The organism is Arthrobacter sp. ATA002, assembly GCF_026898095.1.
Taxonomy (GTDB): Bacteria; Actinomycetota; Actinomycetes; order Actinomycetales; family Micrococcaceae; genus Arthrobacter_B.
The window spans coordinates 563997-621667 of sequence record NZ_CP114015.1; the positions used below are offsets into that span (position 1 = coordinate 563997).

Sequence of the window (57671 nt, forward strand, 5' to 3'; positions counted from 1 at the left end):
CGACGACCCCGTTCGAAAATTGGACGCGCAAGCAGTCGGCCATTCTGGGCACAGTCGAACTGGATCTGGACTGGCGGGCCCCGGTGGGTGACCTGCGGACCCACCTGAAGGAGACCCTCGCGGGAACCGAGCTGTGGGACGGCCGCACCGGGGTGCTTCAGATTACGGATGCGGTCAACAGCTTGGTGCGCGTGCGCATCCTGGTCAGTGCGGCGGACAGCGGGGCGCTTTTCGACCTGCGCTGCCTGGTGCGTGAAGCGATGGTGACGTACCTGCAGGAGCAGCATCCCGTGGCGCTGCCGCGCCAGCGCTGGGAGGAAGTCCGGGCCAAGGGCCCGGAGCTGCGCCGCGCGCCCCGCTCCTCCGCCGGCGGAGCGGCCGAAGACACCAGCACTTCGCAGTTTTTCACCGGCTCAATTGAAGCCGTGGACCGCCGGCATTCCTTTGCCGGGCCGGGTAAGCAGGTTTTCGATGAGCGCGAAGGGAACTCCGCGGATGACTAGCCGGGAGCGGTGTCCCGCTTCGATCGGTTGACAGACGCTGATCCTTCTGGCTGGCTGGCACCAGGGCCCGGAACTTTCAGCCGGGCCGGCCGGCAGTGAATCGGAGAAGGGGAACAGCCATGGCAGACGAGTTTGTGGTTCACGAAATTCAGGGCGCCACTGTTTGGGCCAAGGACGGGGAACGGCTGGGGCTGGTGGGGCAGGTGCACCTGGACCGGGCCACCGGGGAGCCCGAGTGGGTTACCGTTGCCCTGGGCCTGTTTGAAACACGGCAGCATTTTGTTCCGCTGGCCGGGGCGCGCCGCGACGACGACGACATTTACGTCAACTTCAGCCGGGAGGCGGTCGATGACTCACCTGTCGTGGATCCCGACGGCGCCCTCAGTCCAGAAGAGGAAACACTGCTCACGGACTACTACAAGAAGTTCTGACTCAGGCGGCCGGAAGAGGCCGCGGACGCGGCGCGAAGTCCTTTGGTGGTAAGTCTCCTTACCAATAGGATGAAGGTCTGCAGTTCACCACATCCCAGGAGGCCGTCATGGCGCAGCAGGACACGGGAGGACGGGCCCAAGCGGCGCCGGATCCCGAACACGCGAGCAAGCCGGACAGTCCGGCCGAGGTCACCAAACCCAGCTGGAAGTACATCCTGCGCAAGACGGTCCGGGAGTTCAGCAAGGACCAGTGCACCGACCTCGCCGCCGCGCTGACCTACTACACGGTGCTGGCAATGTTCCCGGCCCTGCTGGCCCTGGTGTCGATACTTGGCCTGGTGGGGCAGGCTGAGAGCACCACCGGAACCATGCTCGAGTTCCTCGAGGAGTTCGCCCCGGGCAGCGCCGTGGATGTCCTGGAAGGTCCGATTACGCAGCTGACGACTTCCGGCGCCGCAGGCTTCGCACTGATTGTCGGTGTTGCCGGTGCGCTTTGGTCCGCTTCCGGTTACGTGAAGGCCTTCGGGCGGTCCATGAACCGCATCTACGAAGTTGATGAAGGCCGCCCGGCCTGGAAACTGCTGCCCACCCAGCTCCTGGTAACGCTCGTGCTGATCCTGCTGGTCGCGGCGCTGCTCATGATGCTGGTGGTCAGCGGACCCATTGCCGAGACACTGGGCAACGTAATTGGTCTGGGCCCGGAGGCGCTGCTTGTCTGGAACCTCGCAAAGTGGCCGGTCATGGTGCTGTTTGCGGTGCTGGTCATCGCCGTCCTGTACTACGCCACCCCGAACGTGAAGCAGCCAAAGTTCCGCTGGATGAGCATGGGCGCCCTGATTGCGCTGGTCGTCCTGGCCATCGTGACCCTGGGCTTCAGCTTCTACGTGGCGAACTTCGGCAACTACAACGCCACCTATGGCGCCATCGGTGGTGTGATCGTCCTGCTGCTGTGGCTCTGGCTGGCCAACCTGTCGCTGCTGTTTGGGGCCGAGTTTGACGCCGAGATTGAGCGGGGCCGCGAACTCCAGGCCGGAATCCAGGCCGAAGAGACCGTGCAGCTGCCGCCGCGGGACACCCGGCAGACGGAGAAGCGCCAGGAGCAGATGGAGGAGGACGTCGAGCAGGGCCGGAAGCTGCGCCAGCAGCACGCCGGCAAGGACTACGACGACCACCTCCACGAGTAATCCATCCCTCAGCTGGACGAGGGTTACTTGCCTGCGCGGATGCACCGCAAGGTGGTGCTGAGGAACACGAACAGCAGCAGAACCACGGTTTCGGCCAGGGACGCCAGCCCGCCGGTCATCGCCAGGACCTACCCGGCGCACGTCGAGGACCTCTTCGGCACTTGGCCGAGACCAAAGTTTAGGCCAATTATAAGGGTGCTGATGATTTCCGAAATCTGGTGTAAAAATGATTCATGGTCTCTGCGCCCGGTCTCCGTTTCCCCCAGTACGACGTCGTCATCATCGGCGGCGGGATCGCCGGCCTCACAGCGGCGGAGGTGCTTGGCCGGGCCCGCCGGCGAGTCGCCGTCGTGGACGCCGGCCGGCCCCGCAACGCTCCGGCAGGCCATGTCCACGGCTTTCCGTCGCGGGACGGGATTGCGCCCCGGGAGCTCCTGAGACTGTGCCGGGCGGAGCTGGAACGGTACGACGTGGACCTCATCGACGCGGAGGTCACCGGCCTGGCGGCGGACCGCACCGTGGAACTGGAGGACGGCCGGATCCTGCGCGGGCGGCACGCGGTGGTGGCCTCCGGCCTCCGCGATGTGCTCCCGGACATTGACGGAGCGGCCGAACGCTGGGGCCGGGACCTGCTGCAGTGCCCCTACTGCCACGGCTGGGAAGTCGCGGACAGCCCCCTGGCTGTCCTGGGCGCGGGACCTGATTCCGTGCAGCAGGCCTTCCTGGTGCGCAGCTTCTCGGCCGAGGTCACACTCATTTGCGGGGAGGGGCTGGAGCTCAGCGGCGCGGACACTGCGGCGCTCGCGGCCATGGGCATAACGGTGGTGGAGGGCACGGCGGCCGGGCTGCAGGTGCAGGACGATGCGCTGGCGGCGGTGGTCCTCGACGACGGGCGGACCGTGCCGTGCCGGGCCGTGTTTTGTGAACCCGGCGCCGCCGTGGACCCCGTGCTCTCGGGGGTGCCCGGCTGTACGCGGGACGCCGACGGCTGCCTTGAGACGGATGAGGCGGGACGGACGGGGGCCGACCGCATCTGGGCGGTCGGCAACGTTACCGACCCCTCGAGCCAGGTGGTGGCCGCCGCCGGAGATGCCTACCGCCTGGCGGTGGCGCTGAACGCAGCGCTGCTGGAGGAAGACGTTGCGGCTGCGGTCCGGGCGGCGGAGACGGCAGCGGGGCCGCCGCGGCTCAGCGCCGGGGAGCCAGCAGCGGCGACCCGGTAACGCCCTCTCCGCCGGACATTCCATCCAGGACATACCGCAGTGATTCGACGGATGTTTTCTGCGGGCGCCAGCCCAGCAGCTCCCTGGCCCGGGACGTGTCCATGAGCGGAGCCCCCGCCGCCATGTCAATCCAGCCGGGATCGGTGCGCTGCAGGTGCGCGGCCCAGGTGAGGCCGACGACGGCGCGCACCAGTTTCACCGGCACGTTCAGCAGCCGCCGGGCACCGAGGACGCCGGCCAGCAGCTCCGGGGTGATCACCGGATCTGCGGCAATGTTGAAGGCGCCCTCCGCGCGCTGGTCCACCACCCGCCAGTACGCATCGGCAATGTCATCGCCGTGGACAACCTGGAACGAGAATTCCTTCGGCAGCGGAATCAACGGCAGCCTGAGCTTATTCAGGATGAACTTCGGCACCAGCGGCCCCAGGAAGTAATTGCCGATCTCGGTTCCGGCGTCCGAGGAGAAAATCAGTCCGGGGCGCAGCCGGGCGACGGGAATCTCGGGATACTCCCGCTCGAACTTATCCAGCAGGGCTTCCTGTTCACCCTTGTGGCGGCTGTAGTGGGAACTGGCGATGCCGCGCGCGGGCCAGGACTCATCGGTGAGCCGGTCCTTCGGGGCGGGGGAGTACGCGCCCACCGAGGACGCGCAGACAAACTGGCGCACTCCCGCCGCGGCCGCCGCGGCAAGGGCGTTTTCGGTGCCGTGCACATTAATCCGGTGCAGTTCGGCTTCATCCCGGTTCGGCTGGATGGCCCAGGCGAGGTGTACGACGGCGTCCGCGCCGCGCAGTGCTTCGGTGAGCTTTTCCCGGCCATCTCCGGTGGCGATGTCGATGCTGTGCCACTGGACGCCGTCGTACGGCGGGACGGTGGTCTCCGGCACCCGCCGGGCGATGCCTGCGATCTCCAGGCCCTCCGGGCGTTCACCGCGCGCCTGCGCGAGCCGGCGCAGCAGGGCTGTACCGACATTCCCGGTTGCTCCGATAACAGCTACTCGCATCTGGCTGGGTCCTTCCCCGCCGAAGGTTCCGCACCGCGGGTCCTCAGGCTGTTGGTGGTCCTGGCTAAGCAGGCATGTGTCCTTCCGACTCTACCGGTGGCAGCGGCGGAACACCCGGAAAAGCCGGGAGCGGGCACCAAACAGTTAGTCTGGACAGGGAATCATCACCACGAGAAATCACACCGCAGGGAGCGTCATGGCCGACAGTACGGGAACTGACCAGGACAACGGCTCCGGCTTCAGCACGCGCGGAGCGTACGTGACCGGAGGCGCCGAATACACCCGGGACACCAACTACATTGAAACCCGCATCACGCGTGACGGCCGGGACGGCTATCCGGTGGAGGCCGGACGGTACCGCCTGATCGCTGCACGGGCCTGCCCCTGGGCGAACAGGGCCATCATCGTCCGGCGCCTGCTGGGCCTGGAGGACGCGATTTCCCTGGGTACTCCCGGCCCCACCCACGATGCCCGCAGCTGGACCTTCGACTTGGATCCCGGCGGCCGGGATCCCGTCCTGGGCATTGAGCGGCTGCAGGAAGCGTTCTTCCGGCGCACCCCCGGCTACAAGCGCGGAATTACGGTTCCGGCAATCGTTGACGTTCCCAGCGGAGCCGTCGTGACCAATAACTTCCCGCAGATTACCGAGGACTTTTCCACGCAGTGGAAGGACTTCCACCGCGACGGCGCTCCCGACCTGCTGCCGGCCGAACACCTTGAGGAGCTGGCCGCGGTCAACAAGCGGGTGTTCACCGAGGTCAACAACGGTGTCTACCGCTGCGGTTTCGCCGGGTCGCAGGAAGCGTACGACGCCGCGTACGATCGGCTGTGGACCGCCATGGACTGGCTGGAGGACCGGCTGTCCCGGCAGCGCTACCTCGTCGGGGACACCATCACGGAGGCCGACGTGCGGCTCTTCACGACCCTGGTCCGCTTCGATCCCGTCTACCACGGCCACTTGAGTGCAACCGGAACAAGCTCACCGAGATGCCCAACCTCTGGGCCTATGCCCGGGACCTGTTCCAGACGCCCGGTTTCGGTGACACTGTCGACTTCGAGCAGATCAAGGCGCACTACTACATCGTGCACGAGGACATTAATCCCACGGGGATTGTGCCCAAGGGCCCCGATACCGCTAACTGGCTCTCTGCGCACGGCCGGGAACAGCTCGGCGGCCGGCCGTTCGGAACGGGAACGGCGCCGGGGCCGGTCCGGGCCGGCGAGGAAGTCGCTCCGGGGCACGGCGCCGGATAAGTTCGCGCCCGCCGCTGCATCTTCCCGTGCCGGAGGTAATAGGGCACAGAAGTGTTTCTTAAGCACCGGAACCGTAGGTTAGCCTTACTTAAGATTATCCGTTGTGAGGGAGGTGCCGCCGTGCGTGCAAACGCCAGCCCTTCCGCTCCGGCACCCGCCGGCGGCGCTGTATTGCCGGCAGCTTCGGGGGATCCGGCGGCTCCTGCGGGTCCGGTCCGGCAGCGCGGCGTACGCCCGGCCGCCCGCATGGCCCTGCTCGGTGTCTCGGTTGGCGCGCTGGTGCTGGCCTGCCTGGCCTCAGTCGCCTTCGGTGCGCGGGCGCTGCCCCTGGAGACGGTGTTCGAAGCCCTGACCGCATACGACCCGGGCAACGGAGACCACGCCGTGGTGGCTTCACGGATCCCCCGTACCGTCCTGGCGCTGCTGGCCGGCGGCGCGCTGGGTCTGGCCGGTGCCGCCATGCAGGGCGTGGCACGAAACCCGCTGGCTGACCCCGGGATCCTGGGCGTTAATGCCGGCGCCGCTTTTTTCGTGGTCCTCGGCATTTATGGTTTCGGTGTCGGCAGCTTCACCGGGTACGTCTGGTTCGCACTCGCCGGAGCCGCACTGGCCGCCGTCGTGGTCTACAGCGTGGCCAGCCTGGGCAGGAAGGGCAACCCCGGTTAAGCTCGCGCTGGCCGGTGCCGCACTCTCGGCAGGGCTCAGTTCGCTGATGAGCGCCATCCTGGTGTCCAGCCAGCAAACTTTCGATGTTTTCCGCTTCTGGCAGACGGGCAGCGTATCCGGCCGCGGCTGGGACGTCATCACCGCCGTGCTGCCGTTCCTGGCTGTCGGTGCTGCCATCACGCTGGGCGCGGGGCGGGCCCTGAACGGCCTGTCGCTGGGAGACGACCTGGCCCGGGGACTGGGCCAGCGGGTGGCGCTGACCCGGGGCGCCACGGCGCTCGGCGTGGTCCTGCTGTGCGGTGCAGCCACTGCCGCCGCCGGCCCGATCGGCTTTATTGGCCTGGTGATTCCGCACATGGTGCGTTCCCTCACCGGCCCCGACTACCGGTGGATCCTTCCCTTCTCCCTGGTCCTGGCACCCATCCTGCTGCTCGTGGCTGACATCGCCGGGCGGCTGGCCCTGCCGCCCGGCGAAATTCCGGTGGGCGTCATGACCGCCGTCCTCGGCGCTCCGGTGTTCATTTGGCTGGTCCGGCGCCGAAAGCCGGCCCAACTGTGAGTGCACTCCTGGACCGGCCCGCCACCGCGGCCGTCACCTCCGCCCGGCACAAATCCACCCGCCGCATCCGGACCGTCACCGCAGCCCTCGCCGGCGCCGTCGTGCTCCTCTTCGCTGTCAGCATCCTGCTGGGCACCTACACGGTGACCATCCCGGACTTCTTCCGCATCCTGGGCGGGGAACAGATACCGGGCGCCACGTACATCGTGATGGAAAGCAAACTGCCGCGGGCCGTCATAGCGGTCCTGGTCGGGGCGGCGCTGGGGATTGCCGGCAGCATCTTCCAAACCATGCTGCGCAACCCGCTGGCCAGCCCGGACGTGATTGGCATCAGTTACGGTGCCAGCGCCAGCGCGGTGGTGGGGATCGTGGTGTTCGGCGCGACGGGAACCGCGGTGTCGCTGTCCGCGCTGGCGGGGGCGCTGGTGGTGGCCCTGGCCATCTTCCTGTTGTCCCGGCAGGGCGGAGCCGCGGGCTACCGGCTCATCCTGGTCGGTATCGGATTCGCCGCGGTGATGCAGGCCGTGGTCATGTTCCTGATGACCCGCACCGATGTCCGTACGGCCTCGCAGGCCCTGGTGTGGCTCAACGGGTCCCTGAATTCCGCCGGCTGGGACCGCGCCGGTGCGCTGGCCCTGGCGCTGCTGGTCCTGCTCCCCGCCACCGCCGTACTGGGACGGCAGCTGCGCGGGCTGGAGCTGGGCGACGACACCGCCGCCGGGCTGGGCATGCGCGTGGAGGCATCACGGCTGGGGCTGCTCATTACCGGCGTGGCCCTGGCCGCCGCCGCCACCGCGGCTGCCGGCCCGGTCGCCTTTATTGCGTTCCTGTCCGGGCCCATCGCACGCCGCCTGCTGGGCGGGCGGCTGTCCCTGGCGGCGTCGGCTCTGGTGGGGGCCGTGATCGTGCTGGCTGCCGACTTCGCCGGCGCCAACCTGGTGCCCGGTGTATCACTGCCCGTGGGCGTGGTGACCGGCGCCCTGGGCGCCCTGTCCTGCTGTGGCTGCTGGTCACATCCAACCGCGTAGGCCGAGGAGGCTGATATGGGAAACCCCCACAACGTGTCCGCGGGGCAACCCCGCCCAGCCTGGGCGCGCAGGACCTGGTGCTTGCCTACGGGGAGCGAACCGTGGTGGACGGGCTGTCAGTGACGCTGCCGGCCGGCCGCATCACCATGATCGTGGGCGCCAACGCCTGCGGCAAGTCCACGCTGCTGCGCGGACTTGCCCGGCTGCTCAGGCCCGCCGGGGGTACGGTGCTGCTCGGCGGCAGGGATATTCATTCCCGGCCGGCGCGCGAGGTGGCGCGGACGCTGGGGTTGCTGCCGCAGACCCCCACGGCTCCCGAGGGCATCACCGTGGCGGATCTCGTGGGCCGCGGCCGCTATCCGCACCAGGGCTGGTTCCGCCAGTGGACGCCGGCGGACGATGCCGCCGTCGCCGCCGCACTGGAAGCGACCGGCACGCTGGACCTGGCGGAACGGAACGTCGATGAACTTTCCGGGGGCCAGCGCCAGCGGGTCTGGATTGCGATGGCCCTGGCCCAGGACACTGACATCCTGCTGCTGGATGAGCCCACCACCTTCCTGGACGTCACGCACCAGATTGAGGTGCTGGACCTCATTACGGACCTCAACCGCCGGTCCGGAACCACCGTGGCCATCGTCCTGCACGACCTGAACCTGGCCGCGCGCTACGCGGATCACCTGATCGCGGTGAAGGCCGGAACCATTGCCGCCCAGGGCGCCCCGGCCGACGTCGTCACCGAGGAGCTCGTCCGTGACGTTTTTGGTCTCGAATCCCGGGTGATCAGCGATCCGGTGGCCGGAACGCCTATGGTGGTTCCCGTGGGCCGCCACCATGCGGCGCTTCCTGACAGGGAGCAGGCCGGGAAGGAGCCTCCGGAACCGGGGCGCCCCGCAGATCCCGTGGGGTACCTGCCGAATCCGCACGACATCCGACCCGCACCACACAACCGCCTGGAGGCAGCATCATGACGCAGGTCCGCACCGCCAACGGAGCCACCGCGGCTCCCCGCAGGGCACGCCGTGCCTCCAGTGCAGGGGCGGTCATGTGCTTCGACGTCGAGGTGAAGCGGGTGCAGCGGCTGAGCGGCAACTTCCAGCGCATCACCTTCGCCGGGGACTGCCTGTCCGGGTTCGGCGTACAGGGAGCAACCAACGACCTGCGGATCAAAGTCGTGGTGCCGTCCGTGGACGCCGACGGCCGTCAGCTGCCGATGCCCGTTTTTGATTGCAGCGACACCGGCTGGTACCGCAACTGGCTGCAGCTCGACGCCGGCGTGCGCGGCTCCATGCGGACCTACACGGTCCGCTCGGCCCGCTGCGCAGCGGCGGAACCGGAGATCGACGTCGATTTTGTCCTGCACTTTGACGAGCATGGCCGGGGCGGCCCGGCTTCCAGCTGGGCCGCAGCGGCTCAGCCGGGGACCGGGTCAGCATCATCGGGCCGAATGCCGCCCACTGCGTCACCGCCGAGAGCTACGGCGGAATCGAGTGGCGGCCGGGAATGGCGCAGCACGTCCTGCTGGCCGGCGACGAAACAGCGGTTCCCGCCATCACGGCCATCCTGGAATCCCTGCCTGCCGGTGTGACCGGGCACGCGCTGCTGGAGGTTCCCGACGCCGCCGATGCGCTTCCGGTGCACACCCGCTCCTCCGTCCGGGTTTCCTGGCTGCCCCGCGGCCCCCGCCCGCACGGCGAACTGCTGGAGAGGGCTGTCCGGGACGCCGTGGCGCTCCCGGGCTGGGCATCGGTGGAGGGAGCGCCGGTACCCCCGAGGCCCGTGATCGATGACGTCAATGTGGACGAAGCGGTGCTCTGGGAGACACCCCAGCGCCTGACCCCGGCCGCCGTCAAAGCGACGCCCAATCCGGATACCCCTTCCGGTGCGCTGCCGTTTTACGCCTGGATTGCCGGTGAAGCGGCCGTCGTCCGCGGCCTGCGCCGGTACCTGGTCACCGAAGCCGGAATCGACCGCAAGCAGGTGGCCTTCATGGGCTACTGGCGCAGCGGCCGCGCCGAGCTTTAGCCGCTCGGCCGCCCCGCACCCCGCACCCCGCGCGGCGTGACGGCGGCCGCGCCGGCGGCGGTGCTTAGTCACATTTACTCGCTCACCCCAGGACCCCGCCGGTAAAATCGAAGGGAGCGGGTAACGCTCCGTGCCCTTTTCTTTCCGGAGTACTGCCCCGCCCCCGAGCAGATATTTCTATACACAGCCCCTTTGCCGAACATTGCACAGAGGTGATGGATCACGAAGATCTCCACGGAGACCCTGCGTTATCTGACGGAACAGCGGAAACTAACGGAACTGCGTTCGCTAAAAGAACTGCGTTCTCCAAAAGAACTGCGTTCTCCACAAGAATTGCGGAAACTGGTCTTTGACTGGGTGACGGACAGCCGTCCACCCGGAAAACACGTTACTTCGGTGGTCAAAAGATACTGGCCGGCCCAACTTTCGCAGGCGGCAAAGTCGCTGCCCCTGAACCTGCAGTGGCTGGCCGCTCCCGGACGCAGCACCTGCGCCATGGGTGCCGCAGCCGCCCTGGCGGTGGGCACGGCCGTGGTGGGAACGGCATCCGCCGCCCGGGAACCCCTGAACCTGCAGCGGACAGCAGTGGTGTCCGAGCTCCCCGGTGCCACGCCCGCCGACCCGGTGCCGGAAGCCCCGGCGGACGGAATGGGGTCCACCACTGCGGTGGACGCGCCGGCGGAACCGGCTCCGGAGGCGCCGCCGGCGTCGGTGCCGCTGGACGAGCTCCGCGTGACGTCGCCGTTCGGCTGGCGGGAAAACCCGCTCCTGGCCGGCGCACCGGAATTCCATAACGGCATCGACTTTGGCGCTGTCACGGGCACCCCGGTAAAGGCTGCCGCCGCCGGCACGGTGACCTACGCCGAGTACCACCAGTACGGGGGTCTGCGGATCGTGGTGGACCACGGAAACGGCACCGAAACCACCTACAACCACCTGAGTGGCATTCACGTTGAGGTGGGTCAGTGGGTGGACTTCAACACCGTGATCGGCGCGATTGGCAGCACCGGAAATTCCACCGGCCCGCACCTGCACTTTGAAGTGCTGATCAACGGCGAATACCATGATCCAGCCGTTTGGCTGGGCATCTAGCTTAGGCCCGGGGAACCTGGTCCTAGACCCGGGGATCCGTGAGGATCGCCGGGTCTTTCTTTCCGTGCGGCATCCGGACCCGAAGGGCGCTGGGATCCACCCGGAAGGCGACATGGGAAGCCTTGCCCAAATGGTCGCCGTCGACCTCGAACTCCTGCGGAACCTCGGTGAAGATCTCGGCTTCCTTGCACTGGTAGTAGTCGACCGAGGTGCTGCCTTTCCCGCGGCGCAGCAGGCCGGCAACTACGCCGAACCAGCCGAACCGTCCCCGGGGAGCCATGGTCATGATGTCCAGCAGTCCGTCATCAATGCGCGCGCCCGGGAAAATCTCCAGACCGCCCATGATTTTTCCGCAGTTGCCCCCCATGACGCTGCGCGGATGGCCGGAGATTTCCTTGCCGCCGTCGAGCCGGATGGTGCTCTTGACCGGCTTCCCGGGAAGGTTACGGATACCGGCGTCCACATAGGCCAGCCAGCCGACATTGTCCTTCAGGGTGTCGTTGGTGTCGCCCATCAGGGCTGCGTCGTAGCCCAGCCCGGCCATGACCAGGAAAACGTCGCCCTTTAGCGCACGGTCGAGGGTCACATGGACGACGTCGATGTTGCGGTCAGCCCCGGTCAGGGCCGCCGTGACGGCTGCTTCCGGGTCGTCGACGGCGATGTCCAGGTTCCGGGCCAGCAGATTGCCGGTACCCAGCGGCAGCAGCCCGAGGGGAGTGTCGGTGCCGGTCAGCTCGGCGGCCACGCAGCGGACCGTACCGTCGCCGCCGGCTGCGATAACCAGGTCCACTCCGGCATCGAGGGCCTCGCGGGCCATGCCGCGGCCCGGGTCTTCCTTGGTGGTTTCCAGCCAGAGCGGTTCTTCCCAGCCTTCAGCGCGGCACACCCTGTCGACCAGGGCGCGGATGTCCACATCCGTTTTCTTGATGGGGTTCATGATGACGGCGACGCGCTGGCGCGTTCCTGCGGCTGAGGTGGGCATGGGATCCTTTGGGGCGGCGAAGGCGGAGCGAAGACTTGCGGGGCGGTACGGCGGAACGGTGCAGGAGGAAGCCCGCGGCGGAAGTGCGGCTTGCTTCAGAGTCTAATCCGCCCCGGGCTGCGCGCCCGCCGATGCGGGAAGTGCCGGTTCAACTTGTAACCTGTGGGTGTGACTTTTACTTCTCGTTATGTGGCCCTGGGAGATTCCTTTACCGAAGGCGTGGGGGACTGGGACGATTCCCGGCCCAACGGTGTCCGGGGCTGGGCGGACCGGGTGGCGGAGCAGCTGGCGCTCGCCGACGGGTCCTGGGGATACGCGAACCTTGCGATCCGGGGCAGGAAGCTGCACCAGGTCCTTGCCGAGCAGGTGGCAGCGGCCGTTGAGCTGGACCCCACCCTGGTCACCATTTACGCCGGCGGCAACGACATCCTGCGCCCCAAAGTGGACATCGATGCCCTGGTCGGCGCATACGACGCCGGCATCGCCGCCCTGCGCGCCTCGGGTGCCGCGGTGCTGGTCTTCACCGGGTTCGACTCCGGCCGGGCCCCGGTCTTCGGGGCCACCCGCGGCCGGACGGCCCTGTACAACGAACTGGTCCGGGAAGCGGCGGACCGCCACGGCGCCGAACTGGTGGACTACTGGCGGATGAAGGAACTCCAGGACGAGCGGTACTGGGACCTCGACCGGCTGCACATGTCGCCGGCCGGGCACATGCTCACCGCCAAGAAGGTCCTGGAAGTCCTGCGCCGCACCGATGCCATCGACCTTCCGGAGCTCAACGCGCTGCCGTCCCGGACCCGCGTCGAGCAGCTGCGGCGTGACGCGCAGTGGGCCAGGGAGTATCTCGGGCCGTGGGTCGGACGCCGGCTGCGGGGAGTTTCCTCGGGCGACAACCTCCGTCCTAAGTACCCTGTTCCGGTCCGTATCGAAGCCCCGGCTCACCTCTGAACGGGCCGGGAACGGCACCACAATCACGCTTGGTGAGGGGTTTCACAGATATTCCCGCAAGCCCAGTGGTTGTACGGGCATTTCCCGGGCGGCAGCGCCCGTGATTACCTCGTCAGTGCACTGATGATTCGGTAACCCCGGCTGTTTTTCCTAAACTTGATGGTCTGCCTGACGCCTCCTGCGGCGTTCGGCCGGTTGCTTCCGATACACGCAGCTGACTTCCAGGAAAGAAAGCCACCATGCCTAAAGACGCACCAGCTCTCCGCCGTCCGGTCCTTCGGCGCCGCCGGCTTAAAATTGACGACGTTAACGTCGTCGACAAATCGATGATGAAAAAAGCCGTCGGCGGAACCGTCGTCGGCAACACGATGGAATGGTTCGACATCGGTGTTTACGGCTACCTCGCCGTCACCATGGGAGCCGTGTTCCTCTCCGAGGCCGACGCCTCCGCACAGCTGATCTTCAGTCTGGGTGTCTTCGCCGCGACCTTCCTGGCCCGGCCGCTCGGCGGTGTTGTTTTTGGGCATCTCGGTGACCGCTTGGGCCGCCAGAAGACCCTGGCCACCACGTTGATACTGATGGCGGGTTCCACGTTCGTCATCGGGCTGCTGCCCGGCTATGACCAGATCGGCATGTGGGCTCCGGTCCTGCTGGTCCTGATGAAACTCCTCCAGGGCTTCTCCACCGGGGGCGAATACGCCGGCGCCACCACCTTCGTTACTGAATATGCCTCCGACAAGCGCCGCGGCTTCCTCTCAAGCATCTTGGATTTGGGCAGTTACATGGGCTTCGCCCTGGGCGCCGCGGTGGTGTCCATCCTGCAGCTGACGCTCAGCGCCGAGACCATGCTCGACTGGGGCTGGCGCATTCCCTTCCTGATTGCGGGACCGCTGGGCATGATTGCCATTTACTTCCGCCTCAAGATCGAGGAATCCCCGGCCTTCCAGGCAACCCTGGACGCGCAGGAGCAGAACGCAGCTTCGGATAATCCGGATGAGTCCATGACGCCTCCGGGTACTTGGGCCATGATCGGCCTTTACTGGCGGCCGATCGTCGTCGCCATGATGCTGGTTGCCGCGGCCAACACCGTGGGCTATGCCCTGACTTCGTACATGCCGTCCTACCTGACGGACTCCAAAGGCTACGACGCCGTGCACGGTACCCTGCTGACCATCCCGGTCCTGGTGCTGATGGCACTGTGCATTCCGCTGTGCGGAAAGCTCTCCGACCGGATCGGCCGCCGACCGGTCCTGATGATGGGTGCTGCCTCCACGGTTGTGCTGGCCATCCCGTCCTTCCTGCTGATCGGGATGGGACCGGTGTGGTCCACGCTCCTGGGCCTGGTCCTGCTGGCCGTGCCGGTGGCGCTGTACGTATCCAACCTGGCGTCTGCCCTTCCGGCACTGTTCACCACCGCGAGCCGCTACGGTGCCATGGGCATTTCGTACAACTTCGCCGTGGCGATCTTCGGCGGCACCGCCCCGCTCATTATGCAGGGCCTGATCAACATCAGCGGCAATGACATGATGCCGGCCTTCTGGCTGATCGCGACCTCAGCCGTGGGCGCCGTTGCCATTTTCATCATGAAGGAATCAGCCAACCGTCCGATGCCCGGTTCCATGCCGAGCGTGGATACCCGGGCCGAAGCGCACGAACTGGTGGCAACGCAGGATGAAAACCCGAGGCTGGATGTCGATTCCCTGCCCTTCGGCACGGAAAAGGCCGATTCCGGCAAGTAGCAATCCAGTCCGGCCCGTCAATCCTTGAAGGCTCAACCAACCGTGGGAGAATTGACGCATGAGTGAATCTGGTGCATCCGGTCCCCGCTGGCTGACCCCCGAGGAAAGGCGGGCCTGGCTGGCGCTGTATGCTGTCGCAACCCGGCTGACCCCCACACTGGACGCTGATCTCTTCAAACGGGCGCGGATAACCCTTTTCGACTATCACGTGCTGGCCATGGCATCCGAAGCGCCGGACCGGGCACTTCCCATGAGTGAACTGGCGGCACGGTCCAACGCGTCGCTCTCGCGCCTCTCCCACGTGGTCAAAAAGCTCGAGGGCCGCGGCTGGATGGAACGGTCTCCGTCACCCGCCGACGCGAGGGTAACAATGGCCGCGCTGACCGACGGCGGGATGGCTGCCCTCGAAGGGCTGGCGCCGGACCACGTCGGCACGGTGCGGAACCTCGTCTTCGACGGACTGGACGCCCGCGACGTCGAGGATCTTGAGCGGGTGGGGCGCAGGATCCTCGCCCGGATCGAACCGGGCATCGACCCCGTCGGCGGGGACTTGGCCTGACACCGGGGATTTTCGTTTGCTAGCGTAGGGACAGCTGAGCAGCCCCCACCAACCCCAGCGAGAGGTACTTGCCATGCACGCGCCGCGGATCCTGACCATCATTCTTGCCGGCGGAACCGGGGGCCGGCTCGGAGCGCTTACCGAGCACCGGGCAAAGCCGGCCATGCCGGTGGCCGGTTCCTACCGGCTGATTGACGTGCCGCTGTCCAACCTTCACAACAGCGGCTTCTCCGATGTCTGGATCGTGGAGCAGTACATGCCCAAGTCGCTCAACGACCATCTGGTGAGCGGGCGCCCTGGGACCTGGACCGGACCAACGGGGGACTGCGTGTCCTGCCGCCGTACCAGGGCGGGGACGGGGAGGGCTTCGCCGAAGGCAACGCCGACGCGCTGTACCGGCAGGCCGACTATATCCGTGAGTACGATCCGGATCTGGTGCTGGTGCTCAGCGCGGACCACCTGTACCGCTTGGACTACCGCGACGTCGTGGAGACCCATCGGGCGGCGAACGCAGCGCTGACGGTAGTGACCACGAAAATCCGGAACAACCCCTCGACCACGGCGTGGTCGATACAGCCGAAGGAGAGGTGACCGGTTTCGAGTACAAGCCGGAAAAGCCGAAAACGGACCGTGTGGCGGCCGAGATTTTCCTCTACGACGCCGGCGTCCTGCTCACCGCCATGGATGAGCTGATGGAAAAAGAAGGCAAGTTGGAGGACTACGGAGATCAGTTGATTCCGTATTTGGTGCGGACCGAAAAAGTGGCCGAGCACCGCCTGGACGGCTACTGGCGGGACATGGGTACTCCAGAGAGCTACCACCAGGGCCACATGGACCTGATCGACGGGCGGGGACTGGTCTTCGACGACCCGAAATGGCCTATCCTCAGCGCTGCGCCGCGGCGGCTGCCCGGCTACGTCGGAGACGGCGCGCGGGTGGCCGGCAGCCTGCTCGCTCCGGGGTCGCGCGTGGAAGGCGCCGTCCGGCGCAGCGTGATTGGCCCGGGCGCCCTGGTGGAAGCCGGCGCGGACGTGGAGTCCTGCGTGATTCTCGGAGACGTTCGCATCAGCTCCGGAGCGCGGCTCCGCAACGCCATTGTCGACGCCGGCGCGGTCATCGGCGGAGGCACGGAACTGGACGGTGCGCAGCTGGACCCGGAAGCCGGCGTGGTGGTGGTCGGGGCCGGCGGCTCTGTCGACACACCGCCGGCCTCCTGAACCGCGCCCCCCGCAGCCGTGAGCTCCGGCACGTTAACCGGGCAGGACGTCCCGCCGGTTTGAATGAACGGCGGGTTGCCCCTAGGATAGAGAGGCGTTAAGTTGCGCCCGTGCCCACCCGGCCCCGCATTGCAGCGGCCGGAGGGACATTTGCGCGGCCACCCGTATAAACCTAGAATTGAAGGCTGTCCCGGCAGATGCTGCTTGGCTTCCTGAACTTCACCGTCTTCCCCGCGGCGAGGCACTTCGGCTGGATCTCACCCCGCCAGGTTCACCTCCGGAAAGTCGCAGTAATAACGGTGTCAAAACTGGTGGCGGGACGCTCTTTATGGCAGGTGCTTAGGCAAACGCCCTGTGTCTGTTTTTTGAGGACCGTCATATTTACTACAACTGGAGGAGAGATCATGGCAGCATACTGCCAGGTAACCGGAGCCATCCCCGGCTTTGGTCACAGCATTTCGCACTCGCACCGCCGCAACAAGCGCCGGTTCGACCCGAATATTCAGAAGAAGCGCTACTGGGTGCCGTCCCTGCGCCGCAATGTGACGCTGCAGGTTTCCGCCCGCGGCATCAAGACGATCGACGTGCGCGGTATCGATGCCGTCATCACTGACCTTATCGCGAAGGGTGTGAAGCTCTAGTGGCTAAGGACAAGGACGTACGTCCGATCATCAAGCTGAAGTCGACCGCCGGCACCGGGTACACCTACGTGACCCGCAAGAACCGTCGTAACAACCCGGACCGCATGGTCCTGAAGAAGTACGACCCGAAGATCCGCCAGCACGTCGAATTCCGTGAGGAGCGCTAAGAATGGCAAAGAAGTCAAAGATTGCCCGCAACGAGCAGCGCAAGGTCGTTGTTGAGCGCTATGCTGCAAAGCGCCTCGAACTGAAGAAGACCCTGGTGGACCCGAACGCCACCGACGAAGCCCGCGAAGCTGCACGCCTCGGCCTGCAGAAGCTGCCGCGCAACGCCTCGCCGGTCCGCCTTCGCAACCGCGACCAGATTGACGGCCGCCCCCGCGGTACCCTCCAGAAGTTCGGTATCTCGCGTGTGCGTTTCCGCAACATGGCCCACGCAGGCGAACTGCCGGGCGTCAAGAAGTCCAGCTGGTAAGCACTGCTTAGCCGGTTACGAAAGGGCGGCAACCTTCGGGTTGCCGCCCTTTTTGCTGTCCGGAACGGGAAACCGCGCCGTTACGGGGAAGTGCAGGAAAGCAGCCTACGAGCCTTAGCCGGGCAGATGGCACCTTTTTCTGGGCTGAGAGCGGAAAAACCCCTAAAAACAGCGGATTTTGCCGGGTTTTCGGTGTCAGGCTGGTAAGTTTTCCAACAGTGGCGGTTTCGCATCCGTGATCCGCTCGAGCTAACCCCTAGTCCAGGAGGACATAAATTGGCTATGAACCGCAGTGAACTTGTTGCAGCAGTCGCAGAGAAGTCCGGCAACAGCCAGACCGCAGTAAATGGCGTGCTTGACGCTGTCTTCGAGATCTTCGCAACCTCCGTTGCCAATGGTGAAAAGATCACCATCCCGGGCTGGCTCGCAGTTGAGCGCACCGACCGCGCTGCCCGCACCGGCCGCAACCCGCAGACCGGCGAAACCATTCAGATTCCCGCAGGCCACAGCGTCAAGCTGACCGCGGGCTCCAAGCTGAAGGCTTCGGTCTCCACCAAGAAGTAAGCTCTTCGCAGGTGCAAGGGCCGGCGCCGGAAGGCGCCGGCCTTTTTCGTGCAATTACCCCAAATTTCTACCGTGGGTAGAGAATAGGTACCGTGCCTAAAACTGCCAACACCGATACCGCTGCCGGTAGCCGGGCGGGAAGCGAATCCCGCCGTGCCCCCGGTGGGCCTGCAGGCGAGCCGGCCGTCAGGAACGGCCTGCTGATCGCCGCCGCTGCCGTCATGTTCACCGCCATGGCCGGAGCGCTGCTCTTCTCCGGCGCCGCAGCAGCGCAGCAGCTTTCCGACCCCGGAGCCCTGACCCGGTGGGCGCTGCCGGTCGCCAAAGCGCTGCACAACGGAGCCATGGCCGCTGTGATCGGCGCCCTGGTCTTTGCCGTCGCCATCCTGCCCAAGTCCCTGAAGCTGAAGCGGGGCCGCCGGGTGGAGGCCGGGGAACCGGAACATCCGGCCTTTGCCCTGGCCCTGACGCTGGCAGGGGTCGCAGGAGCGGTCTGGACCCTGTCCGCACTTGCCGTGCTGCTGTTCACCTACTCCGACGTGTCCGGGCTTCCGCTAAGCGCGGACGCCAGCTACACCCAGGGCCTGGGTGCCTTCGTCACCGATTTCTCCGCCGGCCGGGCCTGGCTGGCGGTGAGTATCATCGCTGCCGTGGTGACCACCCTGGCCTTCGGTGTCCGGTCCCTGAACGCGCTGGCCGCCACCGGGGTGCTGGCCGCCGGCGCCATCATCCCCATTGCCCTGGTTGGCCACTCCGCCGGGGGCGATGACCACAGCGCCGCCGTCAACTCGATCGGCCTGCATCTGGCCGGTGTATGCCTGTGGATCGGCGGACTCATCGTGCTGGCCGTGGTGTCCCGCCGGCTGGGACCGATCACCGGCGTGGTACTCCGGCGCTATTCCGCACTGGCCGGCTTCGCCTTCGCCCTGGTGCTGCTCTCCGGCATCGTCAATGCGTCCCTGCGGATCACATCCTTTGACCAGCTGCGCTCGGAGTGGGGTGTCCTGGTCATCGTGAAGGCGGCGGCAACCCTGCTGCTGGGCGTTATCGGGTTCCTGCACCGCCGCTGGATCATTCCGCAGCTGCCCGAGAAGGCGGCCGGCACCGCCAAGGCTTCCGGCCCGGACGGCGGATCAAGCCCTAAGAGCGCCAACCGCATCCTGTGGCAGCTCATCGCCGTCGAACTGCTGATCATGGGCGCCGTCTCCGGCGTGGCCGTGGCGCTGGGCCGCACGGCCACCCCGCGGCCCGAGGAGCTGCCGCCCAACGCCTCACCCGCACGTATCCTCACCGGGTACGACCTTCCGCCGGAGTTGACTCCGGAGCGCTACCTGACCGAATGGCGGTTCGACTGGCTCTGGGTCGCCGTTGTTCTCATCCTCGCCGTCGCCTATCTCCGCGGGATGGTCAAGGTCCGGCGGCGCGGGGACAAGTGGCCGCTGGTGCGGACGCTGTGCTGGCTGACCGGCCTGGCGCTGCTGACCTACGTCACTTCCGGCGCTCCCGCCGTGTACGGCATGGTCCTTTTCAGCACCCACATGCTTGCGCATATGAGCCTGACCATGGTTGTTCCCCTGTTCCTGGTCCTCGGCGCCCCGGTCACCCTGGCGCTCAAGGCGCTGACGCCGCGCGGCGACGGAACCCGCGGCATCCGGGAGTGGATCCTGGTGGGCGTGCACTCACGGTTCTCCAAAGTGATCACGAACCCGGTCTTCGCGGCAGTAAACTTTGCCGGGTCCATCGTGGTGTTCTACTACTCCGAGCTGTTCGGCTTTGCCCTGCGCCAGCACGTGGGGCACGAGCTGATGATCGTGCACTTCCTGCTCACCGGGTACATCTTCGTGCTGACGATGATTGGCATTGACCCGCTGCCGTACCGGGCGCTGTATCCGCTGCGTCTGGTGATCCTGCTGGCCACCATGGCTTTCCACGCCTTCTTCGGCGTGGCGGTGATGGGCGGCACCTCGCTGATCCAGGCTTCCTACTTTGGAAACATGGGCCGGGAGTGGGGCTCTCCGCCCTCGCCGACCAGCAGCTGGGCGGGTCCATCATGTGGGGGGTCGGCGAAATTCCCACCGTGATGGTGGCAATCGGCGTCGCTTTGCAGTGGTCGCGGACCGACGCCCGTGAAACACGGCGTAAAGACCGCGCCGCCGAGCGGAATAATGAAGCTGAACTGGCCGCTTACAACAACATGTTCGCCAATCTGGCCAAGCATGATGCCAGCAGCTCTGAAGGAGACCGTAAATGACTGAAACCGTGCGCGCCGGCTACCGGGTACGTGCTTCCGAACTGGAAGGCCGCAACTGGCTCAACACGGGCGGCCGCCAGCTGGGGCTGGAAGACCTGCGCGGGAAGGTCGTGCTGCTGGACTTCTGGACGTTTTGCTGCATCAACTGCCTGCACGTGCTGGACGAGCTCCGGCCGCTGGAGGAGAAGTACGCGGACGTGCTCGTCACCGTGGGGGTGCATTCACCCAAGTTCGAACATGAAGCGGACCCCGTTGCCCTGGCAGCGGCCGTGGAGCGCTACGAGATCCACCACCCGGTTCTGGACGACCCGGAGCTGCTCACCTGGCAGGCCTACGCCGCCCGCGCCTGGCCCACCCTGGTGGTCCTGGACCCGGAGGGCTATATCGTGGCCAACCTCTCCGGCGAAGGGCATGCCGCCGGCCTGGACTCGCTGATTGGTGAACTGGTTGCCGAACACGAAGCCAAGGGAACGCTGCACCGCGGAGACGGCCCGTACGTTCCGGCCGAGCCCACCGCCGGGAACCTGCGCTTCCCGGGCAAGGCTGTTCCGCTGCCCGGGGGCACCTTCCTGGTAGCCGACACCGGACACCACCGCCTGGTGGAGCTGGAAGCGGACCTGACGACGGTGCGTTCGGTCATTGGCGACGGCACCAAGGGCTGGCAGGACGGCACCGCCGATACGGCACGCTTCAACGAACCCCAGGGCGTGGCTGTCCTGCCCGCGGCCGTGGCCGCCCGGGCCGGATACGACGTCGTCGTCGCGGACACTGTCAACCACCGCCTGCGGGGCGTTGCCCTGGGCAGCGGAACCGTCACCACGGTGGCCGGAAACGGCGTCCAGCGCCTCCTGGACGCTGAAAACCACACCAGACGGTCCGCGGGGGAGGAGCACCCGGCCGAGTCCCGTACAGCGGATTCCAGCGGCTCGGAGCCTTCCCTGACCGAGTCCGCCCTGGGGGCGGAACCGCTGAACGTTTCCCTCTCCTCGCCGTGGGACGTCCTGTGGTCCACCACGCTGGAACGCCTGGTCGTGGCGATGGCCGGCACGCACCAGATCTTCAGCTTTGATCCGCTCAGCGGTGCCGTGGACATCCTGGCCGGCACCGGTCTGGAGGGCCTGCTGGACGGTGACGGGAACCATGCCTGGTTCGCCCAGTCTTCCGGGCTGGCCGAAGACGCTGCGGGCAATATCTGGGTAGCGGATTCGGAGACCTCGGCCCTGCGCCGGCTGTCCTTCAGCGCGGACGACGGCGCGGCTCCGGTGCTGGTGAGCACCGCCGTCGGTGCCGGGCTCTTCGACTTCGGCTTCCGGGACGGCGCTGCCGGCGGGGCGCGGCTGCAGCATCCGCTGGGCGTCGCCGTGCTGCCGGACGGCTCAGTTGCCGTTGCCGACACGTACAACGGGGCGGTCCGCCGGTATGATCCGGTCACGGACACGGTGTCCACGCTGGCCCGCGGACTCGCCGAGCCGTCCGATGTCCTGGTGGACACCAGTGCGGGCGAACCGCTGCTGATCGTCGTGGAGGCCAACAGGCACGAGCTGGTCCGGCTGCCGATTCCCAAGGAAGCCCAGTCCGTGGATGAGGGTTCCCGCCAGACCCAGCGTCCGGCCAGCCCGGTTGCCGCCGGCCCCGTGGCATTGTCAGTCCGTTTCTCAGCGCCCAAGGGGCAGAAACTGGATGACCGGTGGGGCGACCCGACACAGCTGAAGATTTCCTCCTCGCCGGAGGAACTGCTGGTGTCCGGCGGCGGCACGGCCACCGGCCTGAGCCGTGAGCTGGTCCTCTCGGACTCCGTGCCCGGCGGCGTCCTGCACATCACGGCCCGCGCGGCCGCATGCGACGGCGAACCCGGAGGCGACATCCCCGACCACGCGGCGTGCCACCTCTACCAGCAGGACTGGGGTATTCCGGTGACCATTGATGCTGCCGGCGACACCTCGCTGACCCTGGACCTGCGCGGCCTCGACTAGCCCGCCGGCCACGGCTCGCCGCCGCGGCCCGGGCGGGGCGGCGAGTCAGTCGACCAGGGGTGTAACGGAAACCTCGGTACTGCCGACCGACAGCTGCGCGGCAAAGCTGAAGTCCTTCTCCACTTCCAGCGGGCTCTTGGCGCCCGTGAACAGATCCGTCTGCGTGGCCGTGAGCCTGGCCTTGCCGTTGAGCGGCGAAAGCACCCAGTTGCCGGAAACGGAGCGGATCTTCACTTCGGGATATTCGGTGATCTCCCAAACGATCGGCAGCTCAACGCGGTTGTCCGTGAAGTGGAAGAACGGGCAGCCGGTGGGGGCGAGCCGGTCCTGCGCACTGGTGCAGCCGGCGAGGAAGGAGCGGACATCCGCATCCACTTCATTCTTCAGCGCCTCGGTGGCCTCGGTGGTCAGCACCAGGTCCGCCGTATCCGGGACGAGGCGAGGGTTCCCGACTGGGCGGGAGCGGCGAAAAACTCCGAGGTGTAGGACGCCTCGACCTGCGCGGGATAAAACGCGGCAAACGTGGTGGTGTCCCCGGCCAGGGCCACCGGGACCCCGTTGACCGAGGCCTCCGGCTGGCCAAGTGAGGTCACCGTCAGGGTCGGCAGCGTCGAGGGGACGAAGGACCAGCGGTCGAAAAACAGCCAGTGCTTATCCGTACGTTCCAGGCGGTAGGTGCTGGTTCCTTCCTCGCCGCCGAGGGAGTAACGGACGTCGACGTCCACCCGGTTCCCGCCGGTGTCCCGCGGTTCGGCAATCTCCAGCACCTCGAGGCCGGCTGCGGACGCCCTGAGCCCGTCACCATCCAGGAGGGCGGCGTTGGCGGCCGGAACCTTTGCGGCCAGCAGGCCGAGGGCGCGTTCGCCGTCGCCCTCCTTCAAAGCCGTGAGATAGCTGCTGACCTGGTGCTCCGGGCCGTAGATCTTGTCATTAACGAAGAAGATCACGACGACCGCGGCGGCCACCGTGAGCATGAGCGCGAGCAGCCACGTGGACACTGTCTTAATTACTGAAGTTGTTCCCTGCACTGCTCAAACGATACCGGGTGAACTCTCCGGTGCCCGGACCGTCGCTGGAAGCTGCGGTCCGGGCACCGGCAGGAGGATGCTAGGACTCGACGCCGCTGGCAACCGCGTCGTTTTCCCGTGCCATGGCGATTTCCTCGGCCCGGGCCGCGTTGGCTTCCTCGGTGAGCTCGGCTCCGGCCTGCGCATCCCGGGTGAGGTTCTCGCCGGACTCGGGGTCGAACAGGTGCACCTTGCGGGTGTCCAGCCACAGTTCGGCATCCCGTCCGCCCCGGATGCGCGACGCGGCGTCGAGGGTGACCACAATCTGCGGACGCAGCTCGTCGGCGTCCATGTCACGGGCCAGGCTGTCCAGCAGGTCCTTGACCTCGGGGTCCGGGTGGAAGGGAATGTAGCCGTACTGCTCGTTGCCCAGCCACTCGGTGTGGCTGATCGGTGCAGTGAAGACCGAACCGTGCGGCCGCTTGGCCTCGTCCACGAACTTTGCGTCTTCGAAGAACTCCGGCCGCAGCCCCACCAGGACAATGTCCTTTCCCGCTGCCTTGTCCGCTTTGTCCTGCGGAATGGTGAGGTTCCCGACCGCCGTGCGCAGCACGTTTCCGTCCACTGTTGCGGGGAGAAAGTTCATGGACGGGGAACCGATGAACCCGGCCACAAACAGGTTGATGGGCTGTTCATAGAGCTCGCGCGGGGAAGCGACCTGCTGCAGGATGCCCTTCTTGAGGACAGCGACCCGGTCGCCCAGGGTCATGGCTTCGGTCTGGTCGTGGGTCACGTAAACGCTGGTGGTCCCGAGCCGGCGCTGCATTTGGGAAATCTCCGACCGCATCTGGCCGCGCAGCTTCGCGTCCAGGTTCGACAGCGGCTCATCGAAGAGGAACGCGTCAGCCTGGCGGACAATCGCGCGGCCCATGGCAACGCGCTGGCGCTGGCCGCCGGAAAGGTTCGCCGGTTTGCGGTCCAGGTGTTCGGTGAGCTCCAGGGTGGCTGCGGCGTCGTTGACCAGCTTGCGCACCTGTTCCTCGGTGTACTTGCCCTTGGCCAGGCGCAACGGGAACGCGATGTTCTCAAAGACGGTGAGGTGGGGATACAGGGCATAGTTCTGGAACACCATGGCGAGGTTCCGGTCGCGCGGCGCCTTGTCGTTGACCCGCTCGCCGTTGATGAGCAGGTCGCCCGAGGTGATGTCCTCCAGGCCCACGATCATGCGCAGCAGCGTGGACTTTCCGCAGCCCGAGGGGCCCACGAGGATGATGAACTCGCCGTCCGCGATGTCCAGGCTGACATCGTTGACGGCGGGAAAACCGTCTCCGTACTTTTTGACGAGGTTCTTAAGGGTGATCGATGCCATGAGAACAGATCCTTTTCTTCGACCGGACGTGCCGGGGACTAGCCCTTGACGGCGCCCTGGGTTAGACCCGAGACGATCTGGCGCTGGAACGCCAGCACCAGGACTACAACGGGAATGGTGACAATGATTGCGGCCGCCGAGATGGCGCCCGTCGGTTCTTCGAACTGGGACGCGCCGGTGAAGAATGCCAGCGCTGCGGGCACCGGCCGGGCTGCATCGGTGGAGGTCAGCGAAATGCCGTAGACAAAGTCGTTCCAGGCGATGAAGAACGCGATGATCGCCGTGGTGAAGACGCCGGGCGCGGCCAGCGGAACAATGGCCTTCCGGAAGGCCTGCCAGGTGGTCGCTCCGTCCACCTGTGCCGCCTGTTCCAGCTCCCAGGGAATCTGCCGGAAGAAGGCTGACAGTGTCCAGATGGAGATCGGCAGAGTCAGCGACAGATACGGGATGATCAGCCCAAGCCAGGTGTCATACAGGCCGATGTTCCGCCACAGGTTGAACAACGGGGTCACGATGGAAATCACCGGAAAGATGGATACGCCCAGCGCCGTGGTCAGGATCAGCTTCTTGCCGGGAAAGTCCAGCCGCGCAATCGCGTAGGCGCACAGCGTTGCCAGCACCACTGCAATGAAGGTGGCAATCAGGGAAATGCCAATGGAGTTGCGCAGCGCGGAGAGGAAGAGTCCCTGCGCATCGCCTACCAGGATCTCTTCATAGTTCGTGAAGGACCAGGTGTTGGGAAGGAACGTTCCCGAGGTGAGGTCGCTGGGAATCTTGAACGACGTGGCAAAGATGGAAGCCACCGGGAACAGCGCGTAGATGATCACCACGATCGAGATGATGGTCCACGTCAGCCTGCAACGGACAGGTGAGGATTTCACTAGTTACCCCCTCGTGCACCGGTGAGGTCCACCTTGAACAGTTTGATGGCGATGAAGCAAATGATGATGACGCAGAGGAACAGCAGTACGGAAATCGCCGAACCCATGCCGATTTCGAGCCGGGAGATCGAGGTGCGGTAGGCGAGCAGGGAGAGGACCTCCGTCCCGTACGCGCCGTTGGTCATGATGTACACGTTGTCGAAGATTCGGAAGGCATCCAGTGCCCGGAAAAGCACGGCAACCATAATGGCAGCCTTCATGTTGGGAAGGATGACCCGGGACATCCGCTGCCACCAGGTGGCGCCGTCCACTTCGGCAGCTTCCGTCAGTTCTCCCGGCACCTGCGCCAGTCCGGCGAGGAGGAGCAGGGAAATGAACGGCGTGGTCTTCCAAATTTCGGAGGCGATGATCACGAACAGCGCGGTGGGGCCGTCGGCGAACCAGTTCAGGTCCGGGCTGATTCCCGGAACCCAGTCGAACCAGTGGTTGATATAGCCGGAGTTGATGTCGAAGGCGTAGAACCAGGCGAAAGCCGAGACCACGGTGATGATCCCGTACGGGACGAGGATCGCCGTGCGGAGCCAGCCGCGTACGGCCTTCAGCGCGCTGTTCATCACCAAGGCCAGGGCGAAGCCCAGGACCAGCTCCACCGCGACGGTGATGACCGTAATCAGCAGGGTGACGCCAAGGTCGCGCCAGAAGACAATGTCAGTAAGGATGACGGCGTAATTTCCCAAACCGATGAAGGCCCGGTCATCGGGCGCGGTCAGCCGGTACTGGAACAACGAGTCCCACACGGCCAGAAGGATGGGGTAGGCGGTGACCGCCAGCATGATGACGAAGGCGGGGCCGGCCAGCCACAGGCCGAGCCGCCGTTCGGAGCGTGCCCTGTCACTGAGGCGCGGCTTGGCGGGCTTGGATACGGGCGCAGTGCCCCGCTGGGTTTCTACTGAAGTACTCACAACAGCTTCTCACCTTTCAGGACCGCAAGGATGAACTCGGAGCTGGTTGCCGGCGTGGTTTCCGGGTTGACGGCACTGGGCGGAGTCCACGTCTGCTGGATGCCGGTTGAAACCTCGTTGTAGTACGGGGTTTGCGGCCGGGGCTTGGACAGCTGGAGTGATTCACGGATGGTTTCCGCCATCGGGAAGGTTTCCGATACGCCCGGTGCGTCATACGCTTCGGTGTTGGACGGCGGATTGCCGTTGGTCGTGAAGTACAGGGACTGGTTTTCCGGGCTGACGATGCACTCAATGGCCTGGTAGGCCAGGTCCGGGTTCTGGCTCTCGGAGCCCACTCCGAGGTTGATGCCCCCCAGTGGCGGAGCAGTCTCTTCACCCTCATTGACCTGCGGGTACAGCGTCCAGCCAATGTCCTCGATCAGGCCTGCGGGCAGCGTACCCGCTTCGACGGCGGCGTTGGTGGCAGGCCATACGAAGGGGTAGTTCACCATGAACGAGCCCTGGTCGCCCTGGAACTGGATCATGGACGTGTTCTCGGTTTGGGTGGGAAGGCCCGGGCCGCCAAGCCCTTCCTTGCCGATGGTGGACACTATTTCAGCAGCCTGCGTGCCGGCCTCCGAATCGAGGCCCAGCCGGATCTCGTCGGCGGGTGCATCGGGGTTTTCGACGATCTTGCCGCCGGCTGATTCGACCAGTGCGTTGACCCACACGGTCATGGACTCGGCGCGGGCACCCTGAACGCCCAGGAACTTGTCCTGGCTGGCGGCCGCGTCCATCAGCTGCTGCCACGTGACCGGCTGGGTCATGTCCAGGCCCGCAGCCTCGGCCACCGACTTCCGGTACCAGAGGATTTGCGTGTTGGCCCAGAACGGCACGGCTACCACCTTGTCCTTCCAGGTGGCTCCTGTGAGCGCACCTTCGACGACATTCTGGGTGGTCCGCTCGACGACGTCGTCGGGGACCGGAGCCAGGTAGCCCGGTTCGGCAAGTTCGGGGACAAACGGCGGGTCCAGGCTCATGATGTCCATGGTGTCGTCGCCGGCGGCAAGGCGGCGGGCCAGCTGCTCCCGTTGTGCGCCGGCATCGCTGGGCAGCAGCGAGGTCTCGATGGTGTAGGCCCCGTCCGCCTGATCAGTGCAAATCTGGGCGATGTTTGCCTGCCCGCCGTCATCCGGGTTGATGTACCAGGTGAGGGCGGGAGGCCCTTCAGCGGAACTGCACCCGCCAAGCAGCGTGGCTCCGACGGCGAGGGCAAGCCCTGCGGCGGCGTGGGTCCTGGCGCGGGATCGGCCGGTGTGTCTTGCGTCCGTTGGCATCGGTGCTGTGCCTCCACCTCGTCGTAGGAGCGGACTGGAAAATCCGCGGCGGCCGCAACCCTCAGCAGCCTTTCAAACGACATTATGCCCTGACAGTGTTTTGCGCCACTGCCAACAGGGCCGGGAGAAGTAGTTTCCTCAGGTCAGAAGCGCAGCGATACCCATGAGGATGGGAAGCGACACGACGGTGGTTAAAAGGACGGTGTCCTTTGCGACGAGTACGCCTTCCCCGTAGCGGCTGGCGGCAACAAAGACATTCTGCGCGGTTGGCAGGGCAGCGGTGACGACGACGGCGAACAGCAGATGCCCGTCCATCCCCAGCACGAACCGCGCCAGCAGGTAGGCCAGGACCGGCTGCAGCACCAGTTTGAAGGCGGACGCCAGCACGACGTCGGTCCGCCGGCCGCCGTCGCGCTGCAGGGGGCGGGAGCCAACCAGGGAAATACCGAAGGCCAGCAGCATGGCGGGCACGGCTGCCCCGCCTATCAGTGTGACCGGTTCAAGGATGATGACCGGCAGTTTCAGCCCGGTGGCCGCCAGGACCAGCCCGATCAGAGTGCCGATGATGATGGGGTTGCGCGCAACCTGGCCCAGGAAAATCCGCACCGAGGTGCGGCGGCCGCTGGTCGCCGAGTCCAGGAGCATCAGGAACAACGGGGTGAAGACGGCCATTTGGAAGATCAGCACGGGCGCAATGTAGGCGGCGTCGCCGAGGACGTACACCGCGATTGGCAGGCCGAGGTTGGCACCGTTCACCACGGATGAGGACATGGCCGAAATCAGCAGTTCGGGCAGCGGACGGCGCAGCCACCAGCGGGTGCACAACACGAAGACGGCTGCTGTTGCGGCCGCGCTGGCACCCGCTACCAGCAGCGGCAGGGAGAACACGGTGTGCAGGTCCGCGTCACTCATCGTCACCAGCAGCAGCGCCGGTGACGCCACGAAGAACGCGAGCCTGCTCAGGACGTTCTGGGCGTTGTCGCCCAGCACTCCCAGCCGGCCGATCAGATAGCCGACCAGAATGATGATCCAGACAACCGCAAAGCCGGTCAGTACCCCCAGCACCGGGTGCTACAGGGCGAAACGGGAACGGGAGATCCGGCGGACCTCGGACGGGAGCGGGACAGGCGGGGCCGGTATGTGGTTCATCGCCGCTCAGTATACGGGCGCCCGGGACCGGGGCTGAAATATGAAACCCCCGGAAACCAAGAGGTTTCCGGGGGTTTTCGTTCTGAGCGGGCGACGGGAATCGAACCCGCGTATCAAGCTTGGGAAGCTAGCGCTCTACCATTGAGCTACGCCCGCAGAGCCGGAGTATCCCGGCACAGGAAACCACTTTACATGTAAGCCCGGCCTCACTCGAATTCACCCTGACGGCCCTTGCCCGGACCGTCTTCACCGGCCTGCTCCGGATTGCCGGCACCGGCCTGCCGGGCGCGTTCGACCAGATCCAGCCAGCGGCCCTGCACGCACTGCTCGGGCAGCGTCACTGCGGTTTCCCCCACCCGGAATTCGTAGACAAACCGGTCGGGGCCTCCCTGAGGTTCCGGCGGTGGATCCTGCAGCAGGGGGAGCCATTCCTGTTCCGCTTCCTCGGCGCTGACCTGGGCGCTCCAAACCCGGGTCAGGCCGGCGAACCCGCCCGAACGGACCACCACGATCTTCATGGCTGCACGCCCACCGCTTCCCAGGCACCGGCGACGGCGGCGTACTCCTCGCCGTCGGTGCCGTAGCGTTTCCGGCAGCAGCCAGTGTTCCCGCCGCGAACAGGGCAAAGGTGCAGTCCGCGGGCAGGTCCTGTTCGGTAATGGTGTCGTACCAGATTTGGCCGGCGTGCTCCCAGGCAAAGTTCCCCAGCGTGGTGGCGGCCAGGTAGAAGGCGTGGTTGGGGATCCCGGAGTTGATGTGGACACCCCCGTTGTCCGCTGCGGTGGAAACGTAACCGGCCATCGTTGCCGGCTGCGGATCCCGGCCCAGGACGTCGTCGTCGTAGGCTGTTCCGGGAGCCTTGAGGGAGCGGATGGCTGTGCCTGAGACCTGCTCGGTGAACAGGCCGGCGCCCACCAGCCACGTTGCCTCCGCCGCTTCCTGGCGGAGGAGTTTTTGCTCCGTCAGGACGCCGAAGACGTCGGATACCGATTCGTTCAGTGCGCCGGCCTGCTCCCGGTATTCAAAGCGGGAGGTGTACTGGACGACACCGTGGGTGAGTTCATGGGCGATTACCGTCAGCGACTTCGTGAACCGCTGGAAAACTTCGCCGTCGCCGTCTCCGCAAACCATGCGTTCGCCGTTCCAGAAGGCGTTGTCGTACTCGCGTCCGTAATGGACGGTGGCCGCCAGCAAACCGCCGGCACCGTCGACCGACGCCCGGCCGTAAATTTCCCGGAAGAGCGCATGGGTGGCGCCGAGCCCTTCGTAGGCTTCATCCACCGCCTCGTCCCGGGAAGGCTCATCGCCTTCCGCCCGGGCCAGAGCGCCCGGCAGGGTTTCCGTACCACCGGCGTCGCAGACTTCCCGCCGCAGGGACGGGACAAAGGCGGTTCCCGGTGCGGGCGCCGGAGACTGCCGCGCCTGTGAGCGGGCCTGCTCCAGCGGAGGCAGTTCGGCCAACGCCCGCCGTGCTGCCTCCGCGGCGCGGTGAAAACTGCTGTCCTGCTGCTCGGCAATGCGGGCCAGCAGATAGGGGGAACAATGGAACAGATCATGGCGGGCCTCCGAAAACCGGGTTCGGCAGGAGCAGGGACCTGCACCTGCGCCTTAGCCTAGAGGTCCCCGCCGACAGTAGCCCAGAGGTCCCCGCCGACAGTGCAGGAGCGGGCCGGCGCAATGGTGGGCGCCGGCCCCTGCGCCGCGTCCGGTTAGGGCACCTGCGGGTCTTCGGGAGCGGTACCCGCCGCCTGGTTGGCCGCTGCCTGGTCGTACGCTGCCACAATCGCCGCCACGCCCTCGGGGGCCAGCTCAAGGCCCATGTCGCTGCCCGGATTGATGGCCAGCCCGTAGCCCTGCGCAATGCTGCGCAGCGTCGCCTCCCCGCCGGCCTTGACCATGACCGGAGCCTGCTCGCGGATCTGCGCGGGCACGCGGTCAGCGGTGGTGAAGGTGGCGGCTACCGCGGCATCCCCTTCCGGTGCTTTCAGGACGAGGGCCTGGAAGGAGGAAGGATCCTGCTCATCCTGCAGCCGGCCCACGCTGAGCAGCTCTGATTCGCAGATGCGCGCCACCAGTTCCTGGCTGCTGATGCGCCCCTCTTTGCCGGCGGCAATCGCTTCTTCCAGTGCGGCCGCGCCCTCCGGATCCCGGTACGGCGTCTGGCCCGGAACAGGGGTTTCCTCTACGCTGCCGGTGCTGTCCGTGCTCTCGGTGTTCTCCATGGGGTCTCTCCTCGGAAGTATTCGGTGGAAGTTCTGTTTTGCGTTAAGCCCAGCGGCAAGTCTGGCACAGCGGCAGGGGGTGTTTCAAGCGGCGGAGGGCCGCGGGACCCTCCCGGGAGGCGCCCTGAAGGGGCCGCCGCGCACGCCGGGGCCGGGGGAGGGGGCGCCGGGAAGGGGGAGGGAGAGCTACCGTAGGACCTGTCTGAACCGCCACAGAACACGGAGCACCGATGAGCGTCAGCAGGAACACCCGCAGCCTGGAAGCCGGCATTGAACGGGACTTCACGGACAAAATGAGTTACGGCTCCTATCTGGCGCTGGATCAGCTGCTGGCCGCCCAGCGCCCGGTCAGCTCGCCGGAACACCATGATGAAATGCTGTTCATCATTCAGCACCAGACCTCCGAGCTGTGGCTGAAGCTGGTCCTGCACGAGCTGCGGGCCGTGCGGTCCAAGCTGGCTGGAGACGACCTGCGCGGCGCCATGAAGGGGATCGCCCGGATTAAGCACATTCAGCGCTCGCTGACGGAGCAGTGGTCCGTCCTGGCCACGCTGACCCCGTCGGAGTACTCGGAGTTCCGCGGTGATCTGGGGGCCTCCAGCGGCTTCCAGTCCTACCAGTACCGGGCCGTCGAATTCCTGCTGGGGAACAAGAACGCCGCTATGATCAACGTCTTCGCTGCGGATCCGGCCGCCGCCGAGCTGCTCACCGGGCTGCTTGGACAGACCAGCATCTACGACGAGTTCATCCGTTTCCTGCACCGGCGCGGATATGCCGTGCCCCCGGAGCTGCTGGACCGCGACATCACCCAGGCACACGTGGCCAACGAGGCGCTGACGCGTGTTTATCAACACGTTTACGAGAATGCTTCCGCGCACTGGGACATCTACGAGGCCTGCGAGGAACTGGTGGATCTGGAGGACAACTTCCAGCTGTGGCGCTTCCGGCACCTGAAGACCGTGGAGCGCACCATCGGATTCAAGCGGGGAACGGGTGGATCCTCCGGCGCTTCCTTCCTCCAGCGCGCCCTGGAGCTGACCTTCTTCCCCGAGCTTTACGCGGTCCGGACGGAAATTGGCCGCTAACGGTGCGGGCTGAACCCGGTGCGGTGCGGGACCGGGCGGGCCGGGGTGATGCGCTATTTTTAGAAGGTGCTGATTTCTGACCGCGACATCCGAACCGAAATTGCCGACAAGCGGATCGTCCTTGATCCCTACGAGCCCGACATGGTCCAGCCGTCCAGTGTGGACGTGCGTATCGACCGGTTCTTCCGGCTCTTCGACAACCACAAGTACGCGCACATCGACCCGTCCCTGGACCAGCCGGATTTGACCCGTCTGGTGGAGGTCGAACCGGATGAGCCGTTTATTCTGCACCCGGGCGAATTTGTGCTCGGTTCCACCTATGAGACGGTAACCCTGCCTGACGACATTGCGGCCCGGCTTGAGGGCAAGTCCTCGCTGGGCCGGCTCGGACTGCTGACGCATTCCACCGCGGGCTTCATCGATCCCGGGTTCTCCGGCCACGTCACGCTGGAACTGTCCAACATGGCGACGCTGCCGATCAAGCTGTGGCCCGGCTCCAAGATCGGCCAGCTGTGCTTCTTCCGCCTCAGTTCGCCCGCGGAATACGCGTACGGCTCCGGCCGGTACGGGAACCGTTACCAGGGGCAGCGCGGCCCGACGGCGTCCCGCAGCCACCTGAACTTCCACCGCACGGCGGTGTGAGGCGGCGCTAAACCTCCGGTACGGCCGCGCGCGGGGCCTTGTCCGGTGACCGGACCGGCAGGAGCGCCAGCAGGCCCAGGAGGAGTACGAGCAGGATGCCCAGAATGCCGTACCGCTGGGCTCGAAAATGCTGATGAATGCGGCAAACAGTCCCGGCGCCAGGAAGCTCACCGCGCGGCCGGTGGTGGCGTAGAGGCCGAACAGCTCCGCCTCTTCGCCCACCGGCGCAAGCCGCGACAGGAACGCCCGGGACGCCGACTGCGCCGGCCCCACGAACAGGCACAGCAGCAGGCCAAAGACCCAGAAGGTGGTGTCTCCGCTCCACTGCAGGCCCAGGAAACTCTGGTCCTCGGGCCCGCACACGGCGATCACGCCGCCGGCGACCAGCAGCCCGATCAGTGAGAAGATGATGACCTTCTTCGGCCCGGCCCGGTCATCCAGGAATCCGCCGGCCACCGCGCCCACGGCCGCCACCACGTTGCCGAAGATCGCGAACACGATAACCTGCGAAAGGGACCAGCCGAAGGTCCCGGCAGCAATCACTCCGCCGAACGTGAAGACGGCGGCCAAGCCGTCACGGAAGACGGCGCTGGCCAGAAGGAACCATACGGTGTGCGGGCTGGTCTTGAACATGGCTTTGATGCGTCGGAAAAGCAGCCCGTAGGAGGCAAAGAAGCCAATCTTCGCGGCACGTTCCTGCCGGGGGACCTCGGGCACGGCGAACATTACCGGCAGGGAAAACACCGCCAGCCAGACTGCGGCAAAGACAGCGACGGCCCGGACGTTCAGGCCGTCTTCCGACGTAACGCCGAACCACCCGACGTCGGGGTTGATGAAGCCGACCAGAACCACGGCCAGGGCGGCGATGCCACCGACGTACCCCATGCCCCAACCGAAGCCGCTGACCCTGCCGACAGTGCCGGGGGTGGAAATTTGGGACAGCATTGCGTTGTAGTTCACGCCGGCGAATTCGCTGAAGACATTGCCAAGGGCGATCAGGCCCACGCCCAGCAGCAGGAATTCCGGCCGGGGAAAGACAAAGAAGCACAGGGCGGTGGCCAGGCACACCATCGCGGTATTCACCCCCAGCCAGGTTTTCCGCCGGCCGCCGGCGTCCGAGCGCTGCCCGACGACGGGCGCCAGCACGGCCACCGCTACTCCGGCGAGGGCAACGCCGTAGCCCAGGACCGAGGACGCGTGGGCCTCACCGCCGAAGCTCTCGGAGGTCAGGTACACGGTGAAGACGAACGTGGTCATCACGGCGTTGAAAGCTGCGGAGCCCCAGTCCCAGGCCGCCCATGCGGCGATTTGCCGCTTGCGGGTGCGCGCCTGTCCGCCGGCGTGCGTGGGGCCTGGCGCATCTGTGTTGGAGACCATAGGGCCGATGCTATCGGTGCCGGTGCCCGCCCGGCGGGCACCGGGAGGGAACCGGCATGTCCCGCCCGGTGCGGCTTAGCTGTATGCCATGGGTAGAATAGATATACGCCCTCTGACCACCACCTTGATAACTACAGCTGTGTTTGCGGCTGGAAGACTGTCAAAAAAGCTCGGGAGATCTAGTGCTAGTTGTGCTCACCGTTTTGTTTACGGTGGCATTGGTGGCGCCCTTAATGTTCCGCCGGATCGGCCGGTCGGCGTTCTACGTCCTGGCAGCCGTCCCCGCAGCAGCCTTCGTGTGGCTGCTGGTCACGTTCCCCGGTACACAGGTGCCGACCAGACGCTGGCCTCGGGCGCTCCCAACGCCCCGCCGTCCGTGATCATCCCCTGGATTCCAGATCTCCGCGTGGAGCTGGCCTTCCGGATGGATACCCTGGCCGCGGTCCTTTCCATCCTTATCCTCGGTGTCGGATCGCTGGTCCTCTTCTACTGCGCCCGCTACTTCCGTCCGGGCGATGCCCAGATGGGAGCCTTCGGTTCCCAGCTGCTGGCCTTCGCTGCGGCGATGTTTGGCCTGGTGACGGCCGACGACCTCATCCTGCTGTTCATTTTCTGGGAAATCACCACTGTCCTGTCCTACCTGCTGATCGGTTATTCCGCCCACCGGCTGTCGGCCCGCCGCGCCGCGCTGCAGGCACTGATCGTCACCACCTTCGGCGGACTCACGATGCTCGTGGGCATGGTGCTGATCGGAGACGCCGCCGGAACCCTGCGCATCTCCGAGATCCTGGCCATGGCGCCGCAGCTGCTTGAACGCGGTGCCGTCATTGACGTGGCGATCGCCCTGATGCTGGTCGGTGCGGTGTCGAAGTCCGCGCTGCTGCCCTTCCATTTTTGGCTGCCCGCCGCCATGGCAGCCCCCACGCCGGTCAGCGCCTATCTGCACGCCGCCGCCATGGTCAAGGCAGGCATTTACCTGGTGGCCCGGCTTGCCCCCGGCTTCTCGGAATCGGCCTACTGGCACGGCGTCGTGCTGGTGCTGGGCCTGGCCACCATGCTGCTCGGCGGCTGGCGCGCACTGCGCCAGTACGACCTGAAACTGATCCTTGCCTACGGCACCGTCAGCCAGCTCGGCTTCCTGACCCTGGTAGTCGGTTTGGGGAACCGGGAAGCAGCCGTCGCCGGACTGGGTCTGCTGCTGGCGCACGGATTCTTCAAGGCAACCCTGTTCCTGGTCGTGGGCATTGTCGACCACCAGGCAGGCACCCGTGACATCCGCAAGTTGTCCGGGATCCACCGCTCCGCGCCGAAACTGTTTATCGTGGCGCTCATCGGTGCCGCGTCCATGGCGGGGATTCCGCCGCTGCTGGGTTTCGTAGCCAAGGAATCGGTGTACGAAACCTTTGTCCACTACGCCGAGAAGCAGGGGACGGCAGGGGCGGCAGTACTGCTGGCCGGCGTCGTCATCGGGTCCATCCTGACCTTCGCCTACAGCGCGCGCTTTGTCTGGGGCGGCTTCGCCACCAAAGCCAACTGCCAGCCCACCGCGTTCAAGCGCGTCCCGTGGAGTTTCCTCGCGGCCCCGGGCGTCCTGGCCGCCGTCACGGTGATCTTCGGCCTGTGGCCGAAGCCGCTGGACGCTGCCATCGCTTCCTACGCAGACCTTTACCCGGCCGACGGCGACCCCACGCACCTTGCCCTGTGGCACGGTTTTACCACTGCATTGCTGCTGACGGTCATTACCATCGGGGCGGGGGTGCTGCTGTTCCTGCAGCGCAACCGCGTAGAAGCGGTGCAGGCGCGGTTTACGGCCCCGCTGGACGCCGAGCGCTCCTACCGCGGGATCATCGGCGTGCTCGACGACGTCGCGGTCTGGGTCACCGGGCGCACCCAGCGCGGTTCACTGATGTTCTACCTCTTCGTGATCCTGTCGGTGGCCGTCGTGACGCCGCTGTTCGCGCTCATCGTGAGGGATGCGCCACTGCCCAGTGAGTTCCACGCGTTCGATTCCCCGCTGCAGCCGGTCATAGGCGTGGGCATCATTCTGGGTGCTCTTGCGGCAGTCCGGGCGAACAAGCGTTTCCTGGCGGTGCTGATGGTCAGCGTCACCGGTTACGGAATCGCCCTGATCTTTGCCCTGCAGGGTGCGCCGGACCTGGCACTGACCCAGATGCTGGTGGAAACCATTGTCCTGGTTGCCTTTGTCCTGGCCCTGCGTTCCCTGCCCGCCAGGCTGTGGCAGCGCGAACCGGCCGGGCACCGGCTGCTGCGTGCGCTGCTGGGCATTGCCTTTGGCGCCACCATGGTCATGATCGCCATGACTGCCATGGCATCGCGTGTGGCGGAGCCTATTTCACTGGCGTTCCCGAACCTTGCCTACGAGGTGGGCGGCGGCGAGAACATCGTCAATGTGACCCTCGTTGACGTCCGCGCGTGGGACACCTTCGGGGAGCTCTCTGTGCTGGCCATGGCTGCAACCGGCGTTGCCTCGCTGATTTTCATCCGGGGCCGCGGAGACAAACGCCGCCGCGCGGAAGGTGTCGCCACCGGCTCCGTCGACCGCGGACGCGAGCACTTTGCATCGTCCGGCCGTCAGGAAGCCACGCTGGCCCTGGCCCGCAAGTTCTCCAGCGTCAGCCGCGACGCCTGGCTGGTCGCCGGGCGCACCCTCGCCCCCGAACGGCGGTCGATCATCTTTGAAGTGGTGACCCGGCTGTTGTTCCATTCGGTGATCCTGTTCTCGATCTACCTGCTTCTTGCCGGCCACAACATGCCCGGCGGCGGCTTCGCAGGCGGACTCATGGCCGGACTCGCGCTGACCATCCGCTACCTGGCCGGCGGCCGTTTTGAACTGGCCGAAGCAAGCCCGGTCAGCGCCGGTCTCCTGCTGGGCGGCGGACTGGGCGTGGCGGGATTGTCAGCCGCCGTTCCCCTGGCCTTCGGCGGGCAGGTCCTGCAAAGCGCCATCATCAAATTCACTTGGCCCGTGTTCGGCGAAATCAAGTTTGTCACCTCCACCATCTTCGACATTGGCGTGTACCTGGTGGTGGTCGGACTGGTCCTGGATGTCCTGCGCAGCCTGGGATCGGAAATCGACGAACGCAGTGAAGGCGTCTCCTCCGATGATGAGGAAACTGTGGTGCCCGAACCCGATGTAGCGAGCCGAGAAGAGGAGGAGGTGGCCCGATGAGCATAAACATCACCTTTATGGTCATTATGGGGGCGCTGTACGCCTGCGGCATCTACCTGCTCCTGGAACGCAGCCTGACCCGCGTGGTGCTGGGGCTGGCCATGCTTGCCAACGCCACCAATATCCTGCTGCTCTCGACCGGCGGCTTCCAGGGCCTTGCTCCGCTGTTCAACGCCGGCATTGCGGTGGAGGATTACAACGATCCTCTGCCGCAGGCCTTCATCCTGACGTCGATCGTCATTTCCTTCTCCGTGACCGCGTTTATGCTGGGCATCATTTACCGGTCCTGGGTGCTGAGCCGCCAGGACGAGGTCCAGGACGACATCGAAGACCGCCGCGTGGCAAGCCAGAGCAGCTTCGATGCCGAGGACGACGCCGACGTCCCCGAAGACACCACCGAGTTCACCCCGCCCGAAGAGGCTGAAGAGGCGCCGGGCTCCCTGCGCGCCACCGGTCAGAGCACCCGCCCGGAGGCCAAGGAATGAACACCATCAGTTTGGCCCCCCTGGCCGTGGTCCTGCCGTTCATCGGTGCCGCGCTGGCCTTCATCCTGATCCGGCACACGCGTGCCCAGCGGGTCATCAGCATCAGCATCCTGTCGGTGACACTGATCCTGGAAGTGATCCTGCTGTTCTCGGTCTGGGAGACCGGAGCCCAGGCGGTGAACGTGGGCGGCTGGCTGCCCCCGGTCGGCATCACCATGGTGGTGGACCAATTCTCCGCGTTGATGCTGGTCGTCTCCTCCGCTGTCAGTCTGGCGGTGCTCATCTACGCCGCCGGACAGGGCATGACGGACGGTGACGAGGACGGTCCCATCTCGATCTTCCACCCGACCTACCTGATCCTGGTGGCCGGCGTGTCCAACGCCTTTCTTGCCGGCGACCTTTTCAACCTGTACGTGGGCTTCGAAATCCTGCTCACGGCCAGCTACGTGCTGATGACCCTGGGCGGAACCACGCCCCGCATCCGCGCCGGCGTCACCTATGTGGTGGTTAGCGTGGTGTCCTCACTGCTGTTCCTCATCACGATTGCCATGATTTATGCGGCCACCGGCACGGTGAACATGGCGGATCTGGCCGTGAAGCTCGGCGATCTGGATCCCGGGACGCAGCTGATGCTGCACCTGATGCTGCTGGTGGCGTTCGGCATCAAGGCCGCCGTCTTTCCGCTGTCCTTCTGGCTGCCCGACTCCTACCCGACGGCGCCGGCGCCGGTGACGGCCGTGTTTGCCGGGCTGCTGACCAAGGTCGGCGTCTATGCCATGGTCCGGACCGAGACGCTGCTCTTCCCCGGAGACCGGATCAATTCCCTGCTAATGGTGGTGGCCGGGCTGACCATGGTGGTGGGGATCCTCGGTGCGCTGGCGCAGACCGATGTTAAGCGAATGCTGTCCTTCACCCTGGTCAGCCACATCGGCTACATGGTGTTTGGGCTGGCCGTCGGATCGGTGGTTGGCATCGGATCCGCCGTGTTCTACGTGGCCCACCACATTACGGTCCAGACCTCACTCTTCCTGGTCACGGGCCTGATCGAGCGCCGCGGCGGAACTGCCAACATGGACCGTTTGGGCGGGCTGGCAAAGCTGTCCCCGCTGCTGGCCATGCTGTATTTCATTCCGGCCATCAACCTTGGCGGGATTCCGCCCTTCTCCGGTTTCCTCGGCAAGCTGGGGCTGCTGGAGGCCGGCGTGGATCTCGGCACTCCGCTGGCCTACCTCCTGGTCGCCGCCAGCGTGCTGACCAGCCTGCTGACCCTGCTGGTGATGGCGCGGGTCTGGAACCGTGCGTTCTGGCGCACCCCGGAAGATGCGGTGCACCCGGATCCCATCCTGCTGGCAACGGGCGCGGGTGGATCCTCGCTGAGAAACTCCGGCGAAGTCGTGGAGACTTCCTCGAGCAGGTTTGCGGGCCGCAACGCCAATGACCTGCTGCCCCGAACCATGGTGTACCCCACCGTGGGCCTGGTGGCCCTGGGCGTTTCGCTCAGCGTGCTGGCCGGACCCCTGTTCTCGCTCAGTGACAACGCGGCACGGGACATGCTCGACCGCACCCCCTACATCGAAGCCGTTCTGGGAGAGGGGGCAGGCCAATGACGCGCATGGCGCAAATGCGCAAGAAGCCGCGCGTGCCGCTGCTCAAGGAAATTCCGCTGCTGATCTGGCTGGTCTTCCTCTGGGGCGCCTTCTGGCAGGATTTCAGTGCGGGCAACCTGATCTTCGGCGCGGTTATTGCCTTTATCGTGGTCAATATTTTCTATCTGCCCCCGGTGGAGCTCAGCGGCCGGTTCAATCCGCTCTATTCGCTGGGCTTCCTGCTCCGGTTCTTTTACAAGCTGGTCCTGGCCAGCTTCGAAGTGCTGTGGCTGTCCGTCTCCAAGGGCCCGCACATCAAGAATGCCGTGGTGGGCGTGAAACTGCGCAGCCATTCGGACCTCCTCGTCACCGCCACCGGCCACGCGCTGTCGCTGATCCCCGGCTCACTGGTGGTGGAGGTGGACCGCTCGACCTCCACGCTGTACCTGCACTGCCTGAACGTTTCCACCCCGGATCACGCCGACAAGGTGCGCAAGGACGTGCGCGACACCGAATCGTGGCTGATCCGCAGCATCGGCACCCGGGAGGACCTTGAAGTCCTGAAAGCGGAGGAAGCACTGACCCGCGGGGAAACCGGCGGCCGGCCCGGACCGGCAGCCGCATCCAGCAGAGGAGCCTCGTCATGATGAATATTTTTGTGATCCTGGTGTCGATCATGCTGTCGGCCGCGGCAGCCGGTGCCATCTTCCGGATTGCCCGCGGACCGTCGATTCTGGACCGGGTGCTGGCAGCAGACGTTCTGCTGGCGATCGTAGGCGCCGCCCTTGCCACCGACATGATCGTGAACCGGAACCTCAACTTTCTGGCGCTCCTTGTGGCCGTCTCGCTGATCGGTTTCATCGGCTCAGTAACGGTTGCCCGCTTCGTTACGGACAGGAGATAACCGGTGAACCAGGAATTGAAGGATCTGATTGTTGGAATCCTGATGCTGGGCGGAGCGCTGATGTCACTGGCGGCGGCCATCGGCCTGACGCGTTTTCCCGACCTCATGAGCCGGATGCATGCCGCGTCCAAGCCCCAGGTGCTGGGGTTACTGCTGTTCCTGCTGGCCATGGCCGTGCAGTTTGAGAGCTGGGCGCTGCTGCCAATCCTGGCCGTGTGCTGGCTCTTCATGCTCCTCACGGCCCCGGTGTCGGCCCATATGGTCGGCCGTGCCGGGTACCGGACCAAGCACCTGCGCCCGGAACTGCTGACCATCGACGAGCTGGACGACGTCGTCACGCGGTCCCAGGAGCTGCTGCAGCAGGCCAGGGCCGGAACCGCTGATGTGGTCGGCGGCGGGGATCCGAGGGCGGGGAGAGCTCCGGCGCACCCGCGCCGTCAGGGCGCCTCGACGACGACGCGGTCCCCGTTACGCCGGCCGAGGCCCCCGAGGCACGCCCCGGTGCGGTCGAGGGAGCGGAAGCGGAAACGACGCGGGGCGCCCAGCCACCGGGACACGGGCCCCGCAGCTGAACGCCCCGAACTGAGGGGGGAATAGCTAAACGATTTCCGGCGTCTTCTGGTAGCGCTGGATGGCACGCTGGGTGCCCCGGTTGGTGAGCACCCGGATGCCCTGGCTGACAGCGCCGGAAACGACGGCGAAAATCACTGCGGTGCGCAGGCTAACGTCCAGGACGCCGTCCTTGTCCCGCGGCGGTTCGTTGCCCGTAACCCGGGTCCACACGAAATCGAGGATTTTCGCGGACAGGAGGCCGGCACCGACGCTGGCGCCGGTAGCGAGCAGTTTGAGGATCAGGTTCATGATGCTCCTAGGGTTGAAGGCCTTTTCCCTAACCCTACCCGCCGATCCTCCCAAACGGCCTGCTCCGTGTGTACAGTGGGAACCGCAAAACATACGACAGGGGAGCGCCTCCCACCCGGCCATTTGATGACCGGGGAGCGAACAACGGCGCTGAGAGTGCGGACATCCGCAGACCCTCGAACCTGATCCGGTTAGTACCGGCGCTAGGGAGTCGAGATCTCACGGGGTATCACGGCAATCCGCCGTGAACAGCCCCTCCCCTCCTGTACCTCAGGAGGATTTTTATGAAACAGAACCTTTTCGGGCAGCAGCTTGCATCCCTTCGGCGCCCGTGGCGGGTGGTCGACATTGTGGTCGCCTCAGTGCTGGCCGTGGCCGTTGGCGTCATTTTCTGGGCCTGGTCACTGGGCTACGCGGGTGTTGAAGCCCTGATTCTGGCCTTTCCGCCGCTGGGCGGCCTGTACACCGGAGGCTGGCTGATCGCCGGCGTCCTGGGCGCACTGATCATCCGCAAGCCCGGGGCCGCCATTTACTGTGAAGTCCTTGCGTCAGCCGTGTCCGGGGTGCTCGGCACCCAGTTCGGTTTGTCCGTGCTGCTCTCCGGATTCATTCAGGGCCTCGGCGCGGAGCTGGTATTCCTGGCCTTCCTCTATGTCCGGTACACGCTGCCGGTGGCGGTGCTGGCCGGCCTTGTCTCGGGCGTTTTCCTGGGCGCGAGCGAGAGCATCCTGTACAAGCCGGAATGGGCCTTCCAATGGCAGGCCCTGTACACGCTGTTCGCTGCCGTATCGGGGGCCTTACTTGCCGGTCTTGGGTCGTGGCTGATAGCCAGGGCCCTGGCCCGCACCGGCGTGCTTGCTTCCTTCGCGTCGGGACGGGCGGCGGAGGCGGACTCCGCTGCACGGTCCAATGTCCCGTAGTTCCATCCCGGCCGCAGCCCCGGTGGCGGTCCGCGCCCGGGATTACAGCTGGCGGCACGCCGGGCGGAGCACTCCGGCCATCTCATCCCTGACGCTGGACATCGCGCCCGGCGAAAAGGTGCTGCTGCTCGGCGCGTCCGGTGCCGGCAAATCCACGCTGCTCCACGCCCTGGCCGGAGTTCTCGGCGAAGGCTCCGGCCCCGATGCCGCGGGCGAGGAGCACGGTACCCTGACGCTGGACGGAGTCGCCCCGCTGAAGGCCCGCGGCCGGGCCGGTCTCGTACTGCAGGACCCTGAATCCCAGCTGGTGCTGTCCCGGGTGGGCGACGAAGCAGCCTTCGGGGCCGAGAACCTGCGGGTGCCGCCGCAGGAAATTTGGGAGCGGGTCCGTACCAGCCTGGACGACGTCGGCCTGCGGGTGCCGCTGCATCATTCCACCGCCGCATTATCCGGCGGGCAGAAGCAGCGCCTGGCACTGGCCTCGGTGCTGGCGATGGGCCCGGGGCTGCTGCTGCTCGACGAACCCACCGCCAACCTGGACCCGGCTGGCGTACTGGAGGTGCGTGCCGCCGTCGAACGCGTCCTGGAACGCACGGGAGCCACGCTCATTGTGGTCGAACACCGGGTGTCGGTCTGGGCCGGCATTGTGGACCGGGTGGTGGTGCTGGCCGCCGACGGCGGAATCCTCGCCGACGGTCCGCCCGCGCAGGTCCTCACCGCCGAGTCCCACCGGACACTTCTTTCCGACGCAGGCGTATGGCTGCCCGGCGCCCGCCCCGCGGTCAGCGGCCCCGCGGCCGGCGCGCCGGGCGGACAGCTGCTGGAAGCCCGCGGACTCGGCGCCGGCCGGAACAAACGTTCCCCGGCCGTGGTGACCGGCGTGGACCTGGCACTTCAGGCCGGAACTGCGCTGGGCATCACCGGCCCCAACGGAGCCGGCAAGTCAACGCTGGCGCTCACCCTGGGCGGGCTGCTGAAGCCCGTGGCCGGAACCCTGCGGGCTAATCCCGCGCTGGCCGGTTCCGCCGGAACCGACCCCGGACGGTGGAAGTCGACCGAGCTGGTAACCCGCATCGGGACCGTTTTCCAGGAACCGGAGCATCAGTTCCTGGCGGCAACGGTGCAGGAGGAACTGGCTTTGGCCCCCGGCGCACGCGCCGGATGACCGAGGCACAGGTCACGGACCTGGTTCATTCCCTGGCCGAGCGGCTGCGGCTCACCGCGCTGCTGGGGGCCAATCCGTTTACCCTCTCGGGCGGGGAGAAGCGCCGCCTGTCGGTGGCTACCATGATCGCCACCGATCCGGCCGTCCTGCTCCTGGACGAGCCCACATTCGGCCAGGACGCCAACACCTGGGCCGAACTCGTTTCGCTGCTCCGCACGCTGGTTGCGGAGGGCACGGCGGTGGTTTCAGTGACCCACGACGCCGAGTTCCTGGCGGCACTGGGCGGAAACCTCCTGCGCGTGGAGCACGGCACGGCCCGGAAGGCGGCACTGCTGTGAAACCGGCGGCGGACCTCAACCCGCGGGAACCGGGCTCCCAGCCGCGGCAGGACGGGCCCACCGACCTGCGCAATCCCTCCCGGCGGCAGGCCGGGACGCTGCTGGAGCGGGCCAACCCACTGTCCAAGCTGGCCGCCGCAGCGGCGCTGACGCTGGCCGTGCTGGTAAGCGTGGACTGGGTCAGCTCGTCGCTGGTCCTGGCCGGGGAACTTCTGCTGCTGCCGCTGCTGCGGATTCCGCCGCTGACCCTGCTGAAACGTATTTGGCCGCTGATCGGTGCTGCCTTGATCGGCGCCTGGGGAACGGCGCTGCTGGCCGAAAAAACCGGAGAGGTGCTGCTGGACGCCGGTCCGCTGCTGTTCACTTCCGATTCGGTGGCCGCCGGAATCGCCATTGGACTCCGCGGCCTCGCGATCGCGCTGCCCGGGATTTACCTGCTGGTCTCCACCGACCCGACGGACCTCGCGGACGCCCTGGCGCAGAAACTGCGCCTGCCGCACCGTTTTGTGCTGGGAGCGCTGGCTGCCATGCGCCTGGTCGGGCTGCTGGTGGAGGAGTGGCAGAGCCTGGGCATGGCCCGGCACGCACGCGGGATAGGTGCAGATGCCGGGCCCCTGGCCCGGGCGCGGTCGTTCCTGGGCCAGTCGGTGGCGCTGCTGGTCCAGGCGGTGAGACGCGCCACCCGGCTCGCGGCGGCCATGGAGGCGCGGGGCTTCGGCAGCGGGGACCGGACCTGGGCGCGGACCTCGGTGTTTACCAGCCTGGATTTCTGGGTCACCCTGTACGGGGTGGTCCTCGCCGGGGCCGCTCTGACCGCCGCCGTGCTGGCCGGAACCTTCAACTTCATCCTGACCTAACCCGTCAGCAGGCCTGTCCGCGGGCCGGGTGCACGGGCCGGGTGCACGGGCCGGGTCCGCCGGCCCTGCCCGCGGCCTGCCTTAGTCCTCCGTGAGCGCACCGAGCAGCAAGCCGGTGAGTTCCGCGGTCAGCTCCGGCGAGGAACGGATCGGCGTACCGTCGATGGACGTGACCGGGGCCAGCAGCCGGATGCTGGAAACCAGCCACACGGCGTCGGCCTCCATGAGGTGCGCCGGTTCCAGCGGGCCGTAGCCGCGGGCCCAGCCGGCCGCTTCCGCGGCGTCGAACAGGGCCCGCTGGGTGGTCCCGGGCAGGATTCCGCTTTCCAGTTCGGGGGTGAGCAGCATTTTGACGCCGTCTTCCTCCACCGCCAGGATGACGCTCGATGTCGGGCCTTCCAGGACCTTTCCGTCCGCGGAGGTGAAAATGACGTCGTCGGCGCCGTTGGCCTTCGCGTAGCGCAGGGCCGCCATGTTCACGGCGTAGGACAGGGTCTTGGCTCCCAGCAGCAGCCATGGTGCGCGCTCCGCCAGGGTGCTGTCATAGCCCCGGTCCAGCAGCAGCACTGACACGCCGGCCGCGGTGCGTTCACGCGTGCCGGCGGGCACTGCCGAGGCGGCAACCCACGCCGTGGGGGAGTCTTCCCCGTCCACCCCGCGGGTCAGCAGCAGTTTCACTACGGCTTCGCCGGGTCCTTCCTGCACCTCCAGTTCCGTGAGCGCCGTTGCCACCGCACGTTCCCAGGCGGAGCGGGCCGGCGGTTCAAGGTCCAGGGCGCGGGCCGACGACGCCAGCCGGTCCAGATGGGCAGCCATCTTGCGGGCCCTGCCGTCCACCGCCAGCATCGATTCGAAGATGCCGTCGCCGCGGGTCGCACCCAGATCGGTGGCCATCAGCTGCGGCACGGAAGCGTCCGCAGGGCGGCCTTCGGGGAAAGCGGGATCCAGAAATACCAGAACAGTCATAGTCCCAGCCTAGTTTGCCGCAGCGGCAGACTAGGCTGGGGGCTAGGATCTGCTGATGGGAGCGTCGTGTGTGGGTGGCATTAACCGGTTCAGCGCTGCCCGTTTGGGTTGCCGGCGCCCTGACGATCCTCGATTACGCCATCCGTATTATTGCGCTGGGCGTGGTTCCGGGCAACCGGCGCCCCACCACGGCCATGGCCTGGCTGCTGTGCATTTTCTTCCTTCCGGTGCCGGGAATCATCCTGTTCCTGCTCTTTGGTAATTTCCGGCTGTCCGAACACCGGGTCAAGCGCCAGGCGGAAGTCAACCGGGCGGTGCGTGAAAACACGCGGGAACTCGAAGCCGAGGGCAGCCGCTATTCCGGGCCGGAATGGGTGGTCCTGGCGACGGAACTGAACCGCCGGCTGGGTTCCTTCCCCAGCCTGGACGGCAACAAAGTGGAACTGCAGCGGGACTACGACGAGTCAATCGGGGAAATGACCGAGGTGGTCCGGGGCGCGCAAAAGTACGTGCACGTCGAGTTCTACATCATGAGCTACGACGACGTCACCCGGGACTTTTTCGCTGCTTTGAAGGAAGCGGCGGCCCGCGGCGTGCGGGTGCGGCTGCTCTTCGACCACATCGGCACCCTGCGGGTGAAGGGGTACCGGTCGCTGCTCAAGGAACTGCGCAGCACCGACATCCAGTGGCGGCGGATGCTGCCCGTCCTTCCGGCCCGCGGCCAGTGGCGGCGCCCCGACCTGCGCAACCACCGCAAGATCCTGGTCGTGGACGGCCAGGTGGCCTACACCGGGTCACAGAACCTGGTGGAACCGTCGTACCGCAAACCCCGCAACCACCGGATGGGCCGCCGGTGGGTGGAGCTGATGGCCCGGCTGGAAGGGCCGGTCGTCGATGAAATCAACGTGGTGTTCGCGACGGACTGGAACGCGGAAACGGACGAGAACCTCGAACGGGAGCTCAGCCTCTACGAGTGGAACACCCACCCCGGCGGCGTCACCTGCCAGGTGGTGCCCAGCGGGCCCGGATTCTCCACTGAAAACAACCTCCGCCTCTTCACCTCGCTGATCTATTCGGCGTCGGACCGGATTTCCATCACCAGCCCGTACTTCGTTCCCGACGACTCACTGCTGTACGCGATTACGACGGCGGCGCAGCGCGGGGTGCAGGTGGAACTGTTCGTGTCCGAGAAGGGTGACCAGTTTCTGGTGGACCACGCGCAGCGCTCCTACTACGAGGCGCTGCTGCGGGCCGGTATCCGCATCTATCTGTATCCGAAACCGCTGGTCCTTCACGCCAAGCACTTCACCATTGACAACGAAGTGGCCGTCCTGGGGTCCTCGAACATGGACATGCGGTCCTTTTCGCTGAACCTGGAGGTGTCCGTCATGATGTTCGACGGCGACATTGTCGCGAAAACCCGGCGGATCGAGGACACCTACCGTTCCATGTCGCGGGAGCTGCTGCTCTCCGACTGGGTTGGCCGTCCGCTGTGGCAGCGGTACGTGGACAACGTATGCCGGCTGACCGCCACGCTGCAGTAATCCCGGGCCCGTGCCGGGCCGGAGACGGACCGGGGGAGTCCGGGGCCGCGGATCAGTCCGGAAACCGGGAGCCCAGGGCACTGAGCACTCCGAAGGCCTTGGCCCGGACTTCCTCCCATTCCGCCGCAGGGTCCGAGTCGGCGGTGACGGCTCCTCCCACCCCCAGTGTCAGGGAGCTGCCCTGGACACCCAGCGTGCGGATCACCACGGAAAGATCCGCCGCGCCGCTGAGGGAAAACCAGCCCGCGACGCCGGAATAGGGCCCGCGCGGAGCGCCTTCGAGCCGGTCGAGGATGGCCATGGTGCTGATCTTGGGAGCGCCGGTCATGGATCCGGGCGGGAAAGCGGCGGCCACCGCTTCGGCCCGGGAGGCCTCGGGAAGCAGCCGGGCGTCCACGGTGCTGACCAGCTGGTGGACCGTGGCGTAGCTTTCCACTGCGAACAGCCGGGGGACCGCAACGGATCCGGGAACCGCGGAACGGGACAGGTCATTGCGCAGCAGATCCACGATCATGACGTTTTCGGCGCGGTCCTTCAGCGAGGACACCAGGTCCTCCTCCAGCCGCCGGTCTTCCTCAGCAGTGGCGCCGCGCGGACGGGTGCCTTCAATGGGTTCGGCGCGCAGCCGCCCGTCGGCGGCGATGGACAGGAAACGCTCCGGTGACGTTCCGGCGAGGGTGAAGCTGCCGAACCGCAGCAGGGAGGCAAACGGTGCCGGGCTGCGCTTTCTCAGCTCCCGGTACAGCTCCAGCAGCTGTGCGCCGTCGGGGGGATTCGGGAGGCGGGCACTGAGGGACGTGGTCAGGCAGACCTCGTAGGAGTTGCCGTCCGTGATCTCCTGCTGGGCGGACCGAACCTTCGCCTGATAGGAGGTCCGGCTGTCCCGGACGCTGAACTGCGGGGCGGGCGGAGCCGGCCGGCGGGGAAGTCCGGGGCCTGCGCTTACGGCAGCGTGCACGGCCCGCCGAACCCGGCCGGCCCAGGCGCCGCCGTCGTCGTCCAGCGTCAGCGCGTACAGACAGTCCAGTTCGTGGTCCAGCACCACGGCCCGGCCGGTAAAGAGCAGGGCGGCGTCCGGGGCGCCGTCCGGGGCCGGAAGGTCGGCGCCGCCGGTCTCACGCTTGAGCTCGTAACCCAGGAAACCCACCCAGCCCAGGGCGAACCCACAGGGGTAGTCCCGGGGAACGGCGGCCCGTGGCTCGCCCCACACCGTGTCCAGCCACTGGAAAAAGGGTCCGGGCCGGGACACGCTGACCGGCCCGGACACTATGGTGGTTACGCCGCCGCGGTGTTCGGCGTACCTGCCGTGCGGGCCGCCGTCGTCGGCCATGATGCTGTACCGGCTGCGCGCGGTGATGTGGGCCGAGCCGGAGGCAGCCGCGGGCGCCGGGGAAGCCGCGCTGGAACTGTCCAGCCACACCGCGCGGGGCGAATCCGCGTACAGGGCGGCGAACAGTTCCGCCGGCTCCGGCGGCATCTCCAGCCGGTCCACCCTCACGGCGCCGGCTGCCCCGGCTTCGGGCCGGGACAGCTGAAGCCGGGGCAGCTGCAGGCCGGCCAGGGCGCGCAGGACGTAACCGGCAGCTTCCGCCGGTGTACCGTGGCGGTGCTGCCGGTCCACGGTAATGTCCGCACGGGCAGCGGCGGGATCCGCGGCGGCCCAGCGGCGCTCCTGAGCCGCCCACCGCTCCCAGTGCGGCGCGTACGTGTCGCCGTCGCGTTCCAGGGCCTGTTCCCGGCGCAGCCCGGCCGGAGCGGATACCCAGACAGCGGCGTCCAGCAGGTGCCCCGCTCCGGCGGCGGTGGCGCCGACGCCTTCGAGGATGATGATCTCCGCCGGTGCGGTACTGCGCGGCGGCCCGTAACTCCCTGCTTCCCAGTCCCACGCCCGCCACACGGCGGGACGCCCTGCGGCAAGCGGCGCTGCGACCTTTTCACAGTAATAGGCGATGCCCTCAGCCAGGCCGTCCCAGCCGGGATAAATGTCCTCCAGATGAAAGAGGGACACCCGGTGGTGGGCGCGCAGGGCGGCTGCCAGTTCAATGGCAAGGGTGGTCTTGCCCGCACCGGAGAAACCGTCGACGGCGATCATCACCGGCAGCGCGGCGGTGCCGGCGGCCGTGGGGGAGGGAGGGGGCATTAGCGGGCGGTGCCGGTGACGTCTCGGTGCATGCCCCCAGCCTACCGAGTCTCCTGTCCGCCGGGCCCCCTGCCGGCCGGTGCTTAGGCGGCCGGGCTTACGCCCAGGCAATCACTTCCCCCGAAGGCAGCAGGAACCAGCCGTCAGCGGCCTCTGCCCAGCGCTGCCAGCCGGCCGCCATCCGTTGAAGCCCGGCGGAGTCGTTGAGTCCGCGGTCCAGGGCCTGCCCGGCAAAGGCGGAATGCAGAACCCGGTCCGCCCAACCCCCGCCAAACCATTCCCGGCGCTCCGCGGTGGCGTAGAGCCAGTTCGAGGAGGAGGGCTCGAACTCCGTGAAGCCCGCCTCCAGGGTCCAGGCCAGGAGCCGCCGTCCGGCGTCGGGCTCCGCTCCGTTGCCCCGGGCAATCCGCTGGTATGTGTCCATCCACTCGGTTAGCTCCGGAAGCTCGGGATACCAGCTCATTCCGGCGAAATCCGCATCGCGCACCGCCACGATGCCGCCGGGCCGGGTGACCCGCCGCATCTCGCGCAGCGCCGCCACCGGGTCGGCCAGATGCTGGAGGACCTGGTGCGCGTGGACCACGTCGAACGTTCCGTCCGGATAATCCAGGTCGTAGACGTTGCCCGCCGTGAAGCCGATGTTTGTCAATCCGCGCGAGGCGGCGAGCTTCCGGGCGGCGGCCACGACATCCTCGGAAGGATCCAATCCGGTGACCGGTCCCGGCTCCACCAGGTTGGCGAGGTCAGCCGTGATGCTGCCGGGTCCGCAGCCCACATCCAGCACCGCCATGCCCGGTTCCAGGAAAGGCAGCAGGTAGGCGGCCGAATCGGCGGCGGTGCGGGCGGCATGAACGCCCACCACGCTGGAATGGTGGCCGTGCGAATACTGTTCGGGAGCCATACGAGGAGGATACGCGGGGCACCGGCCGGACCGTCCGGAGTTTGCGGCGTGTGTCGCCCGGTCCGGACCGGTTCGGAACGATGGTCCCCTGGCCGCGGGCCGAAGGCCACTCTTGGAGAGGACAGCCATGGAACCGCGGGCGGAAAGCCCCAGGCTCACGAACACGCCCGACAGCCCTAACTTGAGTCTGGGCGACTCAAGTTTGTTGACAAAGAACGCGTCGTGAGTAGAGTTGAGTGCAGAAGGCTCAAGACGTGCGGCGGGACGGAGAATTCCTCCCGGCGGCGTCGTTTTCCACGGAAAGAGGAAGCAAACATGTCACGTGCAGTAGGTATTGACCTTGGAACCACCAATTCGGTTGTCTCCGTTCTCGAAGGTGGCGAGCCCACCGTAATCGCCAACGCCGAAGGCGGCCGCACTACGCCGTCGGTAGTCGCTTTCGCGAAATCCGGCGAAATCCTGGTCGGCGAAATCGCCAAGCGCCAGGCCGTGAACAACATTGACCGCACCATTTCCTCCGTGAAGCGCCACATGGGTACGGACTGGAAGGTGGACATTGACGGCAAGAACTACACCGCCCAGGAAATTTCCGCCCGCATCCTGCAGAAGCTGAAGTCCGACGCCGAGTCCTACCTGGGCGAGAATGTCACGGACGCCGTGATCACCGTTCCCGCGTACTTCAACGACGCCGAGCGCCAGGCCACCAAGGAAGCCGGTGAGATTGCCGGCCTCAAACGTGCTGCGCATCGTCAACGAGCCCACCGCCGCTGCACTGGCCTATGGCCTGGACAAGGGCAAGGAAGACGAACTCATCCTGGTCTTCGACCTCGGCGGCGGAACGTTCGACGTTTCCCTGCTCGAAGTCGGCAAGGACGAAGACGACTTCTCCACCATCCAGGTCCGCGCCACCGCCGGTGACAACCGCCTCGGCGGCGACGACTGGGACCAGCGCGTCGTGGATTACCTGCTGCAGCAGGCCAAAGCCAAGGGTGCGGACCTGTCCAAGGACAAGATCGCCCTGCAGCGCCTGAAGGAAGCCGCCGAGCAGGCCAAGAAGGAACTGTCCTCCGCGACCTCCACCAACATCTCCCTGCAGTACCTCTCGGTCACCCCCGAAGGGCCGGTGCACCTGGACGAGCACCTCTCCCGGGCCAAGTTCCAGGACCTGACCAAGGACCTGCTGGACCGCACCAAGAAGCCGTTCAAGGACGTCATCTCCGAAGCCGGCATCAAGGTCTCCGACATTGACCACATCATCCTCGTCGGCGGCTCCACCCGTATGCCCGCCGTCACCGAACTCGTGAAGGAACTGGCCGGCGGCCAGGAGCCGAACAAGGGCGTGAACCCGGATGAGGTCGTCGCCGTCGGCGCAGCCCTGCAGGCCGGTGTGCTGAAGGGCGAGCGCAAGGACGTTCTGCTGATCGACGTTACCCCGCTGTCCCTGGGCATCGAGACCAAGGGCGGCGTGATGACCAAGCTGATCGAGCGCAACACGGCCATCCCGACCAAGCGCAGCGAAACCTTCACCACGGCGGATGACAACCAGCCGTCCGTGGCCATCCAGGTCTTCCAGGGTGAGCGCGAATTCACCCGTGACAACAAGCCGCTGGGCACCTTCGAGCTGACCGGTATCGCTCCGGCTCCGCGCGGCGTCCCGCAGGTCGAGGTCACCTTCGACATTGACGCCAACGGCATTGTGCACGTGTCCGCCAAGGACAAGGGCACCGGCGCCGAGCAGTCCATGACGATCACCGGCGGATCCTCGCTCTCCAAGGAAGACATCGACCGCATGGTCCGTGAAGCCGAAGAGCACGCAGCGGAGGACAAGAAGCGCCGCGAGGCAGCCGACGTCCGCAACTCCGCCGAGCAGCTGGCCTACTCCGTGGACAAGCTCCTCACGGACAACGACGACAAGCTGCCCGAAGACGTCAAGACGGAGGTCAAGGGCGATGTCGACGCCCTGAAGAAGGCGCTGGAAGGCACCGAGAACGACGACGAAGTGAAGTCGGCGTTCGAGAAGCTGCAGACCTCGCAGACCAAGCTGGGCGAAGCCATTTACGCCTCCGCCCAGTCTGACGGCGCAGGCGCTGCAGGCGGAGCCGGTGCTGCGGGCGGTGCCGGTGCTTCCGACTCCTCCTCCGCGGGCGACGAAGACATCGTTGACGCCGAGGTTGTTGACGACGAAGACAAGAAGTAATCATGACGGCAGGGAACGAAAACCCCAACGAGAAGCCCAACCCCGACGAGCAGGACGCAGCCGGGCAGCCGGCGGAAGCTCCGGCGCCCGAGGGGGCCGGCTCCGCGGACACCGGTGCGGAGGGTGACGCCCTGGCCCAGGCCGAGCAGATCCTGAACAGCGCCGATGTCCCGGCGCAGCCCCAGGAAGCGGGATCGCCGGAAGCCGCGGAGCTGCGCAATGACCTGCTGCGGCTGCAGGCCGAGTACGTCAACTACCGTCGGCGCGTGGAACGCGACCGCGACGTTGCACGGGAAATGGCTGTCATCGGTGTGCTGAACACCCTGATGCCGGTCCTGGACGACATTGACGCGGCGCGCCAGCACGGCGACTTGGCGGACGGGCCGTTTGCCTCGATCGCCAACAAGCTGGAAAACACGCTGAAGACGTACGGTCTGGCAAAGATTGACGAGGTCGGTGTCGAGTTTGATCCGAACATCCACGAAGCGTTGATCCAGCAGCAGAGCCCCGATGTCCAGTCGGACACAGTGACGCAGATCCTGCGGGCCGGTTACCGGGCCAACGACAGGGTGCTGCGGGCGGCACAGGTTATCGTCTCCGTTCCGGAGCAGTAGCAGCGGGTGCCCGGGACCGTCACGGCCCCGGGCACCCTTTTTCTTCGGCAGTGCACGTCCGGCCCGTCATCGCGCGAAGGTTGCGGGCAGGAGCAGTAATTTATGGAAGGGGACTCCAATTGGCTAGTCAGGATTGGGTCGATAAGGATTTTTATAAGATTCTGGGTGTCCCCAAGGACGCGTCGGAAGCCGATATCAAGAAGGCGTATCGGAAACTGGCGCGCAAGTACCATCCGGACCAGAACCAGAGCGATCCGTCGGCCGAGCGGATGTTCAAGGACCTGTCCGAGGCCTATTCAGTGCTTTCCGACGCCGAAGAACGCCAGCAGTATGACGCAATCCGTGCCATGGGCAGCGGCGCGCGCTTCTCCGCCGGCGGCCCTGGCGGTGCCGGTCCCGGCGGCGGCCCTGGTTTCGAGGACCTGTTTGGCGGTCTCTTTGGCCAGGAGCCCGTCCCGGGGCGGCCGCCGCACCACCTACAGCACCACCGGCGGGAGCAACATTCCGCCCGAGTTCGCCGACCTCTTTGGCGGCGGCGGATTTGGCGGCGGCGGGTTCGGTTCGGCTCCGCCGCAAGGGTGCGGACCGGACAGCCAGCACCACAATTTCCTTCGCCGGCTCGATTAACGGAACGGTTATCGGCCTGCGTGAACCCAACGGTGAAGTCGTGGAGGTGCGGGTGCCGGCAGGGGTTAAGGACGGCCAGAAAATCCGGGTCCGCGGCAAGGGCCAGCCCGGGGCTGCGGGCAACGGCGACCTGATGGTTACCGTAAACGTGACCCCGCACGACTTTTGTGCGCGACGGCAACAACATCCGCATCCATGTCCCGGTGAGCTTCCCGGAGGCGGCGCTCGGCGCCACCATCGAGGTGCCCACCCTGACCGGGGATAAGGTCAAGCTCAAGGTGCCGGCGGGAACTCCGTCCGGCCGAACGCTGCGGGTCAAGGGCCGGGGCGTCCACACGTCAAAGGCGGACGGAGATCTCCTGGTCACCATCGACGTCGCCGTCCCCTCGCATCTGAATAAGGAAGCCCGGGCAGCGGTCGAGGCCTTCGCCGATGCCACCAAGGGTGAAGATCCGCGGGCCGGACTGGTGTCCAGGGCCCGGCTCTAGCAGCGCAGGCCCGGTTCGGTTTCCCGTGCTCCGGGAGCTGAACCGGGTTATCGTTACTACTTCAACTGCTGTCAAGGAGGAACAATGGGCATCGATGTCAATGCGCCTATCTTTGTGATCTCCGTTGCCGCAGAGCTGGCGGACATGCATCCGCAGACCCTGCGGCAGTACGACCGGCTGGGCATCGTCTGCCCCAGCCGCGCTCCGGGCAGGTCACGGCGCTATTCGCAGCATGACATCGACATGCTCCGCGAAGTCCAGCGGCTCTCCCAGGAGGGCGTGTCCCTGGAGGGCATCAAACGCATCATGCAGCTGGAAAACCAGGTGTCCGGGCTGCGTGCCCGGGTCCAGGAACTTTCCGAGGAACTGGAATCGATGCAGCAGCGCAATCCCGACCGGAGCAGGGTCTTCGCGGCCGGCCTCGCCGGCGACGTGGTCACCCTGACCCGCGGCCAGCGCCCGCCGGCGTCGCGCCCCTTTGCCAGCCAGCTGAGCCTGGCTTCGCTGGTCCAGCGGCGGGGCAAGCTGCGTGCCCTGCCCGCCGGGAAGCAGGAACCCGTCGACTATGCCGACGGCGGCTACGTCCCGTCCCTCTAGCGCAGGCGGCGGGCTTTCAGGACGACGTCTTCGGTGTGGTGCGCGCCGGCGCCGGCGGCAACATGCCGGGGGCGGACCTCGTCAACCTCAATCCGCCAGTTCCCGTCGAGAAGTGCACGGATTTCCGCCAGCCCCACATATTCGGCCAGATCAATACCGCGGGCCCGGGCGACGTCCGCGGTCGGCAGCGGGTGGTGCACGGCCAGGAGCAGGCCGCCGGGAGCCACCGCGTCCAGAAGCGCGCGTTCCGCGAGGTTCTCCGGCGTGCGCAGCAGGGCAGGGTACTGTGCCGACACCAGGTCAAAGGATCCGTCCGGCAGCGCCGCTTCGACCAGGCCCGAATGCAGCCACGTCACCCGAAGTCCGCGCGTCCCGGCCTCGCGGGCGGCCCGGGCAAGCGCCACCCGGGAAACATCCAGCGCCGTGACGTTCCAGCCCTTTTCCGCCAGCCACAGGGCGTCGGCGCCCTCGCCGCAGCCCACGTCCAGGACCCGCCCCGGCTTCACCTCTGTGACCTCCTGCACCAGCGTGCCGTTGGGCTGCCCGCTCCACAGGCTTGCCATCTCCGCGTAGCGCCGGTCCCAAAAGTTCCCGGGTTCGTCCGTCGCCTGCAGAGCGTGGGCGGGGGACTGCTGCGCATCACCGCGGGCGCCGTCATTTATCTCCATGGAAAAAGCATGCCGCGGCCGGCGCTGTGCCGCCAAGTTCTTTTGCTGAAGCGGCAACCGGGGCAAGCGCAGCGGACCCTAGAGCGGGGAATCTGCGTCCGGACGCAGCCGGATGAGCCGCTGCGGGCCGTCCTCGTCCAGCTCCACCAAATCCCCGTGCGAGGACAGGAAGTCGGTGAAGGAACGGAAACCGAGAGGCTTTTCATTAAAGAGGGGTCCATGCGGCGCATCTGGTTCTTCACGGTTCCCGTGTTGAGCCACTCGTCGGCGTCGCCCTTGGCATGGCCGATCTTCAGCGCCCGCACCAGGAGCTCGGTGGCGAGGGTGCGGGGATCAATGTCTTCGGCAGTGTCCGGTTCCTCGAACCGGACATCATCCCCGGTGTGGGAGAACATCGGAACCACGGTCAGCTTCCGTGCCGTGTCCGGCGCCTGGTCCTGCACAGCCGCTGCGCCGGCCTTCCCCTCGGCGGGTGCCGGAGCCGCTTCGCCGGCCTTCACGACGCCGGGCAGCGAGTCGTAGTCCTCGAACTCGTCACACGCGGCCGCCAGCGAGGTGCTGGTGGACCCGGCAACGCCGATGCCCACGACAAAGCGGCCGAGCCGCTTCGACTTCTGCGCCAGGGCGATGTAATCGGAATCGCCGGCCACGATGATGACGTGGGTGAGGTCGGGCAGCCGGAAGAGGTCTTCGACGACGTCGACGGCGAGCCGGATGTCGGCGCCGTTCTTGGTGCCGCGGGTCGTGGTGGTGAACAGCTGGGTGAGGTCCACCGCCCGGGACATCAGCTGGCGCTGGTAACTGGCGTTCACCGGAACAGACCAGTCGGCGTACGCGCGGTTGACCACCAGCGTGCCAAAGGACGCGGCGAAGTCGATGATGGCGTTGAAGTCGACGGTTGCTGCGGTCAGTTTGGCCGCGACCCCGGGGTCCGCGTCACGGTTGAACTTGTCGAAGTTGCGGATGCCGTCCCGCTGGAAGGCATTGCGTCCGTGCAGCTGCTGGTAACGCGAGATAACAATGTTGTCGAAGTCGATGTAGAGGCCGACGCGTGCGTCGTTGGGTTCAGTCATGGAAATCAGGCCTTGCGGTAGGTCAGGTCAAAGATCAGGCGGCCGGCCTGGTGGGCTTTGTTCTCAAAGCTGGTCAGGATGCGGCCGTCAAAGCGTGGGGCCCAGCCGCCCCGGGTATCGACGTCGTCCACCGGCGCCTTCTTTTCCAGGCCTTCCCGGTTCACCCGGGTAGGGGCTGTCCTCGCCGGCGCGCTCGCCGTCGTGCAGGTTCACGAATGAGCCGGATGCGTCCAGGACCTCGCGCATCTGCACCGCGTAGTCGGACCAGTCGGTGGCGAGGCGCCAGATGCCGCCGGGTAGCAGAACCCGGTCCACCAGCCCGGCGAATTCGTCCTTGACCATGCGGCGCTTGTGGTGGCGGGTTTTGTGCCAGGGGTCGGGAAAGAAGACCCAGACCTCGTCCACGGAACCCGCCGGAAGCATGGTGGTCAGGACCTCGGGGGCGTTCGCCTGGACCACCCGGACGTTGGTGAGTTCCTTCTGGCCGATGCGCTGCAGGGTCTGGGCGAGGCCGGGAAGGTAGACCTCCACGGCGAGGTAGTTCTTCCCGGGATTCTGCTCTGCGGCGTGGGTGACGGCTTCACCAAGGCCGGAACCGATTTCCACCACCAGGGGAGCGGTGCGCCCAAACTCGGCGGTGGCGTCGAACACGTACTCCGGGTCAACTGACGTGTCCGCTTCGGCGCGGGGAACGTCGATGACGAACCGGTCGGACAGCTCATCCCAGGCCTGCTGGCGGCGCCCCTGAAGGCGGGAGCCGCGGCGGACAAACGACACCGGTGAACGGAAATGCCGGGGATCGCCGGTTTCGCCGGTTTCAGTCCCGTGCTCCGGGGCGGCGGGTTCCGGAACCTCGGGGTCCGCAGCGTTCAGGGAGCCGGTGTCGGGCAGGGCTGGTTCAGTAGTCATCACTGTTAATGCTATCGGCTGGGACGGCGGCCGGTTTGCAGCCGCCCGCCGCTGCCCGGACGGTCCCGGCGGGCCCGCCGATTAGGAAACTGGGGGCAAACCGGTAAACTGGATGAAGTTGTTGTGTCTGCCGCGCCTCAAAGCCGCGTGTGTAAGCAGCACAACCTGCGTCGATGAACGCTTTCTTTTGTCCCGCCGGCCTTTGCGGCCGAGCCACTGGACACTGTCTGACTTTTCTTCGGCGAACCCCCGGCGCCATACGGTTTTGGGGGCCACTTACCGAAAGTTGCCTGTCTTTTAATGACTACTTTTGCTGC

The 57671-nt window shown here is 66.4% G+C and carries 49 protein-coding genes, 1 tRNA gene, 12 pseudogenes and 1 riboswitch (2 of these 63 cut by a window edge); of the genes and pseudogenes, 41 read left to right on the plus strand and 21 right to left on the minus strand.

Annotation, left to right across the window (positions count from 1 at the left end; all coding sequences use genetic code 11):
• From OL239_RS02945 to OL239_RS02960, 4 genes are all read left to right on the plus strand, one after another.
• Positions 1-503, plus strand: the end of a protein-coding gene (locus OL239_RS02945) for a mechanosensitive ion channel family protein (protein WP_268910678.1). It extends 712 nt beyond the left edge of the window; the window shows 503 of its 1215 coding nt (coding positions 713-1215); the start codon falls outside the window, past its left edge; its stop codon occupies positions 501-503.
• A gap of 119 nt (positions 504-622) precedes the next feature.
• Positions 623-934 (plus strand): PRC-barrel domain-containing protein, encoded by a 312-nt coding sequence (locus OL239_RS02950; protein ID WP_268910679.1) that lies wholly within the window; start codon positions 623-625, stop codon positions 932-934.
• A 107-nt stretch (positions 935-1041) separates the two neighbouring features.
• Positions 1042-2118, plus strand: coding sequence for a YihY/virulence factor BrkB family protein (locus tag OL239_RS02955; protein ID WP_268910680.1), 1077 nt, complete (start codon positions 1042-1044; stop codon positions 2116-2118).
• A gap of 233 nt (positions 2119-2351) precedes the next feature.
• Positions 2352-3341, plus strand: coding sequence for an NAD(P)/FAD-dependent oxidoreductase (locus OL239_RS02960; protein ID WP_268910681.1), 990 nt, complete (start codon positions 2352-2354; stop codon positions 3339-3341).
• Here the strand turns inward: OL239_RS02960 and OL239_RS02965 are convergent.
• Positions 3307-4344 carry an NAD-dependent epimerase/dehydratase family protein gene (locus tag OL239_RS02965; protein WP_268910682.1) on the minus strand — a complete coding sequence of 346 codons (1038 nt, stop codon included), beginning with the start codon at positions 4342-4344 and terminating at the stop codon, positions 3307-3309. The genes OL239_RS02960 and OL239_RS02965 overlap by 35 nt on opposite strands.
• 196 nt (positions 4345-4540) lie before the next feature.
• Here OL239_RS02965 and OL239_RS02970 point away from each other — a divergent pair.
• From OL239_RS02970 to OL239_RS02995, 7 genes and pseudogenes are all read left to right on the plus strand, one after another.
• Positions 4541-5598, plus strand: a pseudogene (locus OL239_RS02970) (glutathione S-transferase family protein).
• Positions 5599-5844: 246 nt separating this feature from the next.
• Positions 5845-6823: pseudogene (locus tag OL239_RS02975) on the plus strand (FecCD family ABC transporter permease).
• Between the two features lie 65 nt (positions 6824-6888).
• Positions 6889-7865 (plus strand): annotated as a pseudogene (locus OL239_RS02980) (FecCD family ABC transporter permease).
• 63 nt (positions 7866-7928) lie between these two features.
• Positions 7929-8819 (plus strand): ABC transporter ATP-binding protein, encoded by an 891-nt coding sequence (locus OL239_RS02985; protein WP_442864202.1) that lies wholly within the window; start codon positions 7929-7931, stop codon positions 8817-8819.
• Positions 8816-9436 (plus strand): siderophore-interacting protein, encoded by a 621-nt coding sequence (locus OL239_RS19965; protein ID WP_442864203.1) that lies wholly within the window; start codon positions 8816-8818, stop codon positions 9434-9436. The genes OL239_RS02985 and OL239_RS19965 overlap by 4 nt, the downstream gene beginning before the upstream one ends.
• Positions 9352-9873, plus strand: a complete 522-nt coding sequence (locus OL239_RS19970) for a siderophore-interacting protein (RefSeq protein ID WP_442864204.1) — start codon at positions 9352-9354, stop codon at positions 9871-9873. The genes OL239_RS19965 and OL239_RS19970 overlap by 85 nt, the downstream gene beginning before the upstream one ends.
• Before the next feature lie 396 nt (positions 9874-10269).
• Entirely contained in the window at positions 10270-10965 is a 696-nt protein-coding gene (locus tag OL239_RS02995) for a M23 family metallopeptidase (RefSeq protein WP_268910683.1), read from the plus strand.
• Between the two features lie 22 nt (positions 10966-10987).
• On the opposite strand, the gene OL239_RS03000 is transcribed toward OL239_RS02995, so the two are convergent.
• On the minus strand, positions 10988-11947 hold the full coding sequence (locus tag OL239_RS03000) for a diacylglycerol/lipid kinase family protein (RefSeq protein WP_268910684.1): 960 nt from the start codon (positions 11945-11947) through the stop codon (positions 10988-10990).
• A gap of 168 nt (positions 11948-12115) precedes the next feature.
• Between OL239_RS03000 and OL239_RS03005 the strand changes: the two genes are divergently transcribed.
• The 13 genes and pseudogenes from OL239_RS03005 (at position 12116) to OL239_RS03055 (ending at position 22314) form a co-directional block, all read left to right on the plus strand.
• Entirely contained in the window at positions 12116-12895 is a 780-nt protein-coding gene (locus OL239_RS03005; protein ID WP_268910685.1) for an SGNH/GDSL hydrolase family protein, read from the plus strand.
• Between the two features lie 239 nt (positions 12896-13134).
• Positions 13135-14634 (plus strand): MFS transporter, encoded by a 1500-nt coding sequence (locus OL239_RS03010; protein ID WP_268910686.1) that lies wholly within the window; start codon positions 13135-13137, stop codon positions 14632-14634.
• A 58-nt stretch (positions 14635-14692) separates the two neighbouring features.
• The gene (locus OL239_RS03015; protein WP_268910687.1) at positions 14693-15193 is read left to right on the plus strand and encodes a MarR family winged helix-turn-helix transcriptional regulator; all 501 of its coding nucleotides are present in this window, start codon (positions 14693-14695) and stop codon (positions 15191-15193) included.
• A 73-nt stretch (positions 15194-15266) separates the two neighbouring features.
• Positions 15267-15425 (plus strand): annotated as a pseudogene (locus OL239_RS19275) (sugar phosphate nucleotidyltransferase); the annotation flags it as partial.
• A gap of 179 nt (positions 15426-15604) precedes the next feature.
• Positions 15605-15784, plus strand: coding sequence for a sugar phosphate nucleotidyltransferase (locus tag OL239_RS19280; protein WP_329609393.1), 180 nt, complete (start codon positions 15605-15607; stop codon positions 15782-15784).
• The gene (locus OL239_RS03025; protein WP_329609332.1) at positions 15781-16410 is read left to right on the plus strand and encodes a sugar phosphate nucleotidyltransferase; all 630 of its coding nucleotides are present in this window, start codon (positions 15781-15783) and stop codon (positions 16408-16410) included. The genes OL239_RS19280 and OL239_RS03025 overlap by 4 nt, the downstream gene beginning before the upstream one ends.
• 404 nt (positions 16411-16814) lie before the next feature.
• A complete protein-coding gene (rpmB, locus tag OL239_RS03030; RefSeq protein WP_104053173.1) occupies positions 16815-17051 on the plus strand; it encodes a 50S ribosomal protein L28 in 237 nt (78 codons plus the stop codon).
• Positions 17051-17218, plus strand: coding sequence for a 50S ribosomal protein L33 (gene rpmG, locus OL239_RS03035; protein ID WP_164204159.1), 168 nt, complete (start codon positions 17051-17053; stop codon positions 17216-17218). The genes rpmB and rpmG overlap by 1 nt, the downstream gene beginning before the upstream one ends.
• A 2-nt stretch (positions 17219-17220) precedes the next feature.
• Complete coding sequence (gene rpsN, locus OL239_RS03040) at positions 17221-17526, plus strand: 30S ribosomal protein S14 (protein WP_104102015.1); 306 nt, start codon at positions 17221-17223, stop codon at positions 17524-17526.
• A gap of 276 nt (positions 17527-17802) precedes the next feature.
• Positions 17803-18090 (plus strand): HU family DNA-binding protein, encoded by a 288-nt coding sequence (locus tag OL239_RS03045; RefSeq protein WP_268910689.1) that lies wholly within the window; start codon positions 17803-17805, stop codon positions 18088-18090.
• Positions 18091-18434: 344 nt separating this feature from the next.
• Positions 18435-20131: pseudogene (locus OL239_RS03050) on the plus strand (cytochrome c oxidase assembly protein); the annotation flags it as partial.
• Between the two features lie 36 nt (positions 20132-20167).
• Entirely contained in the window at positions 20168-20341 is a 174-nt protein-coding gene (locus OL239_RS19975) for a hypothetical protein (RefSeq protein WP_442864325.1), read from the plus strand.
• Positions 20338-22314 carry an NHL domain-containing thioredoxin family protein gene (locus tag OL239_RS03055; RefSeq protein ID WP_268910690.1) on the plus strand — a complete coding sequence of 659 codons (1977 nt, stop codon included), beginning with the start codon at positions 20338-20340 and terminating at the stop codon, positions 22312-22314. The genes OL239_RS19975 and OL239_RS03055 overlap by 4 nt, the downstream gene beginning before the upstream one ends.
• Positions 22315-22359: 45 nt before the next feature.
• On the opposite strand, the gene OL239_RS03060 is transcribed toward OL239_RS03055, so the two are convergent.
• The 11 genes and pseudogenes from OL239_RS03060 to OL239_RS03110 form a co-directional block, all read right to left on the minus strand.
• On the minus strand, positions 22360-22728 hold the full coding sequence (locus OL239_RS03060) for a hypothetical protein (RefSeq protein WP_268910691.1): 369 nt from the start codon (positions 22726-22728) through the stop codon (positions 22360-22362).
• Positions 22722-23312, minus strand: coding sequence for a hypothetical protein (locus OL239_RS03065; protein WP_268910692.1), 591 nt, complete (start codon positions 23310-23312; stop codon positions 22722-22724). The genes OL239_RS03060 and OL239_RS03065 overlap by 7 nt, the downstream gene beginning before the upstream one ends.
• A gap of 109 nt (positions 23313-23421) precedes the next feature.
• The gene (locus OL239_RS03070; RefSeq protein ID WP_268910693.1) at positions 23422-24690 is read right to left on the minus strand and encodes an ABC transporter ATP-binding protein; all 1269 of its coding nucleotides are present in this window, start codon (positions 24688-24690) and stop codon (positions 23422-23424) included.
• Positions 24691-24728: 38 nt separating this feature from the next.
• Positions 24729-25571 (minus strand): carbohydrate ABC transporter permease, encoded by an 843-nt coding sequence (locus OL239_RS03075; RefSeq protein WP_268910694.1) that lies wholly within the window; start codon positions 25569-25571, stop codon positions 24729-24731.
• Entirely contained in the window at positions 25571-26533 is a 963-nt protein-coding gene (locus OL239_RS03080; RefSeq protein WP_268910695.1) for a carbohydrate ABC transporter permease, read from the minus strand. The genes OL239_RS03075 and OL239_RS03080 overlap by 1 nt, the downstream gene beginning before the upstream one ends.
• Positions 26530-27849 (minus strand): extracellular solute-binding protein, encoded by a 1320-nt coding sequence (locus OL239_RS03085; protein ID WP_268910696.1) that lies wholly within the window; start codon positions 27847-27849, stop codon positions 26530-26532. Before OL239_RS03085 ends, OL239_RS03080 begins: the two co-directional genes overlap by 4 nt.
• Before the next feature lie 138 nt (positions 27850-27987).
• A complete protein-coding gene (locus tag OL239_RS03090; protein ID WP_268910697.1) occupies positions 27988-28914 on the minus strand; it encodes an AEC family transporter in 927 nt (308 codons plus the stop codon).
• Between the two features lie 169 nt (positions 28915-29083).
• Positions 29084-29154, minus strand: a tRNA-Gly gene (locus tag OL239_RS03095).
• A gap of 50 nt (positions 29155-29204) precedes the next feature.
• Positions 29205-29516 (minus strand): protealysin inhibitor emfourin, encoded by a 312-nt coding sequence (locus OL239_RS19980; RefSeq protein ID WP_268910698.1) that lies wholly within the window; start codon positions 29514-29516, stop codon positions 29205-29207.
• A gap of 127 nt (positions 29517-29643) precedes the next feature.
• Positions 29644-30279, minus strand: a pseudogene (locus OL239_RS19985) (M4 family metallopeptidase); the annotation flags it as partial.
• A gap of 428 nt (positions 30280-30707) precedes the next feature.
• On the minus strand, positions 30708-31220 hold the full coding sequence (locus tag OL239_RS03110) for an SseB family protein (RefSeq protein ID WP_268910699.1): 513 nt from the start codon (positions 31218-31220) through the stop codon (positions 30708-30710).
• A gap of 230 nt (positions 31221-31450) precedes the next feature.
• Here OL239_RS03110 and OL239_RS03115 point away from each other — a divergent pair, with 230 nt between their 5' ends.
• Both OL239_RS03115 and dcd read left to right on the plus strand, forming a co-directional pair.
• Positions 31451-32305, plus strand: a complete 855-nt coding sequence (locus OL239_RS03115) for a tryptophan 2,3-dioxygenase (protein ID WP_268910700.1) — start codon at positions 31451-31453, stop codon at positions 32303-32305.
• Between the two features lie 66 nt (positions 32306-32371).
• Complete coding sequence (gene dcd, locus OL239_RS03120) at positions 32372-32947, plus strand: dCTP deaminase (RefSeq protein ID WP_268910701.1); 576 nt, start codon at positions 32372-32374, stop codon at positions 32945-32947.
• 7 nt (positions 32948-32954) lie between these two features.
• Here dcd and OL239_RS03125 read toward each other — a convergent pair.
• Positions 32955-34324 (minus strand): annotated as a pseudogene (locus OL239_RS03125) (MFS transporter).
• A 182-nt stretch (positions 34325-34506) separates the two neighbouring features.
• Between OL239_RS03125 and OL239_RS03130 the strand changes: the two are divergent.
• From OL239_RS03130 to mnhG, 6 genes and pseudogenes are all read left to right on the plus strand, one after another.
• Positions 34507-37514 (plus strand): annotated as a pseudogene (locus OL239_RS03130) (Na+/H+ antiporter subunit A).
• On the plus strand, positions 37511-37999 hold the full coding sequence (locus OL239_RS03135) for a Na(+)/H(+) antiporter subunit C (protein ID WP_268910702.1): 489 nt from the start codon (positions 37511-37513) through the stop codon (positions 37997-37999). Before OL239_RS03130 ends, OL239_RS03135 begins: the two are co-directional and overlap by 4 nt.
• Entirely contained in the window at positions 37996-39606 is a 1611-nt protein-coding gene (locus OL239_RS03140; protein WP_268910703.1) for a Na+/H+ antiporter subunit D, read from the plus strand. Before OL239_RS03135 ends, OL239_RS03140 begins: the two co-directional genes overlap by 4 nt.
• Before the next feature lie 14 nt (positions 39607-39620).
• Positions 39621-40232: a Na+/H+ antiporter subunit E gene (locus OL239_RS03145; RefSeq protein ID WP_442864275.1), complete on the plus strand. Its 612-nt coding sequence runs from the start codon at positions 39621-39623 to the stop codon at positions 40230-40232.
• Positions 40232-40489 (plus strand): monovalent cation/H+ antiporter complex subunit F, encoded by a 258-nt coding sequence (locus OL239_RS03150; protein ID WP_442864276.1) that lies wholly within the window; start codon positions 40232-40234, stop codon positions 40487-40489. The genes OL239_RS03145 and OL239_RS03150 overlap by 1 nt, the downstream gene beginning before the upstream one ends.
• Before the next feature lie 3 nt (positions 40490-40492).
• On the plus strand, positions 40493-41086 hold the full coding sequence (mnhG, locus tag OL239_RS19990; protein ID WP_442864205.1) for a monovalent cation/H(+) antiporter subunit G: 594 nt from the start codon (positions 40493-40495) through the stop codon (positions 41084-41086).
• Here the strand turns inward: mnhG and OL239_RS03160 are convergent, their stop codons facing one another.
• Positions 41087-41350 carry a DUF4235 domain-containing protein gene (locus OL239_RS03160; RefSeq protein WP_268910706.1) on the minus strand — a complete coding sequence of 88 codons (264 nt, stop codon included), beginning with the start codon at positions 41348-41350 and terminating at the stop codon, positions 41087-41089.
• Between the two features lie 88 nt (positions 41351-41438).
• A riboswitch (TPP riboswitch) is annotated at positions 41439-41577 on the plus strand.
• A 57-nt stretch (positions 41578-41634) separates the two neighbouring features.
• Between OL239_RS03160 and OL239_RS03165 the strand changes: the two genes are divergently transcribed.
• From OL239_RS03165 to OL239_RS03175, 3 genes and pseudogenes are all read left to right on the plus strand, one after another.
• Positions 41635-42270 (plus strand): ECF transporter S component, encoded by a 636-nt coding sequence (locus tag OL239_RS03165; protein ID WP_268910707.1) that lies wholly within the window; start codon positions 41635-41637, stop codon positions 42268-42270.
• A pseudogene (locus OL239_RS03170) lies at positions 42260-43773 on the plus strand (ABC transporter ATP-binding protein). The gene OL239_RS03165 and the pseudogene OL239_RS03170 overlap by 11 nt, the downstream one beginning before the upstream one ends.
• Positions 43774-43838: 65 nt before the next feature.
• Complete coding sequence (locus OL239_RS03175) at positions 43839-44630, plus strand: energy-coupling factor transporter transmembrane component T family protein (RefSeq protein WP_268911647.1); 792 nt, start codon at positions 43839-43841, stop codon at positions 44628-44630.
• A gap of 81 nt (positions 44631-44711) precedes the next feature.
• Here the strand turns inward: OL239_RS03175 and OL239_RS03180 are convergent, their stop codons facing one another.
• Positions 44712-45596 carry an aminodeoxychorismate lyase gene (locus OL239_RS03180; protein WP_268910708.1) on the minus strand — a complete coding sequence of 295 codons (885 nt, stop codon included), beginning with the start codon at positions 45594-45596 and terminating at the stop codon, positions 44712-44714.
• A 68-nt stretch (positions 45597-45664) separates the two neighbouring features.
• Between OL239_RS03180 and cls the strand changes: the two genes are divergently transcribed.
• Positions 45665-47140, plus strand: a complete 1476-nt coding sequence (gene cls / locus OL239_RS03185; protein ID WP_268910709.1) for a cardiolipin synthase — start codon at positions 45665-45667, stop codon at positions 47138-47140.
• Positions 47141-47192: 52 nt separating this feature from the next.
• Here the strand turns inward: cls and pabB are convergent, their stop codons facing one another.
• Both pabB and OL239_RS03195 read right to left on the minus strand, forming a co-directional pair.
• The gene (gene pabB, locus OL239_RS03190) at positions 47193-49280 is read right to left on the minus strand and encodes an aminodeoxychorismate synthase component I (protein WP_268910710.1); all 2088 of its coding nucleotides are present in this window, start codon (positions 49278-49280) and stop codon (positions 47193-47195) included.
• A gap of 97 nt (positions 49281-49377) precedes the next feature.
• Positions 49378-50181, minus strand: coding sequence for a methyltransferase domain-containing protein (locus OL239_RS03195; protein WP_268910711.1), 804 nt, complete (start codon positions 50179-50181; stop codon positions 49378-49380).
• Between the two features lie 315 nt (positions 50182-50496).
• Between OL239_RS03195 and dnaK the strand changes: the two are divergent.
• The 4 genes and pseudogenes from dnaK to OL239_RS03215 all read left to right on the plus strand — a co-directional run bounded on the left by dnaK (position 50497) and on the right by OL239_RS03215 (position 54704).
• Positions 50497-52378 (plus strand): annotated as a pseudogene (gene dnaK / locus OL239_RS03200) (molecular chaperone DnaK).
• A gap of 2 nt (positions 52379-52380) precedes the next feature.
• On the plus strand, positions 52381-52992 hold the full coding sequence (locus OL239_RS03205; protein WP_268910712.1) for a nucleotide exchange factor GrpE: 612 nt from the start codon (positions 52381-52383) through the stop codon (positions 52990-52992).
• A gap of 119 nt (positions 52993-53111) precedes the next feature.
• Positions 53112-54107: pseudogene (locus OL239_RS03210) on the plus strand (DnaJ C-terminal domain-containing protein).
• Positions 54108-54191: 84 nt separating this feature from the next.
• Positions 54192-54704, plus strand: a complete 513-nt coding sequence (locus OL239_RS03215) for a heat shock protein transcriptional repressor HspR (RefSeq protein ID WP_268910713.1) — start codon at positions 54192-54194, stop codon at positions 54702-54704.
• Here OL239_RS03215 and OL239_RS03220 read toward each other — a convergent pair.
• The 3 genes and pseudogenes from OL239_RS03220 to trmB all read right to left on the minus strand — a co-directional run bounded on the left by OL239_RS03220 (position 54701) and on the right by trmB (position 57354).
• Complete coding sequence (locus OL239_RS03220; RefSeq protein ID WP_268910714.1) at positions 54701-55372, minus strand: class I SAM-dependent methyltransferase; 672 nt, start codon at positions 55370-55372, stop codon at positions 54701-54703. The genes OL239_RS03215 and OL239_RS03220 overlap by 4 nt on opposite strands.
• Complete coding sequence (locus tag OL239_RS03225) at positions 55363-56445, minus strand: NYN domain-containing protein (RefSeq protein WP_329609334.1); 1083 nt, start codon at positions 56443-56445, stop codon at positions 55363-55365. The genes OL239_RS03220 and OL239_RS03225 overlap by 10 nt, the downstream gene beginning before the upstream one ends.
• A 5-nt stretch (positions 56446-56450) precedes the next feature.
• A pseudogene (trmB, locus tag OL239_RS03230) lies at positions 56451-57354 on the minus strand (tRNA (guanosine(46)-N7)-methyltransferase TrmB).
• Positions 57355-57654: 300 nt separating this feature from the next.
• Here trmB and OL239_RS03235 point away from each other — a divergent pair.
• Positions 57655-57671 carry the beginning of a DEAD/DEAH box helicase gene (locus OL239_RS03235; RefSeq protein WP_268910715.1) on the plus strand. 1612 nt of this gene lie beyond the right edge of the window, so the window shows 17 of its 1629 coding nt (coding positions 1-17); it begins with the start codon at positions 57655-57657; its stop codon lies beyond the right edge, outside the window.

Coding starts and splice junctions, on each gene's coding strand:
- OL239_RS02950 (WP_268910679.1), top strand. CDS start 623: ATGGCAGACGAGTTTGTGGTTCACGAAATTCAGGGCGCCACTGTTTGG.
- OL239_RS02955 (WP_268910680.1), top strand. CDS start 1,042: ATGGCGCAGCAGGACACGGGAGGACGGGCCCAAGCGGCGCCGGATCCC.
- OL239_RS02960 (WP_268910681.1), top strand. CDS start 2,352: ATGGTCTCTGCGCCCGGTCTCCGTTTCCCCCAGTACGACGTCGTCATC.
- OL239_RS02965 (WP_268910682.1), bottom strand. CDS start 4,344: ATGCGAGTAGCTGTTATCGGAGCAACCGGGAATGTCGGTACAGCCCTG.
- OL239_RS19965 (WP_442864203.1), top strand. CDS start 8,816: ATGACGCAGGTCCGCACCGCCAACGGAGCCACCGCGGCTCCCCGCAGG.
- OL239_RS19970 (WP_442864204.1), top strand. CDS start 9,352: ATGGCGCAGCACGTCCTGCTGGCCGGCGACGAAACAGCGGTTCCCGCC.
- OL239_RS03000 (WP_268910684.1), bottom strand. CDS start 11,947: ATGCCCACCTCAGCCGCAGGAACGCGCCAGCGCGTCGCCGTCATCATG.
- OL239_RS03010 (WP_268910686.1), top strand. CDS start 13,135: ATGCCTAAAGACGCACCAGCTCTCCGCCGTCCGGTCCTTCGGCGCCGC.
- OL239_RS03015 (WP_268910687.1), top strand. CDS start 14,693: ATGAGTGAATCTGGTGCATCCGGTCCCCGCTGGCTGACCCCCGAGGAA.
- rpmB (WP_104053173.1), top strand. CDS start 16,815: ATGGCAGCATACTGCCAGGTAACCGGAGCCATCCCCGGCTTTGGTCAC.
- rpsN (WP_104102015.1), top strand. CDS start 17,221: ATGGCAAAGAAGTCAAAGATTGCCCGCAACGAGCAGCGCAAGGTCGTT.
- OL239_RS03055 (WP_268910690.1), top strand. CDS start 20,338: ATGACTGAAACCGTGCGCGCCGGCTACCGGGTACGTGCTTCCGAACTG.
- OL239_RS03070 (WP_268910693.1), bottom strand. CDS start 24,690: ATGGCATCGATCACCCTTAAGAACCTCGTCAAAAAGTACGGAGACGGT.
- OL239_RS03085 (WP_268910696.1), bottom strand. CDS start 27,849: ATGCCAACGGACGCAAGACACACCGGCCGATCCCGCGCCAGGACCCAC.
- OL239_RS19980 (WP_268910698.1), bottom strand. CDS start 29,516: ATGAAGATCGTGGTGGTCCGTTCGGGCGGGTTCGCCGGCCTGACCCGG.
- OL239_RS03110 (WP_268910699.1), bottom strand. CDS start 31,220: ATGGAGAACACCGAGAGCACGGACAGCACCGGCAGCGTAGAGGAAACC.
- OL239_RS03115 (WP_268910700.1), top strand. CDS start 31,451: ATGAGCGTCAGCAGGAACACCCGCAGCCTGGAAGCCGGCATTGAACGG.
- OL239_RS03135 (WP_268910702.1), top strand. CDS start 37,511: ATGAGCATAAACATCACCTTTATGGTCATTATGGGGGCGCTGTACGCC.
- OL239_RS03140 (WP_268910703.1), top strand. CDS start 37,996: ATGAACACCATCAGTTTGGCCCCCCTGGCCGTGGTCCTGCCGTTCATC.
- OL239_RS03145 (WP_442864275.1), top strand. CDS start 39,621: ATGCGCAAGAAGCCGCGCGTGCCGCTGCTCAAGGAAATTCCGCTGCTG.
- OL239_RS03150 (WP_442864276.1), top strand. CDS start 40,232: ATGAATATTTTTGTGATCCTGGTGTCGATCATGCTGTCGGCCGCGGCA.
- OL239_RS03160 (WP_268910706.1), bottom strand. CDS start 41,350: ATGAACCTGATCCTCAAACTGCTCGCTACCGGCGCCAGCGTCGGTGCC.
- OL239_RS03165 (WP_268910707.1), top strand. CDS start 41,635: ATGAAACAGAACCTTTTCGGGCAGCAGCTTGCATCCCTTCGGCGCCCG.
- OL239_RS03180 (WP_268910708.1), bottom strand. CDS start 45,596: ATGACTGTTCTGGTATTTCTGGATCCCGCTTTCCCCGAAGGCCGCCCT.
- pabB (WP_268910710.1), bottom strand. CDS start 49,280: ATGCCCCCTCCCTCCCCCACGGCCGCCGGCACCGCCGCGCTGCCGGTG.
- OL239_RS03195 (WP_268910711.1), bottom strand. CDS start 50,181: ATGGCTCCCGAACAGTATTCGCACGGCCACCATTCCAGCGTGGTGGGC.
- OL239_RS03205 (WP_268910712.1), top strand. CDS start 52,381: ATGACGGCAGGGAACGAAAACCCCAACGAGAAGCCCAACCCCGACGAG.
- OL239_RS03215 (WP_268910713.1), top strand. CDS start 54,192: ATGGGCATCGATGTCAATGCGCCTATCTTTGTGATCTCCGTTGCCGCA.
- OL239_RS03220 (WP_268910714.1), bottom strand. CDS start 55,372: ATGGAGATAAATGACGGCGCCCGCGGTGATGCGCAGCAGTCCCCCGCC.
- OL239_RS03225 (WP_329609334.1), bottom strand. CDS start 56,445: ATGACTGAACCCAACGACGCACGCGTCGGCCTCTACATCGACTTCGAC.